The sequence below is a fragment of the Streptomyces sp. NPDC002853 genome, from assembly GCF_053591915.1.
The window spans coordinates 879,017-935,210 of sequence record NZ_JBSFUS010000001.1 but is presented as its reverse complement, the minus strand read 5'-3'; the positions used below and the strand labels follow the sequence as shown (position 1 = coordinate 935,210).

The 56,194-nt window shown below is 70.2% G+C and carries 56 protein-coding genes and 1 tRNA gene (1 of these 57 only partly in view); 38 read left to right on the top strand and 19 right to left on the bottom strand.

The genetic code is table 11. The features are described 5' to 3' along the window. The 4 genes from ACWD02_RS04190 to ACWD02_RS04175 all read left to right on the top strand — a co-directional run. Nucleotides 1–172, top strand: the final stretch of a protein-coding gene (locus ACWD02_RS04190; protein WP_451204183.1) for a putative T7SS-secreted protein. It extends 1,175 nt beyond the left edge of the window; the window shows 172 of its 1,347 coding nt (coding positions 1,176–1,347); its start codon lies off the left edge, out of view; the stop codon is at nt 170–172. A 91-nt stretch (nt 173–263) separates the two neighbouring features. Continuing rightward, nucleotides 264–881, top strand: coding sequence for a hypothetical protein (locus ACWD02_RS04185; protein ID WP_451204181.1), 618 nt, complete (start codon nt 264–266; stop codon nt 879–881). Beyond that, entirely contained in the window at nt 878–1,558 is a 681-nt protein-coding gene (locus ACWD02_RS04180; RefSeq protein ID WP_451204179.1) for a hypothetical protein, read from the top strand. Before ACWD02_RS04185 ends, ACWD02_RS04180 begins: the two co-directional genes overlap by 4 nt. A gap of 182 nt (nt 1,559–1,740) precedes the next feature. Further along, complete coding sequence (locus ACWD02_RS04175) at nt 1,741–2,838, top strand: hypothetical protein (protein WP_451204177.1); 1,098 nt, start codon at nt 1,741–1,743, stop codon at nt 2,836–2,838. A gap of 34 nt (nt 2,839–2,872) precedes the next feature. Here ACWD02_RS04175 and ACWD02_RS04170 read toward each other — a convergent pair whose 3' ends face one another. Both ACWD02_RS04170 and ACWD02_RS04165 read right to left on the bottom strand, forming a co-directional pair. Then, nucleotides 2,873–3,541 carry an NAD(P)-dependent oxidoreductase gene (locus ACWD02_RS04170; RefSeq protein WP_451204175.1) on the bottom strand — a complete coding sequence of 223 codons (669 nt, stop codon included), beginning with the start codon at nt 3,539–3,541 and terminating at the stop codon, nt 2,873–2,875. 51 nt (nt 3,542–3,592) lie between these two features. Continuing rightward, nucleotides 3,593–4,609 (bottom strand): EamA family transporter, encoded by a 1,017-nt coding sequence (locus ACWD02_RS04165; protein ID WP_451204173.1) that lies wholly within the window; start codon nt 4,607–4,609, stop codon nt 3,593–3,595. A 144-nt stretch (nt 4,610–4,753) separates the two neighbouring features. Here ACWD02_RS04165 and ACWD02_RS04160 point away from each other — a divergent pair, with 144 nt between their 5' ends. From ACWD02_RS04160 to ACWD02_RS04150, 3 genes are all read left to right on the top strand, one after another. Next, nucleotides 4,754–5,317, top strand: coding sequence for a MarR family winged helix-turn-helix transcriptional regulator (locus tag ACWD02_RS04160; RefSeq protein WP_451204171.1), 564 nt, complete (start codon nt 4,754–4,756; stop codon nt 5,315–5,317). 304 nt (nt 5,318–5,621) lie between these two features. Further along, nucleotides 5,622–6,278 (top strand): hypothetical protein, encoded by a 657-nt coding sequence (locus ACWD02_RS04155; RefSeq protein ID WP_451204169.1) that lies wholly within the window; start codon nt 5,622–5,624, stop codon nt 6,276–6,278. After that, the gene (locus ACWD02_RS04150) at nt 6,269–7,303 is read left to right on the top strand and encodes a hypothetical protein (RefSeq protein WP_451204168.1); all 1,035 of its coding nucleotides are present in this window, start codon (nt 6,269–6,271) and stop codon (nt 7,301–7,303) included. Before ACWD02_RS04155 ends, ACWD02_RS04150 begins: the two co-directional genes overlap by 10 nt. A 99-nt stretch (nt 7,304–7,402) precedes the next feature. Here ACWD02_RS04150 and ACWD02_RS04145 read toward each other — a convergent pair whose 3' ends face one another. Both ACWD02_RS04145 and ACWD02_RS04140 read right to left on the bottom strand, forming a co-directional pair. Further along, a complete protein-coding gene (locus ACWD02_RS04145; protein WP_451204400.1) occupies nt 7,403–7,570 on the bottom strand; it encodes a DUF397 domain-containing protein in 168 nt (55 codons plus the stop codon). 126 nt (nt 7,571–7,696) lie between these two features. After that, nucleotides 7,697–8,182 carry a cupin domain-containing protein gene (locus ACWD02_RS04140; RefSeq protein ID WP_451204166.1) on the bottom strand — a complete coding sequence of 162 codons (486 nt, stop codon included), beginning with the start codon at nt 8,180–8,182 and terminating at the stop codon, nt 7,697–7,699. Between the two features lie 188 nt (nt 8,183–8,370). On the opposite strand from ACWD02_RS04140, the gene ACWD02_RS04135 reads away from it, so the two are divergent. From ACWD02_RS04135 to ACWD02_RS04125, 3 genes are all read left to right on the top strand, one after another. Continuing rightward, nucleotides 8,371–8,544 (top strand): hypothetical protein, encoded by a 174-nt coding sequence (locus ACWD02_RS04135; protein WP_451204164.1) that lies wholly within the window; start codon nt 8,371–8,373, stop codon nt 8,542–8,544. A 142-nt stretch (nt 8,545–8,686) separates the two neighbouring features. After that, nucleotides 8,687–10,045, top strand: coding sequence for a nitrate/nitrite transporter (locus ACWD02_RS04130; RefSeq protein WP_451204162.1), 1,359 nt, complete (start codon nt 8,687–8,689; stop codon nt 10,043–10,045). Nucleotides 10,046–10,176: 131 nt separating this feature from the next. Continuing rightward, nucleotides 10,177–11,340, top strand: a complete 1,164-nt coding sequence (locus ACWD02_RS04125) for a uroporphyrinogen-III synthase (RefSeq protein ID WP_451204160.1) — start codon at nt 10,177–10,179, stop codon at nt 11,338–11,340. Here ACWD02_RS04125 and ACWD02_RS04120 read toward each other — a convergent pair. Continuing rightward, nucleotides 11,292–11,789, bottom strand: coding sequence for an anthrone oxygenase family protein (locus ACWD02_RS04120; protein WP_451204398.1), 498 nt, complete (start codon nt 11,787–11,789; stop codon nt 11,292–11,294). The genes ACWD02_RS04125 and ACWD02_RS04120 overlap by 49 nt on opposite strands. A 264-nt stretch (nt 11,790–12,053) precedes the next feature. On the opposite strand from ACWD02_RS04120, the gene ACWD02_RS04115 reads away from it, so the two are divergent. The 6 genes from ACWD02_RS04115 (at nt 12,054) to ACWD02_RS04090 (ending at nt 18,952) form a co-directional block, all read left to right on the top strand. After that, complete coding sequence (locus tag ACWD02_RS04115; protein WP_451204158.1) at nt 12,054–12,641, top strand: CGNR zinc finger domain-containing protein; 588 nt, start codon at nt 12,054–12,056, stop codon at nt 12,639–12,641. A gap of 95 nt (nt 12,642–12,736) precedes the next feature. Next, nucleotides 12,737–13,321, top strand: coding sequence for a sigma-70 family RNA polymerase sigma factor (locus tag ACWD02_RS04110; protein ID WP_363313407.1), 585 nt, complete (start codon nt 12,737–12,739; stop codon nt 13,319–13,321). Next, on the top strand, nt 13,318–14,118 hold the full coding sequence (locus ACWD02_RS04105; RefSeq protein ID WP_451204155.1) for a zf-HC2 domain-containing protein: 801 nt from the start codon (nt 13,318–13,320) through the stop codon (nt 14,116–14,118). Before ACWD02_RS04110 ends, ACWD02_RS04105 begins: the two co-directional genes overlap by 4 nt. 93 nt (nt 14,119–14,211) lie before the next feature. After that, entirely contained in the window at nt 14,212–16,569 is a 2,358-nt protein-coding gene (locus tag ACWD02_RS04100) for a HelD family protein (RefSeq protein ID WP_451204153.1), read from the top strand. Between the two features lie 372 nt (nt 16,570–16,941). Further along, the gene (locus ACWD02_RS04095; RefSeq protein ID WP_365816470.1) at nt 16,942–18,375 is read left to right on the top strand and encodes an NAD-dependent malic enzyme; all 1,434 of its coding nucleotides are present in this window, start codon (nt 16,942–16,944) and stop codon (nt 18,373–18,375) included. A 295-nt stretch (nt 18,376–18,670) separates the two neighbouring features. Further along, nucleotides 18,671–18,952, top strand: coding sequence for an HU family DNA-binding protein (locus ACWD02_RS04090; protein ID WP_016645140.1), 282 nt, complete (start codon nt 18,671–18,673; stop codon nt 18,950–18,952). Between the two features lie 91 nt (nt 18,953–19,043). Here ACWD02_RS04090 and murA read toward each other — a convergent pair whose 3' ends face one another. Then, complete coding sequence (murA, locus tag ACWD02_RS04085; protein WP_344521857.1) at nt 19,044–20,384, bottom strand: UDP-N-acetylglucosamine 1-carboxyvinyltransferase; 1,341 nt, start codon at nt 20,382–20,384, stop codon at nt 19,044–19,046. 245 nt (nt 20,385–20,629) lie between these two features. Here murA and ACWD02_RS04080 point away from each other — a divergent pair, with 245 nt between their 5' ends. The 7 genes from ACWD02_RS04080 to ACWD02_RS04050 all read left to right on the top strand — a co-directional run bounded on the left by ACWD02_RS04080 (nt 20,630) and on the right by ACWD02_RS04050 (nt 29,082). Further along, a complete protein-coding gene (locus tag ACWD02_RS04080; protein WP_451204150.1) occupies nt 20,630–21,226 on the top strand; it encodes a YqgE/AlgH family protein in 597 nt (198 codons plus the stop codon). A 55-nt stretch (nt 21,227–21,281) separates the two neighbouring features. Then, a complete protein-coding gene (locus ACWD02_RS04075) occupies nt 21,282–21,590 on the top strand; it encodes a DUF3039 domain-containing protein (protein WP_363211472.1) in 309 nt (102 codons plus the stop codon). 94 nt (nt 21,591–21,684) lie between these two features. Continuing rightward, the gene (locus tag ACWD02_RS04070; protein ID WP_451204148.1) at nt 21,685–23,301 is read left to right on the top strand and encodes a beta-N-acetylhexosaminidase; all 1,617 of its coding nucleotides are present in this window, start codon (nt 21,685–21,687) and stop codon (nt 23,299–23,301) included. A 297-nt stretch (nt 23,302–23,598) separates the two neighbouring features. Then, entirely contained in the window at nt 23,599–24,501 is a 903-nt protein-coding gene (locus ACWD02_RS04065; protein WP_451204146.1) for an FAD binding domain-containing protein, read from the top strand. Further along, complete coding sequence (locus ACWD02_RS04060) at nt 24,498–26,222, top strand: (2Fe-2S)-binding protein (RefSeq protein WP_451204145.1); 1,725 nt, start codon at nt 24,498–24,500, stop codon at nt 26,220–26,222. The genes ACWD02_RS04065 and ACWD02_RS04060 overlap by 4 nt, the downstream gene beginning before the upstream one ends. Next, nucleotides 26,219–28,531, top strand: a complete 2,313-nt coding sequence (locus ACWD02_RS04055; protein WP_451204143.1) for a xanthine dehydrogenase family protein molybdopterin-binding subunit — start codon at nt 26,219–26,221, stop codon at nt 28,529–28,531. Before ACWD02_RS04060 ends, ACWD02_RS04055 begins: the two co-directional genes overlap by 4 nt. An 11-nt stretch (nt 28,532–28,542) precedes the next feature. Next, entirely contained in the window at nt 28,543–29,082 is a 540-nt protein-coding gene (locus ACWD02_RS04050; protein ID WP_451204395.1) for an AAA family ATPase, read from the top strand. A gap of 50 nt (nt 29,083–29,132) precedes the next feature. Here the strand turns inward: ACWD02_RS04050 and ACWD02_RS04045 are convergent, their stop codons facing one another. Then, on the bottom strand, nt 29,133–29,657 hold the full coding sequence (locus ACWD02_RS04045; protein WP_451204141.1) for a hypothetical protein: 525 nt from the start codon (nt 29,655–29,657) through the stop codon (nt 29,133–29,135). Nucleotides 29,658–29,701: 44 nt separating this feature from the next. Continuing rightward, nucleotides 29,702–29,776, bottom strand: a tRNA-Cys gene (locus tag ACWD02_RS04040). A 333-nt stretch (nt 29,777–30,109) separates the two neighbouring features. On the opposite strand from ACWD02_RS04040, the gene ACWD02_RS04035 reads away from it, so the two are divergent. The 4 genes from ACWD02_RS04035 (at nt 30,110) to ACWD02_RS04020 (ending at nt 35,423) form a co-directional block, all read left to right on the top strand. Then, entirely contained in the window at nt 30,110–31,567 is a 1,458-nt protein-coding gene (locus ACWD02_RS04035; protein ID WP_451204139.1) for an MFS transporter, read from the top strand. A gap of 213 nt (nt 31,568–31,780) precedes the next feature. Further along, the gene (locus ACWD02_RS04030; protein WP_451204137.1) at nt 31,781–33,577 is read left to right on the top strand and encodes a DEAD/DEAH box helicase; all 1,797 of its coding nucleotides are present in this window, start codon (nt 31,781–31,783) and stop codon (nt 33,575–33,577) included. A gap of 348 nt (nt 33,578–33,925) precedes the next feature. Then, entirely contained in the window at nt 33,926–34,567 is a 642-nt protein-coding gene (locus ACWD02_RS04025) for an IclR family transcriptional regulator (RefSeq protein ID WP_190080202.1), read from the top strand. 49 nt (nt 34,568–34,616) lie between these two features. Next, nucleotides 34,617–35,423, top strand: a complete 807-nt coding sequence (locus ACWD02_RS04020) for a S16 family serine protease (protein ID WP_451204135.1) — start codon at nt 34,617–34,619, stop codon at nt 35,421–35,423. A 152-nt stretch (nt 35,424–35,575) separates the two neighbouring features. Here ACWD02_RS04020 and ACWD02_RS04015 read toward each other — a convergent pair whose 3' ends face one another. The 6 genes from ACWD02_RS04015 to ACWD02_RS03990 form a co-directional block, all read right to left on the bottom strand. After that, on the bottom strand, nt 35,576–36,166 hold the full coding sequence (locus tag ACWD02_RS04015; RefSeq protein ID WP_451204133.1) for a helix-turn-helix domain-containing protein: 591 nt from the start codon (nt 36,164–36,166) through the stop codon (nt 35,576–35,578). 89 nt (nt 36,167–36,255) lie between these two features. Beyond that, nucleotides 36,256–37,227: a glycine betaine ABC transporter substrate-binding protein gene (locus ACWD02_RS04010; protein ID WP_451204131.1), complete on the bottom strand. Its 972-nt coding sequence runs from the start codon at nt 37,225–37,227 to the stop codon at nt 36,256–36,258. Then, nucleotides 37,224–38,102, bottom strand: a complete 879-nt coding sequence (locus tag ACWD02_RS04005; RefSeq protein ID WP_451204393.1) for an ABC transporter permease — start codon at nt 38,100–38,102, stop codon at nt 37,224–37,226. Before ACWD02_RS04005 ends, ACWD02_RS04010 begins: the two co-directional genes overlap by 4 nt. Before the next feature lie 26 nt (nt 38,103–38,128). Further along, nucleotides 38,129–39,385, bottom strand: coding sequence for a betaine/proline/choline family ABC transporter ATP-binding protein (locus ACWD02_RS04000; protein WP_451204130.1), 1,257 nt, complete (start codon nt 39,383–39,385; stop codon nt 38,129–38,131). After that, nucleotides 39,378–40,025, bottom strand: coding sequence for an ABC transporter permease (locus tag ACWD02_RS03995; protein WP_451204391.1), 648 nt, complete (start codon nt 40,023–40,025; stop codon nt 39,378–39,380). Before ACWD02_RS03995 ends, ACWD02_RS04000 begins: the two co-directional genes overlap by 8 nt. A gap of 37 nt (nt 40,026–40,062) precedes the next feature. Then, nucleotides 40,063–40,533 carry an Lrp/AsnC family transcriptional regulator gene (locus ACWD02_RS03990; RefSeq protein ID WP_160505290.1) on the bottom strand — a complete coding sequence of 157 codons (471 nt, stop codon included), beginning with the start codon at nt 40,531–40,533 and terminating at the stop codon, nt 40,063–40,065. Nucleotides 40,534–40,666: 133 nt separating this feature from the next. Here ACWD02_RS03990 and hppD point away from each other — a divergent pair, with 133 nt between their 5' ends. From hppD to nthA, 4 genes are read left to right on the top strand one after another with little or no spacing between them, the layout of a single operon-like run. Further along, nucleotides 40,667–41,836 (top strand): 4-hydroxyphenylpyruvate dioxygenase, encoded by a 1,170-nt coding sequence (gene hppD, locus ACWD02_RS03985; RefSeq protein ID WP_451204128.1) that lies wholly within the window; start codon nt 40,667–40,669, stop codon nt 41,834–41,836. A 34-nt stretch (nt 41,837–41,870) separates the two neighbouring features. Next, a complete protein-coding gene (locus ACWD02_RS03980; protein WP_451204126.1) occupies nt 41,871–42,170 on the top strand; it encodes a hypothetical protein in 300 nt (99 codons plus the stop codon). Further along, nucleotides 42,163–42,450, top strand: coding sequence for an SH3-like domain-containing protein (locus ACWD02_RS03975; protein ID WP_451204125.1), 288 nt, complete (start codon nt 42,163–42,165; stop codon nt 42,448–42,450). Before ACWD02_RS03980 ends, ACWD02_RS03975 begins: the two co-directional genes overlap by 8 nt. Next, a complete protein-coding gene (gene nthA, locus ACWD02_RS03970) occupies nt 42,450–43,037 on the top strand; it encodes a nitrile hydratase subunit alpha (RefSeq protein ID WP_451204123.1) in 588 nt (195 codons plus the stop codon). Before ACWD02_RS03975 ends, nthA begins: the two co-directional genes overlap by 1 nt. An 8-nt stretch (nt 43,038–43,045) precedes the next feature. Here the strand turns inward: nthA and ACWD02_RS03965 are convergent, their stop codons facing one another. Then, complete coding sequence (locus ACWD02_RS03965; protein ID WP_451204121.1) at nt 43,046–44,596, bottom strand: tetratricopeptide repeat protein; 1,551 nt, start codon at nt 44,594–44,596, stop codon at nt 43,046–43,048. A gap of 98 nt (nt 44,597–44,694) precedes the next feature. Here ACWD02_RS03965 and ACWD02_RS03960 point away from each other — a divergent pair, with 98 nt between their 5' ends. Further along, nucleotides 44,695–46,074, top strand: a complete 1,380-nt coding sequence (locus ACWD02_RS03960) for an FAD-binding oxidoreductase (protein WP_451204119.1) — start codon at nt 44,695–44,697, stop codon at nt 46,072–46,074. A gap of 42 nt (nt 46,075–46,116) precedes the next feature. Here ACWD02_RS03960 and ACWD02_RS03955 read toward each other — a convergent pair whose 3' ends face one another. Next, complete coding sequence (locus ACWD02_RS03955) at nt 46,117–46,596, bottom strand: SsgA family sporulation/cell division regulator (protein ID WP_363211451.1); 480 nt, start codon at nt 46,594–46,596, stop codon at nt 46,117–46,119. Between the two features lie 221 nt (nt 46,597–46,817). Between ACWD02_RS03955 and ACWD02_RS03950 the strand changes: the two genes are divergently transcribed. After that, nucleotides 46,818–48,368, top strand: a complete 1,551-nt coding sequence (locus tag ACWD02_RS03950; protein WP_451204117.1) for an RDD family protein — start codon at nt 46,818–46,820, stop codon at nt 48,366–48,368. A 109-nt stretch (nt 48,369–48,477) separates the two neighbouring features. Next, complete coding sequence (locus ACWD02_RS03945; protein ID WP_451204115.1) at nt 48,478–49,155, top strand: RDD family protein; 678 nt, start codon at nt 48,478–48,480, stop codon at nt 49,153–49,155. Between the two features lie 57 nt (nt 49,156–49,212). On the opposite strand, the gene ACWD02_RS03940 is transcribed toward ACWD02_RS03945, so the two are convergent. Beyond that, entirely contained in the window at nt 49,213–49,500 is a 288-nt protein-coding gene (locus ACWD02_RS03940) for a hypothetical protein (RefSeq protein WP_451204389.1), read from the bottom strand. Between the two features lie 474 nt (nt 49,501–49,974). On the opposite strand from ACWD02_RS03940, the gene ACWD02_RS03935 reads away from it, so the two are divergent. Then, a complete protein-coding gene (locus ACWD02_RS03935; RefSeq protein ID WP_451204113.1) occupies nt 49,975–52,389 on the top strand; it encodes an immune inhibitor A domain-containing protein in 2,415 nt (804 codons plus the stop codon). A gap of 147 nt (nt 52,390–52,536) precedes the next feature. After that, entirely contained in the window at nt 52,537–52,899 is a 363-nt protein-coding gene (locus ACWD02_RS03930; RefSeq protein ID WP_451204112.1) for a hypothetical protein, read from the top strand. A gap of 108 nt (nt 52,900–53,007) precedes the next feature. On the opposite strand, the gene ACWD02_RS03925 is transcribed toward ACWD02_RS03930, so the two are convergent. Continuing rightward, entirely contained in the window at nt 53,008–53,592 is a 585-nt protein-coding gene (locus ACWD02_RS03925; RefSeq protein ID WP_451204110.1) for an isochorismatase family protein, read from the bottom strand. A 126-nt stretch (nt 53,593–53,718) separates the two neighbouring features. Continuing rightward, nucleotides 53,719–55,047: a nicotinate phosphoribosyltransferase gene (locus ACWD02_RS03920; protein WP_451204108.1), complete on the bottom strand. Its 1,329-nt coding sequence runs from the start codon at nt 55,045–55,047 to the stop codon at nt 53,719–53,721. An 80-nt stretch (nt 55,048–55,127) separates the two neighbouring features. On the opposite strand from ACWD02_RS03920, the gene clpS reads away from it, so the two are divergent. Further along, on the top strand, nt 55,128–55,442 hold the full coding sequence (gene clpS / locus ACWD02_RS03915) for an ATP-dependent Clp protease adapter ClpS (RefSeq protein WP_367042349.1): 315 nt from the start codon (nt 55,128–55,130) through the stop codon (nt 55,440–55,442). An 11-nt stretch (nt 55,443–55,453) separates the two neighbouring features. Next, nucleotides 55,454–56,050, top strand: coding sequence for a DUF2017 domain-containing protein (locus ACWD02_RS03910; RefSeq protein ID WP_451204106.1), 597 nt, complete (start codon nt 55,454–55,456; stop codon nt 56,048–56,050). Nucleotides 56,051–56,194: the final 144 nt, after the last annotated feature.

The window sequence follows — 56,194 nt, the reverse complement described above, 5'->3', positions numbered from 1 at the left end:
GGTTACTTCAGCTTCCGTTGGTGTGGGCACCGCTGTATTCGGGCTGGCCATGAAAGTCGTGGACGCTGACGACGACGGAATCAAGGATGGCGCCGTGGCGGGTATTGACGGTACGCGACTTGGTGTCGACGGGGGCAGCGTCATTGACCTCGCCCGCCATGTATTTCGCTGAACTCATGTGGAGAGGGCTACTTGCTATGCATCCCACCGATCCCCCGACCGCCTGGGACCACCGGCCGACGCGTAACGCGTGGATCTGGCACATGATCCTGATCGTTATGCGTCTGATCGGCTGGGTCGTGGTCTGGTTTGGTTGCTTGGCTGTTCCGGTGGTGTTCCTGACACCAGGCTATTTCCTGCTCTTCCTCCCTCCCATGCTCTACGCCACCTTCCGCGCCGTCCTCCAACTCGGCTACTTCCCCTGGTCTCTCAACATGCAGCGCGTCCTCGCCCAGTACCCCTGGCAGCACCTCACCGACGTACCTCGGGGGCGGAACAAGCACCCCGAGGCGCAAGAGGACGAGATGTGGTACGAGCTGCCCGATCCCGAGAAGCCCGGGAAGCGGATTCCGCTGCTGTTCATGGCAAACATGCGCACCCTGTGGTGGATGAGGCGCTTCGGGACCACCAAGACGAAGCCTGAGTTGAAGGCTCAGATCGAACCCCTGTGGTTCGCCGGTGACCCTCGCTTCTACGCCGTCATCGCGGCGCCCGGCCGAGGAGGCACCGCGCCGAGGCGGTTGCACTTCCTCTACCAGCGTCCGGCCCGGCCCAGTTGGAAGGCTGCCCCGGTCGGGTGGGGCGCCGGCCCCGCCGCGCTCGAACGGGCCCGTAGAGCAGGGGCGCGGGTCCCCGAGCCCGGATCGGACAGGGCGCGTTGACCGCCGGGCCCCGCATCGCGCTCGACGAGTCAGCCGAGGACCCCGACGCCGACATCTGGTTCGCCGAACCCGCGGGCTTTACGGCGGTCCCGTTGGCGGCCCTGCTGAACCTGCCTTCCACTCCCGGCTCCGACGGGTTGCGGGCGGCTCTGGGCCCAGTGCTGGACGCGGCCCCGGATGACGCGTCCCGCGAGCCCTTCGTCGCTCAGCTTGCCGCAGGGCAGCGGATGTTGGCGGCGCTCTGTGAAGCCGGCACGGTCCACTGCTCGATCGGCCTGCATCGCGACGACGTGGCGGAGTCAGGTGCTGTCGGCCGTGGACGGCCGTTGCGCTCCTTCTTCACCCTCTCCTGGCGGGACACGGCCGTGGCGCCGCCCTCCGTCACAGCCGCCCGCGCCGTGGCTCCCGCCGGGCAGCACACCCGTATCGAGTACCTCGACCTGCCGTCCGGCCCGGCCAGCATCAGCGAAACCGTACGCACGCCCTCCGCCGACAGCGGCCTCGCCCGGCAGTCCCTCCTCCAGATCCACGCCCACATCCCACACCCGGAGGGCAAGCGGCTGGCCGTCCTGACGCTGACGACAGCCGAGGTCACCCACCGGGAGCAGTACCGTGCCATCCTCGATCAGATGGCTCAACTGGTCAGCTTCGACAACCCACTCGCGACCAAGGAGTAAGTCTGCGCGCCGCCGCATCGCTTCCCGAGCCGCCGGGCCCTCCCGAGGAGCGGCCCCACCGAGCCGATCTTCTACGGGCCCAGCGGCAAGCGCTCCGCACCCTGATCGGTGAGGATCTGTCCAGGGCGCGTGGGGCAGTCTTCCTGCTCTGCGCGCTGGCCATCACCTTCACAGTGGGCGTCTTGGCGCCGGTGACGGTCCAGACTCTTGCCTCCGACACGAGCGACGGCACCGAGATCGCTGTGACGGCGGTGATGAGCGCGCTCCTGTTCGCGTTCCTCGGCGCCCCCGCAGCGTTGGTCCTGCGCTCCCAGCACGCGCGATCCGTCAGACGTCGGCAGTTGCTGCGTGAGTGGGCGGCAGTGGACAGAAGGCACGAGTCGGAATTTCCCGCCGCCTACGGCACGCAAGGCCCGCACTCCCGGTTCCACGGCGCGTCGATCGTCCTTGTCCTGGCCGTCCTCATGGCCTTGCTCGTCCTCGCGGACTCCTCCGGTACGAGACCGTTCGCGATGCTGCCCGGTCTGGTGACGGTGGCCCTCTTCGCCGGGGCCACGACGAGGAAGTACGTCGGTCGTTACCGCTGGGCCTCGCGCGAGAACGCCATTCGCGGTCGTGCACGGAGACGACATCGGCACCGAGATCTTCTGACCTCCGTGCCAGAAGTCCGCCCCGGGGCGGCCCATCCGGTGCTGCGTTACGTCGCGCTGATCGCACCCGTCGTCATCATCGCGGTGATCTACGCAATCGCCCGACCGAGGAACGCGCTCGGGCTGGCGGTAGCCGCCCTCATCGCCCTCGCCGTTGCGGTCGTCGGCTTGCCGCTCACCCTGATCAAGCGCCGCCGGGAACGTACTGAACTCGACCTCGTGGTCGCGGAAGCCGTGGAAGATGCGGAAGGCGCGTTTCTCGGGGACCCCTCCGGCGCGCGGGCTGCCGTGGTCCATCCCATCCGCTACGGGCTCGGCGAGTTGACCGCGGCCGAAGGTCCGCCGTGCGGCGCCGACGGCGTCGCACGCTGGGACTTCGCGCCTCCGCGCGCCGGCGCTCTGGTGGTCGGGGCCGAGGCCCTGCACCTTCGTGGTGCTGACGGCAGCTCGCTCGACCTGCCCCTCGCGGACCTTGTCGGTACGGCGTTCATCGAGAACGCGGCGGCCTGGCTCGACCCGACCGTCGACCTGTTTCTCCGCTCGGGCGAGGCCATCGAGGTCCGCTCGGCCGACGCCCGGGAGATCGCCGACTCGCTGTCCGGCGCGGGAGTTCTGATCCTTGGCGGGTGACGGGCTCTGTCGGCGCGGGGCGGCGCCTCACCTTTCAGTAGCCGGCCGTGAACCGGGCCCGACTGTGTTTCGGGTTTTCCGCCTCGTCCAGGAGCGCGATCGCCAAGTCCTCCATGGAGAGCGACGAATTGCCCGCCGCGTCCACCAGGAGCTCGTCCGTGCCCAGGCGGAACGTGCCCGTACGGGTGCCCGGCTCAAGGACGGCCGACGGACTCAGGTACGTCCAGTCGACGTCCGTGTCCGCCGTGCGGACCGCCTCGTACTGGTCGTTGGACGCCTGAGCTATGTGCCGCCACGCCGTGGGGACGTACCTCGGGTCGTCGATGGCCGGCACCCCGCGCGTGCCGGGGACCGTCAGGCTGCCCGCGCCGCCGACTATCAGCAGCCGCACGCCAGTGCCGGACAGGCCCTCCAGGAGCGACTTGGTGATGGCGGCGTGCTCGTGTTCGCGGCCCGGTGCGGGTCTCGTGGCGTTGATCACGAGGTCTTGGCCCGCACTCAACTCCGCCACGTCGTGAGGGACTCCCGCGTCGCCCGTGCGGTGCGTGGCGCCGGGGTGCAGTTCGGCGTACCTTGCCGGGTCGCGGACCACCGCGGTCACCTCGTGGCCGCGGGACAACGCCTCCGTGACGACCCGGCTGCCTACGTTTCCTGCCGCTCCGAAGACGGTGATGTGCAGGCTCGTGTGCGTGTGCGTGCTCATGTTGGTTCGGCTCCTTGGGGTGCTTGATCTGGGTTCAGCCGCTTGGTGGAGTCACTTGGTGGCTGCCGGCGCCTGCTCGTCGCGCGCCCGTGCCCGCGCCCCGCGGCCTCCGCTCTGCCCCAGCAGCACGCTCCCCAGTACCAGGACCAGGCCGCCCACCTGCCAGACCGTCAGCGTCTGGCCGAGGAGCAGGAGGCCGGCGAGGGTGGCCACCACCGGGTTGGTGAGGCCGAGGAAGGAGACGGACGAGGCCGGGAGGCGTTCGATGCCGCGGAACCACAGGGCGTACGCGATGGCCGTGCCGATCACGCCGAGGTAGACGTACCCGGCGATGTTGCTGCCCGTGAGCTGGTCCGGCAGGCCCTCCGCCGTCAGGGCGATGGGGGCCAGGACCAGGCCGCCCGCCGTCAGTTGCCAGCCGGTGAGGGTGAGGAGCGAGACCCCTTCGGGGCGGCCCCAGCGCTTGCTGAGCACCACCGCGAGGGCCATCAGAGTCGTCGCCGCCAGCATCGCGGCGATGCCCGCCGGGTCCACCGTCGCGCTGCCGCGCAGGACCAGCAGGGCGACACCCGCGACGCCCACGAGTCCCGCGACGAGCGTACGAGCGGTCGGGCGCACCTTCAGCACGCCGATGCCGAAGCCCGCCACCAGGAGCGGCATGACCGCGCTGACGGTCGACGCGACGCCTCCGGGCAGGTGGTACGCGCCGAAGAAGAGGAGCGGGAAGAACGCCCCGAAGTTCAGCAGCCCCAGCACGGCCGCCTTCCACCACCAGTCGCCCCTCGGCAGCCGCCGGGTGATCGCGAGGAGGATGAGACCGGCGGGCAGCGCGCGCAGGGCCGCGGCGAGCAACGGGCGGTCGGCAGGGAGGAGTTCGGTCGTCGTGACGTACGTGGTGCCCCAGGTGGCCGGGCCGATGGCCGCGAGGCCCGCGGCGGCTAGAGCGTAGGTGCGGGGCCCCCGGCCGGGTCGGCGCCGGGCGGTCGGGCTGTCGCTCGTGGGTGCCGTGGACACCGTGCTCGTGGGTGTCGTGCGTGCCGCGGTCGTGCTCGGGCTGATGGTCGACATGATGCTCCCCCTCTGTTCCCCTCAACGCTGTTATTCTCAACGTTGAGATAAATATGGACCCGGGGTCTGCGAACGTCAAGTATCTGAACGTTGAGAGATGTAGGTGCGGCGTCGTCGCAGGGTCCGACCGAAGGGAGCACGTACATGAGCGAGTCCGGGGCTGGGCCCGAGGTGTCCGCGGACGCCCACGCCGACATGAACGCCGACGCCATCGACGAGTTGCGGGCCCAGTGGCGGCGCGAGCGGCCGGATCTGGACCTCGCCCATCTGGACGCGATGGCCCTGGTGGGCCGCATCAAACGCGCCGACCACCTGCTGAGCAAGGGCATGAAGAGAGTCTTCGTCGAGTACGGCCTGGAGTTCGCGGAGTTCGACGTCCTCGCCACGCTGCGCCGCGTCGGCGCCCCGCACGAACTGACCGCGGGCGGCCTCCTGAAGACCGCGATGGTGACGTCGGGTGCCATCACCAACCGCCTCGACAAACTGGAACGCAAGGGCCTGATCGAACGCCACCCGGACCCCGCGGACCGCCGCGCGATCCGGGTCCGCCTGACGGAGGCGGGTCGTGAGTTGGTCGACCGCGCGGTGGTGGACCACGTGTCGAACGAGGAGCGGATGCTGGCGGCGCTCTCGGCGGAGGACCGGCGGGCGCTGGACGGGGCGTTGCGGAGGTTGTTGGTTTCGCTGGGGGATACGCATTTGGGGTGAGTGCGGGGCCCCTCGGGGTCGCCTGCACCTCAGGGTGTGTGATCGCTCGCTGCGTTGACGGCTGCCGTCCCGTCGTCAGGAGTCCCGTTGGCTTCGCTGAACCAAAGGGTGGAGGGCTGTCGAAGGCCGCGCCTGGTAGTGATCATCAAACTGCGCTGAGCGATCGGTATCGGCAAACGGCAGTGCCCTGCGGATGCTATGCCCGCCTATGTCCCTCCCGGGCGCGAATCTCGACGTGACGTCGCCCTTCACTCATGGATAGCTTGGTTCACTCCAGAAAACCCTCGTCTCATCAGGAGCGACCGTGAATCGCCGACCCACCCTGCTCGCAGCGGCCACCCTCACTGCTGCCGCAGTCCTTTCGCTCGCTGCGTGCGGAGGAGGCGATGGCGACTCCAAGGAGAGCGACAAGATCGCGGGTGCGGAGTCCGGTGAGAAGAGAGAGTCGCCGTCGCCGACAGCATCCGACGATGGGATCGACCGGCCGGAGATGAAGCTGCCGAAGGACGTGAAGCACGTCTTCGAGGGCGGCAAGACGGGCGACGCGAAGAAGGACGCGATCCTCGCGGACAGCGAGCGGCGGATCGCCTCGCTTGACGAGGCGATCACGGTCGATGCCAAGACGCATCCAGCGCTGAAGTTCTACTCGTCCGGCGATGCGTTGCTGTCGGCGGCGGACTACGTTCAGGACTTCTACAAGAGGGGCAAGACCTTCGTCGGGACCACCCGGTATTACGACCGTGAGGTCACGCTCCTCAAGGATGGCGCCGCCGCGGTGACGTACTGCGAGGACACCAGCAAGACGTACCCCAAGGATCGCAAGACCGGCAAGGTGGACAGGTCGATCCCGGAGTCCGAACAGGACTACGGCTTCTACAACACCCGACTGGAGAAGAACGAAGACGGCGTCTGGCAGACCACGAGCGTGTTGACCACGGCAGCGGCGAAGCGATGCACGTGACCCGGCACAAGCTGAGTCGACGGTTCGTGCCTCCTCTCGCGTTGATCGTCGCCTTGGTGTCAAGTACGGCTTATGCCGCCGGTGGTAAGGGAACGCAGGTATCTGCTCCGCAAGCCAAGGGCGGCCGTCAGGACGAGAACCTCACTGTCGAGACGAAGATCCAGACGACCGTCAACGGCGCGCAGGAAACCGCAAAGACCGGATCCCTCACGCCGGCCAACAGCAACTGGGACCCACCGGCTTGCTGGTACGAGCCCGCGTATTCGCCGAAGCAGATCCAGGCAACCGTCAAGGCGATCCGGCAGATGAAGGTGTTCGGAGTCGGCGACTTCGTGGGCGGGGTATTTGACTCGTACTTCAAGGAAGGTCAGCCCTACAAGAACTACAACCTCGACAAGCAGGGTGAGGGGCAGTTCTGGGCCGCGGCCATCAACGAAAAGCGCAAGGACGACCCCGAGGCCAACTCCTGCACGAAGATGCCCTTCTGGGTGCCCACTGGAGACACTCCCAAGGAACCGCTCGCAGTCTCGCCCAAGATCCTCGCCGAGTATGCCTACGACGAACTGCCCGTGCCCAGCACCGAAATCACGATGGCACCCGAGGGAGCGACGAAGGTCAATCTCCCTACCTGGGTCTGGCTGGACAAGGCGAAGTTCAAGAAGGTCTCCGTCACCGCGAGCATCCCGGGCTCGGGGCTTTCCGCGACCACGACCGCTGAGCCCGTGTCCCTCTCGATTGATCCGGGTACGCAGGACGCCGAGACCTACCCGGCCTCAGGCACGTGCCCCATTGAGGACGGCAAGATCGGCGCGCCCCGCGCCAAGGGCACTCCCGCGGACACGTTGCCGCCGTGCGGCGTGAAGTACCTGCGGTCCTCCGGTGACGGCTCGTACAACCTCCAGGCGACTCTTACTTGGAAGATCAGCTGGACCAGTACCACCGGCGAAGGCGGGGGTCTCCCGGCTGGCGAGTTTGGCGGGGATCAGCAAGTCATGGTGGAAGAGATTCAGTCCATCAACCGGTGAGTTCGCCCCGCGCGGGAGCCGTGAGGCGGTTCCGGTTGCAGAAATATCCCGGTGGAGCATCGCTTTAGTGGCGTGTCACCGGGATTCTCCTGAACCCGGTTAGGGCGGGTTGGCTTTGAGGGTGCGTCTTAGGGCGTGGAGGCGGCCCGGGGTGGTCGTGAGGGTGATTTCTGGGTCGTCACTCTCGCGGAGGTGGATTGTGTTGTCCGGGGCGGCGGCTATGTAGACGCAGTCCGATCCGAACTCGCAACCGTGGTGGGTGTTCAGCTGGACGTGTCGAGCTGCGGGACGGGGCCACGAGCGCCCCGCGTCGCCTGGGTGGCCGCTCGGGAATCAGATCTTCGCCAGTGGGGGGAAGTTGTTGTGGTTCGAGGTGGGGGGAGGGACGGACCCTCAGAAGGTGAGGCCGTGCTGCGCTATCAGCGCCATCGTCGCTTCCATGTCCGTCGAGCAGCCGTAGAGCCCTGCCTCCCGCTGTACGGCCTCCGGGATCAACTCCTCGCCCTTGTGGTCGATCCAACGGAACAGCTCCTCCAGGCCTCCTGGAGAGATGATCTCCAGCAGCCGGGCCGGGGTCTCGCCCGCGTTCCAGAACGTGTGCCACTCGTCGCGCGGCTTGAACACGAGGTCGCCGGGTCTGGCCACCACTTCCTCGTCACCGAACCTCGCACCGACCGATCCTTCGAGGATGAAACTGAACTCGTCCTCGCGGGTGTGCTTGTGCACCGGGGCCGCGAGAACCCTTGGCGGCAGTCGGTGCTCGACAAGCGTGAAGCGACCGCCCTGCGCACGGCTGTCGATCAGGAATCGGTCTCCGCACGCCTGCTCCGGCTGATGGAGCTCACCGTCCTCCGGACCCAATATCCGATGCTCGATCACTGGGCACACCACCCTCCGCGAGGGTTCGACAGACGACCTAATTCGACGATACGCGCCTTCCGGCCGCCATCGGCGGGGCTTGTGCCGCGGATGGCGTGTGGTGGGTGTTGGGGACTGGGCGGGGCCAGTGGGTCTTCGCTGGGCTCTGCGAAGGGCCGGACAGCGAGGGGATCCACGACGGCCTCTGCATGGGACTCGGGCAGGCGCAGGGCGGCAGCGGCTTCCGCATCGCCCTCAAGTTCGGCACCGGGGACGACGCGAAGTACACCTCGGCCTACCTCACCCATGCCGACGACGCAGTGACCCTGAAGTGGGACAAGGGCGGTGGCAGTGACGTACTCCCGTGGGTGAACAAGGCTTGAGCTGAGCCGACGCCCCTCCGCCAGGGCCCCTCACCGCCCCCCCCACCCCCACGTGAGAGCAAAGTTCCCCGCCGGTCACCGCGTGGTACAAGGCTGAAACCCGGCCTCCCTACCTTCGGATCATCAGCCGCCGGCTGTGGAGATGCGGAGGTCTGGCATGTGGATCCAACGGTGGGACCCGGAAGACGAGACGTTCTGGGCGGAGGAAGGGGAGCGGGTCGCCCGGCAAAACCTGGTGTTCTCGATCCTCTCGGAGCACATCGGGTTCTCCATCTGGACGCTGTGGTCCGTGATGGTGCTCTTCATGGGGCCCGAGTACGGGATCGATCCCGCCGGGAAGTTCTTCCTCGTGTCCATGGCCACGCTGGTCGGGGCCGTTGCCCGCGTCCCCTACACCTTCGCCGTCGCCCGCTTCGGCGGACGCAACTGGACGATCATCTCGGCGGGCATGCTGCTCGTGCCGACCGTCGCGGCCTTCTCCGTGATGGAGCCGGGTACCTCCTACACCACCTTCATGCTGTGTGCCCTCCTCACCGGCGTCGGTGGCGGTAATTTCGCTTCCTCCATGACCAACATCAACTCCTTCTTCCCCTTGCGGAAGAAGGGGTGGGCCCTCGGGCTCAATGCCGGTGGCGGCAACATCGGCGTGCCCGTCGTCCAGCTCGCCGGGCTCGCGGTCATCGGAGCGGGGGGCGGGCCGCGTGTGCTGCTCGGGATCTACATTCCCCTCATCTTCGTCTCCGCCGTCTGCGCCGCCCTCTTCATGGACAACCTCGCCACCGTGAAGAACGACACCGGAGCGGCCAAGGAAGCCGTGCGGGATGCGCATACCTGGATCATGGCTCTGCTGTACGTGGGGACCTTCGGGTCCTTCATCGGGTACAGCTTCGCCTTCGGGCTCGTCCTGCAGACCCAGTTCGGCCGTACGCCGCTGCAGGCCGCCGCGGTCACCTTCATCGGGCCGCTGCTCGGTTCGCTGATCCGGCCCGTCGGGGGGCGGCTCGCCGACCGGTTCGGCGGGGCCCGCATCACGCTGTGGAACTTCGTCGGGATGGGCGCGGCCACCGGCGTCGTCGTCATCGCCTCCATGAGGGAGTCGCTCGCCCTCTTCGTCGCCGCCTTTGTCGTGCTCTTCGTGCTCACGGGGCTCGGGAACGGGTCGACCTACAAGATGATCCCCGGCATCTTCCAGGCCAAGGCCCTGCAGAAGGGGCTCCAGGGGGAGGCCGCCGCGGCTTACGGGCGGCGGCTCTCCGGAGCCTCCATGGGACTCATCGGCGCCGTCGGGGCGCTCGGCGGGCTCGGGATCAATCTCGCCTTCCGGCAGTCCTTCCAGACCGTGGGGTCGGGGACCGGTGCCTTCGTCGCCTTCCTGGTCTTCTACGCCGCCTGCTTCTGCGTCACCTGGGCCGTATACCTCCGCCGCCCGGCGGCCACCCCGGACTCCGGGCGGACCCCGGACGCCGAGGAGAAGCCCCAGCTCACGTACGCGCAGGTCTGACGGAGGGGTGGTCGTAGCCTGGTGTAACACGTACGACATCGTGATGATCCGGGGTTGTCACGGGCCGTTGGCAGGCTCGTTCAACCCCGGATCATCCATCACGCGGTACTAGCGGGACGAAAGCAGCTGCCATGCACGGGACCCCTCCGACCGGTCAACAGGCCGGTCGCCAGAACGCCCCACTCGCCGGATTCACCGTCGGCGTCACCGCCGCCCGGCGCGCCGACGAACTCGGCGCGCTGCTCCAGCGGCGCGGCGCCACCGTCCTGCACGCCCCCGCACTGCGCATCGTCCCGCTCGCCGACGACAGCGAACTCCTCTCCGCCACCAAGGAACTGATCGACCACGCGCCCGACATCGTGATCGCCACCACCGCAATCGGGTTCCGCGGCTGGGTCGAGGCCGCCGACGGGTGGGGGTTCGGGGAGGCGCTGCTGCGATGTATGCGGGGCGTCGAGCTGCTGGCCCGCGGGCCCAAGGTCAAGGGCGCCATCCGTGCCGCCGGGCTCACCGAGGAGTGGTCGCCCTCGTCCGAGTCCATGGCGGAGGTGCTCGACCGGCTGCTCGGCGAAGGCGTCGAAGGCAAGCGCATCGCGCTCCAGCTGCACGGCGAACCGCTGCCTGGCTTCGTCGAGTCGCTGCGCGCCGGGGGAGCGGAGGTCGTCGGCGTGCCCGTCTACCGGTGGCTGCCGCCGGAGGACCTCGCCCCCGTCGACCGGCTCCTCGACGCCACCGTCGCGCGCTCCGTCGACGCGCTGACCTTCACCAGCGCGCCCGCCGCCGCGTCCTTCCTGGCCCGCGCCGAGGACCGGGGCATGTCCGCCGAGCTCTTCGAGGCCCTCCAGCACGACGTCCTGTCCGCCTGCGTGGGCCCGGTCACCGCCCTGCCGCTCCAGGCCCTCGGCGTCGACACGGTGCAGCCCGAACGCTTCCGGCTCGGACCCCTCGTACAGATCCTCTGCCAGGAACTGCCGTCCCGCGCCCGTACGTTGCCCGTCGCGGGCCACCGCGTGGAGATCCGCGGTCACGCCGTGCTGGTCGACGACGAGCTGCGGCCCGTGCCGCCCGCGGGCATGTCGTTGCTGCGGACGCTGGCGCGGCGCCCGGGGTGGGTGGTCTCCCGCGCCGAACTCCTGCGCGCGCTGCCCGGCGCGGGGCGCGACGAGCACGCCGTGGAGACCGCGATGGCCAGGCTGCGTACGGCACTTGGGGCGCCGAAGCTCGTCCAGACGGTGGTCAAGCGTGGTTACCGGCTCGCGCTCGATCCGGCAGCCGGGGCCAAGTACGCCGACTGACGGGCCCTGTTGTCCCGCCCCCACAGCACCAACGCCCGCGCGAGCAGGCCGATCGCGGCCGTGGAGAACACGGCTCGCACGGCGTTCCAGGCCAGCCACGGGTCCTCGAACTCCTCGCGCACGGCGGCCGGGTCGGCGATCTTCGCCGGGTCGCCCGCGTCCGCGAGCTGGTCGTTCAGCGGCACGTTCACGACCGACGTGATCGCGAAGGCCACCAGGTAGAGCACGAGCGCTGCCAGGACCCATCGGTACGAGCCCGTGCCGCGCAGCTGCCACGCGGAGACCGCCGTGAAGATCAGCGCGCCGAAGAAGCTCGCGAAGAAGACCGGGTTGTTGAACGCGTCGTTCGTGTTCTGCATGACCTCGATGAAGACACGGTCCTCGCTGCGTGCGAGGCCGGGCATGACACCGCAGGAGAAGATGTAGAAGGTTCCGGCGATCAGGCCCATGAACACGACGGCCGCCCCCAGGACGGCCCCGGCGGGGCCTCCCTCGCCGCCTCGCCCCTGGCCCTGTCCCCGGCTTTGCGTCTCACGTTTGGCTTCCATAAGACCGAGTCAACCGGCCGGACGGCCGCCGGACCATGGTCTCGAAGCGCGCCTCCATAAGCGCGCGTCTCATCCGCGCCGGTGGCAGGGGTTCCGCACCCGCCCGCGGCGAGGCACTGTAAGGGGGAGCACTCACCGGTAACCCCACAAGGCGGTGACAGGCGCATGGCACTGGGCATGGACCCGGCCACCTACGAGCTGCGCTTCGACTCCGGGCGGAGCTGTCTGGATCTCGTGGCCACGAACCACCCCGTGGAACGGCTCGACTCCGTGGACCGGCTGCGTGCCTGGCTCGCGGGTGCCGGGCTCATCCCGGATCGCACCGCCCTGCCGGGGGCGGGCCCGGCCTGGCTGGTGGGCTTTGGTGAACTGCGGCAGAGCGTCGCCCAGTTGGTGCTCGCCGAGCTCGAAGGGCGCCCCGCCGAAGCCGCGTTGGGCAGAGTCAACGCCCTCGCCGCGGCAGCGCCCCCGGCCCCGCGTGCCGTCCGGCGCCCCGACGGCAGCCTCGCCCGCACCCTGGACGGCGACCCCGGCTGCGCGGCCCTGCTCGCCGCCGTGGCCCGCGATGCCGTCGACCTGCTCACCGACCCCGGTGCGCGCGCCCTGCTGCGCCAGTGCGAGGGCGACAACTGCCCCATCGTGTACCTGGACACCTCACGCGGCAGGCGCCGCCGCTGGTGCTCCAGTGAGGTGTGCGGCAACCGTGAACGGGTGGCCAGACATCGGCGCAGGGCGGCGCTCGCGCGGGCCTGATCGAATTTCTTTTGGGGCGGCTGAACACAGCCGTTGCCGCGTACGTACATCTCCGGTGAGCCAGCCAAGACGAAGAGCGGACACCGGAGGCAGACGTGCGCAAGGATTCCGCCGTGGCCGATGAGCGCCCGCAGGCACGCCCGCACCGACATCGCCTGGTCCCGCAACGCAACGGACCCGACGAGGAGTTGATGCGCGCCCTCTACCGCGAGCACGCGGGGCCACTTCTGGCCTATGTGCTCCGCCTGGTGGCGGGCGACCGGCAGCGCGCCGAAGATGTCGTACAGGAAACGCTCATCCGTGCCTGGAAGAACGCCGGTCAGCTCAATCGTGCGACCGGTTCGGTACGCCCCTGGCTGGTGACGGTCGCCCGGCGCATCGTCATCGACGGCCACCGCAGCCGGCAGGCCCGGCCGCAGGAGGTCGATCCGTCGCCGCTGGAGGTCATCCCCGCGGAGGACGAGATCGATAAGGCGCTGTGGCTGATGACTCTCTCGGACGCGCTCGACGACCTGACTCCCGCGCACCGGGAAGTGCTCGTCGAAACTTATTTCAAGGGGCGTACGGTCAATGAGGCGGCCGAGACTCTGGGTATACCGAGTGGGACGGTGCGCTCGCGGGTCTTCTACGCGCTGCGTTCGATGAAGCTTGCGCTTGAGGAGCGGGGGGTGACGGCATGAACGAGTCCTACGGACATGACGCGTGGGGGCAGGCTGAGACGGGCGACGTGCACGAGACCGTCGGCGCCTACGCCCTCGGCATCCTGGACGACGCGGAGGCGACGGCCTTCGAGGCACATCTGGCGGTCTGCGAGTTCTGCGCGCACCAGCTGGAGGAGTTCTCCGGCATGGAGCCGATGCTGGCCGCCCTCGCGGACCTCCCCGGCGGACGCGGCGTACCGGCGATCGGCGAGCAGCTCGCCGCCAGGCCGAGCCCGCGCCTCGCGGACCGCCTCGTGGACGAGGTCTCCGTGAAGCGGCAGCAGAAGCGCAGGCGCGGCATGTATCTGGTGGCAGCCGCGGCCGCGCTGATCGTCGGCGGGCCGCTCACGGTCCTCGCGGTGAGCGACGACGGCGGGACGACGGACGTGGCGGGCGAACCGCACCCCACGAGCCCCGCCGAGGACGCCTTCTTCAACCACATGGACGACAAGATCAAGGCCACGGACCCGAAGACCAAGGTCAGCGCCACGGTCGGCACGGAGAAGAAGGCCTGGGGCACGCACGCGGTCCTGGAGCTGAAGAACGTCAAGGGCCCGCTCAAGTGCTCCCTCGTCGCGGTCGGCAAGGACGGCGAGAAGGAGACGGTGACCACCTGGTCCGTCCCGAAGTGGGGTTACGGCATCGAGGACAGCCCGAACAAGTGGGCGCGCAGCCCCTTGTATGTCCACGGGGGCGCCGCGATGGACCGGAACGACATCGACCACTTCGAGGTGACCACCTTCGACGGCGACCGCCTGGTGGAGGTCGACGCGTAGGAGAAGCGCACACGGAGGTCACACAGGGGTCCCCTTTCGCGTACGGTAGACGGCTGCTCGATTGGGCAGCTGCACGTCCGGAAAGGGGCCTCGGTGGCCGACGTACGCGACCGTGAGATCAGCGTCGAACAGGAACATCTCGACCAGGTCTACCGGCGTCTCGAGGAGAAGATCCACGAGGCCGAGTTCCTCATGACCGACGCGGCCAAGCGCTCCCAGGTGGGCACGCCCGGCGCGCTCGCCGAGCGGGACGCCCAGGTGTTCCGCGCGGGAGTGCATCTCAACCGCCTCAACAACGAGTTCGAGGACTTCCTCTTCGGGCGGATCGACCTGCTGCTCGGCAAGGACGGCAAGAAGGGCCCGGACGGCGCGTACACGTCGATCGAGCCCGCCGAGGACGCGGTGAGCGAGCAGAACACCGCCGAGATCGCCGAGACCCTGCACATCGGCCGCATCGGCGTCCTGGACGCGGACTACTCCCCGCTGGTGATCGACTGGCGTGCCCCGGCCGCCGCGCCGTTCTACCGCTCGACGCCGGTCGACCCGGGCCGTGTCGTACGGCGCCGGGTCATCCGCTCCAAGGGGCGCAGGGTCCTGGGCGTCGAGGACGACCTGATGCGCCCGGAGCTCAAGGCGACCCTGGACGGGGAGGCGCTGCCGGTCATCGGCGACGGCGCCCTGATGGCGGCGCTCGGTCAGGCCCGCAGCCACACGATGCGGGACATCGTGGCGTCGATCCAGGCCGAGCAGGACATGGTCATCCGCGCCCCCGCCGCCTCGGTGACGTACGTCGAGGGCGGCCCCGGCACCGGCAAGACCGCCGTGGCCCTGCACCGCGCGGCCTACCTCCTCTACCAGGACCGCCGCCGGTACGCGGGCGGCATCCTCATCGTCTCCCCGACCCCGCTCCTCGTGGCGTACACGGAGGGCGTGCTGCCCTCGCTCGGCGAGGAGGGGCAGGTCGCGATCCGCGCGGTGGGCGCGCTGGCCGACGACGCGGCTGGCCCGGCCGAGGCCACCGTCTACGACTCTCCCGCGGTGGCCAGGGTCAAGGGCTCCTCCCGGATGCTGCACGTCCTGCGGAAGGCCGCCAGGGGCGCTCTGGAGGGCGGTGCGGGCACGACCCCGAAGCCCGCCTCACGGGACGGCCAGCTGGCCTTCGGCGACGACGACGAGGACGACGCTCCCCAGGGCCCCGCCGAGACCCCCACCCGCCTCCGAGTGGTCGCCTTCGGCCGCCGCCTGGAGCTGGAGGCCGACGCGCTCGGCCGTATCCGGCGCAACGCGCTCAGCGGCACGGCTCCCGTCAACCTGCTGCGTCCGCGCGCCCGCAAGCTCCTCCTGGACGCCCTGTGGTCCCAGTCGGGCTCAGCGGGCCGGCACAGCGACCCGGAGCTGGCCGCAGAGCTGCGCTCGTCCTTCGACGAGGACATCACCTCCGAGGACGACTTCATCCGGTTCCTCGACGCCTGGTGGCCCGAACTCACCCCGCGCGCCGTGCTCTCCGCGATGGGCGACGAGCGGCGCCTTGGCCGCTGGGCGCGCCGCGTCCTGAACCCCGGCGAGGTCCGCAAGATCGCCCGTTCCCTCAAGCGCGACGCCCTGTCCGTGCACGACGTGGCGCTCCTCGACGAGCTCCACTCGATCCTCGGCACGCCGCACAGGCCCCGCAAGAAGAAGGATCTCGACCCCCTCGACCTGCTCACCGGGCTCGACGAACTGATGCCGCAGCGCGAGGAGTCCCAGCGCGAGCGCGCCGAGCGGCTCGCCGCCGAGCGCACCGAGTACGCGCACGTCATCGTCGACGAGGCCCAGGACCTGACCCCCATGCAGTGGCGGATGGTCGGCCGCAGAGGCCGGCACGCCACGTGGACGATCGTCGGTGACCCCGCCCAGTCCTCCTGGTCCGACCCGGACGAGGCGGCCGCGGCCCGCGACGAGGCCCTGGGCAGCCGCCCGCGCCGCCGCTTCACCCTCACCGTCAACTACCGCAACCCCGCCGAGATCGCAGATCTCGCGGCCAAGGTGCTCGCGCTCGCGATGCCGGGCTCCGAGTCGCCGTCGGCCGTCCGGTCCACCGGGGTGAAGCCCCGCTTCGCCGTCGTACGCGACAAGGACCTCGGCGCGTCGGTGCGCGACGAGGCGGCGCGGCTGCTCGACCAGGTCGACGGCACCATCGGCGTCGTCGTGGCGATGAACCGCCGCGAGCAGGCGGCGCGCTGGCTCGACGGGCTCGGCGACCGCGTGGTCGCCCTGGGCAGCCTGGAGGCCAAGGGACTCGAGTACGACGCCACGGTCGTCGTCTCCCCGGCGGAGATCGCGGACGAGTCCCCGGCGGGCCTGCGCGTCCTGTACGTGGCGCTGACGCGGGCCACGCAGCAGCTCACGGTGCTGTCCGGCGAGCGCGACGACCCCGACGCGGAAGGCGTGCCGGACCTGCTCCGCGAGTGATTCGCGCCTGCTCCGCGAATGACTTTGCGGGACGGGAATTGCCTTGCGGGGATCGTTTGTTACCGTTGATGTGGCACCGGCCCGATCCAAGCCCCCGGGCCCAACCATCGTCGCTACGAGCGACCACTTGCCGCGAGGCGAGCATGGCGGGTCGGTGTCATAAGCGTTCGAAGAGGCCTTCGTCACCTGGTGACGGAGGCCTCTTTCGGGTTCCCCCCTACCGACGGCCCGCGACTTCTCGTATGGTGGAAACCAGTTTCCGAAAAGCTGGTGAACGAAAAGTTCGCAATCCGAGGCGGCTACCACGTACTCAGTGGTAGGTGCGACGATCGGACGGCAAGAGCAACACGGTGAAAGCAGAGGAAGTCGGCCATGGCAACGGCGCCCAGCGTCTCCTACTCGAACACGGTCCGGTTGGAGGTGCCCGCGAGCGGCACCGCGGTCTCCCAGATCACCACGGCCGTCGAGTCCCACGGAGGCTCGGTGACCGGCCTCGACGTCACGGCGTCCGGCCATGAGGCACTCCGGATCGACGTCACGATCGCGGCGACCTCGACGACACACGGCGACGAGATCGTCGCGCAGCTGCGCACCATCGAGGGCGTCACCGTCGGCAAGGTCTCCGACCGTACGTTCCTGATGCACCTCGGCGGCAAGATCGAGATGGCGTCCAAGCACCCCATCCGGAACCGCGACGACCTCTCCATGATCTACACCCCGGGCGTGGCCCGCGTGTGCATGGCGATCGCCGAGAACCCCGAGGACGCGCGCCGCCTCACCATCAAGCGCAACTCCGTTGCGGTCGTAACGGACGGTTCGGCCGTCCTCGGGCTCGGCAACATCGGCCCGAAGGCCGCGCTCCCGGTCATGGAGGGCAAGGCGGCCCTCTTCAAGCGCTTCGCCGGCATCGACGCCTGGCCGCTGTGCCTGGACACCCAGGACACCGACGCGATCGTCGAGATCGTGAAGGCGATCGCCCCCGGCTTCGCGGGCATCAACCTCGAGGACATCTCGGCGCCGCGCTGCTTCGAGATCGAGGCCAGGCTCCGCGAGGCCCTGGACATCCCCGTCTTCCACGACGACCAGCACGGCACCGCCATCGTCGTACTGGCCGCGCTCACCAACGCACTTCGTGTGGTGGGCAAGGGAGTCGGCGACGTACGCGTCGTCATGTCCGGTGCGGGCGCGGCCGGTACGGCCATCCTCAAGCTGCTCATCGCGGCAGGCGTCAAGCACGCCGTCGTCGCCGACATCCACGGTGTCGTGCACGCGGACCGCGAGGACCTGGTGGACGCCGCGCCGGACTCGCCGCTGCGCTGGATCGCCGACAACACCAACCCCGAGGGCGCCCGCGGCACCCTCAAGGAAGCGGTCGTCGGCGCCGATGTCTTCATCGGCGTGTCGGCCCCGAACGTCCTGAACGCCGACGACGTCGCGGCCATGGCCGACGGCGCCATCGTGTTCGCGCTCGCGAACCCGGACCCCGAGGTCGACCCCGCGATCGCCCGCCAGACGGCGGCAGTTGTGGCCACGGGCCGCTCGGACTTCCCGAACCAGATCAACAACGTCCTGGTCTTCCCCGGCGTCTTCCGCGGTCTGCTCGACGCCCAGTCGCGCACCGTCAACACGGAGATGATGCTGGCGGCGGCGGGCGCCCTCGCGGACGTCGTCGCCGAGGACGAGCTCAACCCGAACTACATCATCCCCAGCGTCTTCAACGACAAGGTCGCGGGCGCGGTCGCCGATGCGGTGCGCAGCGCGGCGAAGGCCGCCGGGGTGGCTGTGACAGGCGCCACGGCCCAGTAGTACGGCGCGTCGCGGAACGCGGGGCCCTCAAAGGCCCTCTAGGGTGGCGTGGAAGCGCGCCCCCGACTGCCACCTTCCCAGGGGCGGTGAAGCTTTTCGTGTGACCCCAAGGGGCCCGGATTGGCTTTCCCGCCGCAGGTGGGGGCAGGATGCCTTTCTGGGCGCGAGGGTCCGGATGACGGACCCGGGTCCGGGGCCTGACCGAGGACCCTGGCAGCATCGGCTTCGCTGTGCCCATCATGCGGCTCCGCCGCGTGGCACGCCTCAACGGCAAGAAGAACACGGGAGTACAAACATGAACCGCAGTGAGCTGGTGGCCGCGCTGGCCGACCGCGCCGAGGTGACCCGCAAGGACGCCGACGCCGTGCTGGCCGCGTTCGCCGAGACCGTCGGCGAGATCGTTGCCAAGGGCGACGAGAAGGTCACCATCCCCGGCTTCCTGACCTTCGAGCGCACCCACCGTGCCGCTCGCACCGCACGGAACCCGCAGACCGGCGAGCCGATCAACATCCCGGCCGGCTACAGCGTCAAGGTTTCGGCGGGCTCCAAGCTCAAGGAAGCCGCCAAGGGCAAGTAGCCTGAAGCAGCAATAGAAGGGGCGGCCACCCGGTTGGGTGGCCGCCCCTTCTGCGTGCGGTTCGCACGATCACAAGGACGAGCGACTGCGACTACAAGGTCGCCCTGCCCGGCAGCTCGACCTTCGCGCCGAGCTCCACGAGCTTGTCCATGAAGTTCTCGTAGCCGCGGTTGATCAGGTCGATGCCGTGCACGCGGGACGTGCCCTGCGCCGCCAGAGCGGCGATCAGGTACGAGAAGCCGCCGCGCAGGTCAGGAATGACCAGATCGGCGCCCTGGAGCTTCGTGGGGCCGCTGACGACCGCCGAGTGGAGGAAGTTGCGCTGCCCGAAGCGGCAGTCGGAACCGCCGAGGCACTCGCGGTAGAGCTGGATGTGCGCGCCCATCTGGTTGAGCGCGGAGGTGAAGCCGAGACGCGACTCGTACACCGTCTCGTGCACGATCGACAGGCCCGCGGCCTGCGTCAGGGCGACGACCAGCGGCTGCTGCCAGTCCGTCTGGAAGCCGGGGTGCACGTCCGTCTCCAGGGCGATCGCGTTGAGCGAGCCGCCCGGGTGCCAGAAGCGGATGCCCTCGTCGTCGATCTCGAAGGCACCGCCCACCTTCCGGTAGGTGTTCAGGAACGTCATCATCGACCGCTGCTGGGCGCCGCGGACGTAGATGTTGCCTTCGGTCGCCAGCGCCGCGGAAGCCCAGGAGGCGGCCTCCAGGCGGTCCGAGAGGGCGTGGTGGTTGTAGCCGCCCAGGCTGTCGACACCGGTGACCCTTATGGTCCGGTCGGTGTCCATCGCGATGATCGCGCCCATCTTCTGCAGCACGCAGATGAGGTCCTCGATCTCGGGCTCGACGGCTGCGTTCGAGAGCTCGGTGACGCCCTCCGCGAGAACCGCGGTCAGCAGGACCTGCTCGGTGGCGCCGACGGACGGATACGGCAGCTGGATCTTCGTGCCGCGGAGCCGCTGCGGAGCCTCCAGGTACTGGCCGCCCTCGCGCTTCTCGATGGTCGCGCCGAACTGGCGGAGCACCTCGAAGTGGAAGTCGATCGGCCGGCCGCCGATGTCGCAGCCGCCGAGGCCGGGGATGAAGGCGTGGCCCAGGCGGTGCAGGAGCGGTCCGCAGAACAGGATCGGGATCCGCGAGGAGCCCGCGTGCGCGTCGATGTCCGCGACGTTGGCGCTCTCCACGTGCGAGGGATCCATGACCAGCTCGCCCGGCTCCTCACCGGGGCGGACCGTCACGCCATGCAGCTGCAGGAGTCCGCGTACGACGCGCACGTCGCGGATGTCGGGGACATTGCGCAGCCTGCTCGGAGCGCTGCCGAGCAGCGCGGCGACCATGGCCTTGGGCACGAGGTTCTTCGCGCCGCGGACACGGATCTCGCCCTCCAGCGGGGTTCCGCCGTGGACAAGCAGTACATCGTCGGTGACGGTCATGAATCTCGCGTTCCGATTGGATGGACGGGTGGACCAAAGGGCAAGCGTAATGGGCGTGTACCCCCTCTCCGTAAGGCCAAGGGCGCGCGAAACACGTCAGGACTTCGTGACAACACGAACCGTTCGGAACCGGACACTCCGGGTCACCGCCGAAAGTGTGCGCTCCGGACGCGCCCATGCGCCCCTGAGCTGCATTCACTCCCGTACGGGCATTGCCTCCCCCAGCGGGGCAAAGATGCGGGATCATGTCGTTCATGACCGAGGTGTCCTCGCTCACAGGGCGGCTGCTCGTGGCCACGCCTGCCCTGGCGGACCCGAACTTCGACCGCGCGGTGGTGCTGCTCCTCGACCACGACGAGGAGGGCTCGCTCGGCGTGGTCCTCAACCGGCCGACGCCGGTGGACGTCGCGGACATCCTGGAGGGCTGGGGTGACCTGGCGGGCGCGCCGGGCGTCGTCTTCCAGGGCGGCCCCGTCTCGCTCGACTCGGCGCTCGGCGTGGCGGTGATCCCCGGGGAGGACGCCGCCGCCCCGCGGCCGGGCAGAGGGGAGCCGATCGGCTGGCGCCGCGTGCACGGCGCGATCGGCCTGGTCGACCTCGACACCCCTCCCGAACTCCTGGCCCCCGCGCTCGGCTCGCTGCGTATCTTCGCCGGCTACGCGGGCTGGGGCCCGGGCCAGCTGGAGGACGAGCTCGTCGAGGGCGCCTGGTACGTGGTCGAGTCCGAGCCCGGCGACGTGTCGTCCCCGGACCCGGAGCGGTTGTGGCGAGCAGTCCTGCGCAGGCAGCGGAGCGAGCTGGCGATGGTGGCCACCTATCCGGATGACGCGTCACTCAACTGACCGGCTCGGAATGGGCGCTGCCCGGACCCCGTCGGCGTAGGTACCCTTGGATGCCATGAGCACTCTTGAGCCCGAGCCCGAGCGCGGGGCAGGTACGGGGACCCTCGTAGAGCCGACGCCGCAGGTGTCGAGTGGTGACGGTGACCACGAGCGCTACGCGCACTATGTCCAGAAGGACAAGATCATGGCGAGCGCGCTCGACGGTACGCCCGTCGTCGCGCTCTGCGGCAAGGTGTGGGTGCCGGGTCGTGACCCGAAGAAGTACCCCGTCTGTCCCATGTGCAAGGAGATCTACGAGTCCATGAGCGCCGGTGGCGACAAGGACAAGGGCGGCAAGGACGGCAAGGGCGGCGGCAAGAAGTAGCCCCCGGGGCGGTCCATGAGCCACTGCGCGGAGGGGCGTTGCGTGTGCCGCAACGCCCCTTTTGCGTTGTGCAATCGCGTGGCAGCCTCGCCGCATGACCTTTGAGCAACTGATCCCGGCGCCCGCACGCGCCGAGGGGCCGCATTCCGAAGGCTTCATCCTCGACTCCTCCACCGCGCTCCGGGCCGGGCCCGGCACCGAGTCCACCGAGCGCTGGCTGCGTGCCACGCTCGGCGGCGCGTTGGGGCTGCCCCTGGCGCCGGGTGACGGCGGCGGCATCTCGCTGGGCATCGACGACTCCCTCGCGCCCGAGGCGTACCGGCTCACCGTGGGGGAGAGCGGCGTCGAGATCCTCGGCGGCGCCGCTCCCGGCGTCTTCTGGGGGGCCCAGAGCCTGCGGCAGCTCATCGGGCCCGAGGCGTTCCGGCGGGCACCGCTGCGGGCCGCCGGGCGGTACGCGGTCCCGGGGTGTCTGATCGAGGACAGCCCCCGCTTCGGGTGGCGCGGCATGATGCTCGACGTGGCCCGGCACTTCATGCCCAAGGACGGCGTCCTGCGCTACCTGGACCTCCTCGCCGCCCACAAGCTGAACGTCTTCCACTTCCACCTCACCGACGACCAGGGCTGGCGCATCGAGATCAAGCGCTACCCCAAGCTCACGGAGTCCGGTTCGTGGCGGCCGCGCTCGAAGTGGGGGCACCGCGCCTCCGAACTGTGGAACGACACCCCGCACGGCGGCTACTACACGCAGGACGACATCCGCGAGATCGTCGCGTACGCCCATGAGCGGCACATCGCCGTCGTGCCCGAGATCGACATCCCCGGGCACTCGCAGGCCGCCATCCACGCCTATCCGGAGCTCGGCAACACGGACGTCGTCGACACCTCGGCGCTCGGCGTCTGGGACACCTGGGGCGTCAATCCGAATGTCCTCGCGCCGACCGAGAACACCCTTCGTTTCTACGAGGGGGTGTTCGAGGAAGTTCTCGAGCTCTTTCCCTCCACCTTCATCCATGTGGGAGGGGATGAATGCCCCAAGGACCAGTGGAGGGCGTCGCCCACCGCGCAGGCCCGCATCAAGGAGCTGGGCGTCGGTGACGAGAACGGGCTGCAGAGCTGGTTCATCCGGCACTTCGACGGCTGGCTGACCGCGCGCGGGCGCAGGCTCATCGGCTGGGACGAGATCCTGGAGGGCGGCCTCGCCGAGGGCGCCACCGTGTCCTCCTGGCGGGGATACGGGGGCGGGATCGCGGCGGCCAAGGCCGGTCACGACGTCGTCATGTGCCCCGAGCAGCAGGTGTACTTGGATCACCGGCAGGACGGCGGCCCCGACGAGCCTGCGCCCATCGGCTTCGTCCGCACCCTGGAGGACGTCTACCGCTTCGAGCCGGTGCCGCCGCAGCTCACCGCCGAGGAGGCCCGCCACGTACTCGGCACCCAGGCCAACGTCTGGACCGAGGTGATGGAGTACCACGCACGCGTGGACTACCAGGTGTTCCCGCGTCTCGCCGCCTTCGCCGAGGTCGCCTGGAGCCCGCTGCCGGCCTCGGCCGAGCGCGACTTCGCGGGCTTCGAGCGGCGAATGACCCCGCACTACGCGCGACTTGACGCGCTCGGCGTCGACTACCGCCCGCCCGGCGGCCCGTTGCCGTGGCAGAAGCGCCCCGGAGTGCTCGGACGCCCGATCGACGGGGCGCCCCCGAACGTGTGAGGCGCACCCCGTGCTCCGCGTGTCGGGCCGCCCGCGCTGAGAGCGTGGGCGGTCCGGCGAAAGCCGTACAAGAGTCACCGAAGAGTGGCAATTCCCGCTGACCGGCGAGGGCGTGTGAAAACGGCACATCCTCCAGGTCTGCGGACGAATGACTCCTAGCGGACCCCCGCGCCGGGGTCCGGGGAAGATGTGCCAGAGTTGCCACGTCCGGGCTGTGAGCACGTACCGTACGGCGGAACAGGCGTAACGGTGGGCACGGCGAGAAAGCCGCCGGGCATCGGGAAGGGGCAGCCGGTTTTGAGCACGCACGCACGGCAGGCGGCGCACACCGCGCAGACGGCGACGCTGCCTGCGACGTTGGACGAGGCCGTGGAGGCGCTCGCCGCGATGCCCGCCGCCGTGCCCGTGGCCGGCGGCACCGACCTCATGGCCTCCGTCAACGCGGGCCTCCTGCGCCCCGCCGCGCTCGTCGGCCTCGGCCGCATCAGCGAGATCCGCGGCTGGCAGTACCAGGACGGTCACGCGCTGCTCGGCGCCGGTCTCACCCACGCACGCGTCGGGCGGCCCGACTTCGCCGCCCTGATCCCCGCGCTCGCCGCGGCCGCACGCGCCGCGGGGCCCCCGCAGATCCGCAACGCGGGCACTCTTGGCGGCAACATCGCCACGGCGGGGCCGACCGGCGACACCCTGCCCGTCCTGGCCGCCCTGGAAGCCGTCCTCGTCATCGCGGGACCCGGCGGCGCGCGCCGCGAGGTCCCCGTATCGCACCTGCTCGCGGGGATGGACATGCTCCGCCCCGGCGAACTCATCGGCTTCGTACGGCTGCCGCTCCTGCACGCCCCGCAGGTCTTCCTCAAGGCGACGGGCCGCACCGGGCCCGGACGCGCCATCGCCTCCGTCGCGCTCGTCCTCGACCCGGCGCGGCGCGGTGTGCGCTGCGCGGTCGGTGCCGTCGCGCCGATGCCGCTGCGGCCCCTGGAGGCCGAGCAGTGGGTCGCCTCGCTGATCGACTGGGACGGCGAGCGGACGATCGTGCCGGAGGCGCTCACCGCCTTCGGTGAGTACGTCGCCGCCGCGTGCATCCCCGACCAGCCTCCGGCGGACGACGGCTCGCCGCAGCCGCTGCCGCCCGCCGTACTGCACCTGCGGCGCACCGTCGCCGCGCTGGCCCGACGAGCACTGGGGAGGGCGCTGTCGTGAGGGACGACCAGACCGGTGGAAACGCCGCGAACGACGCGAACGGCGGCTGGCAGCCGCACCCACAGGGCGAGTACGACTCGGACGCCACGGCCTTCGTGCAGCTTCCGGAAGGCGCCCTGGACTTCGACCACTCGCCGCTCGCCGCGCCCGGCCACGGTTATGTGCCGCCGCAGATAACGGTCACCCCCACGACGGCCGACGCGACGGACCCGGCCGCCACGGGTGTCTGGGTCATGCCGCCCGAGGTGACCGGCGCGGGCACCGGTGTCCAGAACGTGCGGTGGCCCGACGCGGGCGGTGTGCCCGAGCCCGAGCCGCCGGTCCACGAGCAGGAGCACGCGTACGACCCCCGGGCCACCGGGCAGTGGAGCTTCCACGAGGCGGAGGGCCACGCGCCCGCCGCCCCGGCCCCCGCCGATGTCACGGGACAGTGGTCGATTCCCGTGGCCAATGGTGATCTTCCGGACGAATCGGGTGAGTTCACCGCGTCCTCGCTCGCCGCGCAGTGGGGCGGCGGTACGCCCCCGGCGACACTGCCGGGCGGTGCGGCCGCACCGTGGGCGACCGGTGGCGCGGGCGCGGGCGCTCCGTGGTCGGAGCCGGTGCAGCAGCAGTACGCCGAGCCGCAGGCGCAGGCCGAACCGCAGGCGCAGGCCGAGCCGCATCCGCTTCCGCACATGCAGCCCCACGCGCAGCAGTACGCCGAGCCGCAGCACCACGAGCAGCAGCACCACGAGCCCGTCCCGCCCCCGGAGCCTTTCGTCCCGGCGGCGCCGGTGGCCCCCGAGATGCACGTGGTGCCTGACGTGCCGCTGGTGCCTGAGGTGCCCGCGGCGTCTGAGGCGTCGGAGATGCCCGCGGAGCCGGAGCCCTCGCCGGAACCCGAGCCGGAGCCGGAGCCCGAAGCCGAGGCCGAGCCGGACAGCGCGGCCGAAGTCGAAGCCGATGCCGAAGCCGTGGTCGAGGCGGACGCCGAGTCCGAGGCCGACACCGAGGCCGACATCGAGGCCGACACCGACGTCGAAGCCGAAGCCGCCCCTGAGGGCGACCCCGAGGCCGAACCCGAAGCGGCCCTCACCGCCACCGCTCTCTCCGACGAACACCCCCTCTGCTCGTACGTCCTGCGCGTCAACGGCGCCGACCGCCCCGTCACCGGCGCCTGGATCGGCGAGTCGCTCCTCTACGTCCTGCGCGAGCGCCTCGGCCTCGCGGGCGCCAAGGACGGCTGCTCGCAGGGCGAGTGCGGTGCCTGCAACGTCCAGGTGGACGGCCGTCTCGTCGCTTCCTGCCTGGTGCCCGCGGCCACCGCCGCCGGCAGCGAGGTGCGCACCGTCGAGGGCCTCGCCGCCGACGGCAGGCCATCCGACGTCCAGCGGGCGCTCGCGGCCTGCGGCGCGGTCCAGTGCGGCTTCTGCGTGCCGGGCATGGCGATGACCCTGCACGACCTCCTGGAGGGCAACCCCGCCCCGACCGACCTGGAGACGCGGCGCGCCCTGTGCGGCAACCTGTGCCGCTGCTCCGGCTACCGGGGCGTGCTCGACGCCGTGCAGGAAGTGGTCGCCGAGCGCGAGGCGTCAGCGGCGGCCGCCGAGCCGTCCGCCCAGAGCGACGGCGAGGCACGCATCCCGCACCAGGCGGGACCCGGCGCCGGAGGGGTCAACCCGGCGGCGCAGGACGGAACGTACGAAGGACCATACGGCCAGGGCGGAGGCCAGGCGTGAGCAACGAAGCCGCGGGGAACGCGAACACCGCGACCGCAGTGGAGCCGCAGCCCGGCCCGGAGCCGTTGCCGCACGGCATCGGATCGTCCCTGCCGTCGGCGGAGTCCCGCGCCAAGACGGAGGGCACGTTCCCCTACGCGTCCGACCTGTGGGCGGAGGGGCTGCTCTGGGCGGCCGTCCTGCGCTCGCCGCACGCGCACGCGCGCATCGTCTCGATCGACACGTCCCAGGCGCGGGAGATGCCGGGCGTGCGGTCCGTGGTCACGCATGAGGACGTGCCCGGCGAGGCGCTGCACGGCCGTAAGACCCCGGACCGCCCGGTCTTCGCCTCCGACGTCGTACGCCACCACGGCGAGCCCATCGCGGCCGTGGCCGCCGATCACCCCGACACGGCACGGATGGCCGCCGCGGCCATCTTCGTCGAGTACGAGGTCCTCGAACCGGTCACCGACCCGGAGAAGGCCTTCGCGGCCGAACCCCTGCACCCCGACGGCAACTTGATCCGGCACATCCCGCTGCGGCACGGCGACCCGGAGGCGGCGGGCGAGCTCGTCGTCGAGGGCCTGTACCGCATCGGCCGCCAGGACCCGGCGCCGATCGGCGCGGAGGCGGGGCTCGCGGTGCCGCGTCCCGACGGGGGCGTGGAGCTCTACATCGCCTCCACCGACCCGCACACCGACCGCGACATGGCCGCGTCCTGCTACGGCATCGACCCGGACATCGTGAAGGTCGTCGTGACCGGCGTGCCCGGCGCGACCGCCGACCGCGAGGACGCCAGCTTCCACCTCCCGCTCGGTCTCCTCGCGTTGACCACCGGCTGCCCGGTGAAGCTGACGGCGACCCGCGAGGAGTCCTTCCTCGGCCACGCCCACCGCCACCCGACGCTCCTTCGCTACCGCCATCACGCGGACGCCGAGGGCAAGTTGGTGAAGGTGGAGGCGCAGGTGCTGCTCGACGCGGGTGCGTACGCGGACACGTCGTCGGACGCGCTCGCCGCGGCCGTCTCCTTCGCCTGCGGTCCGTACGTGGTCCCGAACGCCTTCATCGAGGGCTGGGCGGTCCGTACGAACAACCCGCCGTCCGGGCATGTCCGGGGCGAGGGTGCCATGCAGGTGTGCGCGGCGTACGAAGCCCAGATGGACAAGATCGCCAAGAAGCTGGGCATCGACCCGGCCGAGGTGCGGCTGCGCAACGCGATGGCGACGGGAGACATCCTCCCCACCGGCCAGACGGTCACCTGTCCCGCCCCGGTTGCCGAACTCCTCGCGGCCGTACGGGACTTCCCCCTCCCCGAGCTGCCCAAGGACACCCCCGAGGACGAGTGGCTGCTGCCCGGCGGCCCCGAGGGTGCCGGTGAACCGGCCGCGGTGCGTCGCGGTGTGGGCTACGGCCTCGGCATGGTCCAACTCCTGGGCGCCGAGGGCACGGACGAGGTCTCCACGGCCACGGTCAAGGTCCACGACGGCATCGCGACGGTGATCTGCGCGGCGGTCGAGACGGGCCAGGGCTTCACCACGCTCGCCCGCCAGATCGTCCAGGAGACGCTCGGCATCGACGACGTCCGGGTGGCCCCCGTCGACACGGACCAGCCCCCGGCAGGACCGAGCTGCCACGGCCGCCACACCTGGGTGTCGGGCGGCGCGGTGGAGCGAGCGGCGAAGATGGTGCGCACGCAGCTGCTGCAGCCCCTGGCCCACAAGTTCGGCATGTCGACCGAGCTCCTCCAGATCACCGACGGCAAGATCACCTCGTACGACGGGGTATTGAGCACGACGGTGACGGAGGCGATGGACGGCAAGGAGCTGTGGGCCACGGCCCAGTGCCGCCCGCATCCCACCGAGCCGCTCGACGAGGCAGGCCAGGGCGATGCCTTCGTGGGCATGGCGTTCTGCGCGATCCGCGCGGTCGTGGACGTCGACATCGAGATCGGTTCGGTACGGGTCGTGGAGCTCGCGGTCGCCCAGGACGTGGGCCGCATCCTCAACCCGACCCAGCTGAGGGTGCGTATCGAGGCGGGCGTCACCCAGGGCGTCGGCGCGGCGCTCACGGAGAACCTCCGTACGCCGAGGGGCCTGGTCCGCCACCCGGACCTGACGGGCTACGCCCTGCCAACTGCCCTGGACACCCCCGACATCCGCATCGTGAAGCTGGTCGAGGAGCGAGACGTGGTCGCACCCTTCGGCGCGAAGGCGGCGAGCGCGGTGCCGGTCGTGACGACCCCGGCGGCGGTTGCGTCGGCGGTGCGGGCAGCCACCGGACGCCCGGTGAACCGCCTCCCGATCCGCCCGCAGGCGGCGGTCGCGACGTGACGGTGCCGCAGCTGAGCGGCGTCGTCGTCATCACCGGCATCATGGCGTCGGGCAAGTCCACGGTGGCGCAGGCCCTCGCCGAACGGCTGCCGCGCGCGGCGCACGTGCGGGGTGACGTCTTCCGCCGGATGATCGTGTCGGGCGGCCAGGAGTACGAGCCCGGCGCGTCGGACGAGGCCGCGGCCCAACTCCGGCTGCGGTACGGCCTGTCGGCGTCCACCGCCGACGCTTACGCGGCCGCCGGCTTCGTCGCGGTGGTCCAGGACGTCATCCTGGGCGAGGAGTTGAAGGCGTACGTGGATCTGCTGCGTACGAGCCCGGTGCACGTGATCGTCCTGGCCCCGCGCCCGGCCGCGGTCGCCGCACGGGAGGCCGGGCGCGGGAAGACCGGCTACGGCGCATGGACGGTGGAGGACCTGGACGCAGGGCTCCGGTCCACGACCCCGAGGATCGGGCTGTGGCTGGACAGCAGCGACCTGACGGTGGACGAGACGGTGGACACGATCCTTGAGCGGCTCTGCGAGGCGCGGGTCGACGAGACGCGGATCTAGCACCCGAGTCCCTGCCTCGCCCAGCCCCAGCCCCGGGAGGCTCAGGCTCCCTACGCCTCGCGGGCCGTCCGTACGGCCTGCTGGATGCCACCCGCCGACCACGTCGACGACGACGTCAGGCGTTCGACCACCCGGTCGAGCCAGTCCGTGTCGGCGAGCCGCCGCGTCTCCTTCGCGGCGACGGTCTGCCCGAGCAGTTCTTGCAGGAGGGAGACCTCCACGAGCCCGTACCAGCGGGGGTGGCGATGGAAGTCCAGCCGCCGGTCCTCGTAGGGGTGCCGCAGCGTCATGTCCAGGTGGCCGGTTCCGCGTCCTCGGAGTCCCCGCACGCCGGCGAGGAAGCCCATCATTGTGAAGTCGCCGCCCTGGGTCGGATATCCGCGCCCGATGGTCACGCGGATCCCGAGCATGATCCTCGGCCAGGGAGTCAACTCGCCCTCCCCGGCGCCCGTGTGCCGGTAGAGGCCGTCCTCGCGGAACTCCACCCAGGCGCGCCCCGGCCGCACCGCGTCGCCCACCCCCCACCGGCCGTCGACCCGCTCCAGGGGCCCCAGGGACGCGTGTATGCCAGTCACCGGCTCATTGGATCACGGGAAACACTTTTCGATCGGTTTCCTGCTGGAGGCCGTGGCGGGAATCGAACCCGCGTTACTGGATTTGCAGTCCAGCCCCTGAGCCACTCGGGCACACGGCCAAGTTGTCGATCACCTGACTCCTTGAACCTAGCCGTGGCCGGCTGGTTCGCTCAAGGGATCTCCGGACGCTGCAACGGGACTGCCATGCGGCGTTCATGAACCGGAGAGTGGGGCTTCGTGGGGCCCGTTGCAGAAAAATCCCACCTCCTCCCCGCAAAACCCCGGCTCGGCGCCGGAGCAGGTGGGATTTTTCTGCCAGGCGTCCGTGGCCAGGCGTCCGTGGCCAGGGAGCCGTGGCCAGGCGTCCGTGGCCAGGCGTACGACCAAGGGACCAGAAGGTCACCGGGCCCGGACAGGGGTCACAGGGTGTCACGCCCCTTACGCTGGCGAGCATGAGCGCCCTCGAACCGCGTGACGCCGAAGTCGCAGCCGCCCCGATAGCCCCGCCCTCCGAGCTGGAGGGCGGAATCCTGCGCGCCCCCTATCGCGCGCTCAGTCTCGGCATCGTCTCCGTGGTGCTGCTCATCGCCTTCGAGGCGACCGCCGTCGGGACCGCGATGCCGGTGGCGGCACGGGAGTTGGACGGGGTTTCCCTCTACGCCTTCGGGTTCTCCGCGTACTTCACCACCAGCCTCTTCGGCATGGTGCTCTCCGGGCAGTGGGCCGACCGGCGCGGGCCCCTCGGACCGCTGGCCACCGGGATCGCCGCCTTCGCGGCGGGGCTGCTGCTCTCCGGGACCGCCGGGGCCATGTGGTTGTTCATCCTGGGGCGGGCTGTCCAGGGGCTCGGCGGGGGGCTCGTCATCGTCGCGTTGTACGTCGTCGTGAGCCGGGCCTACCCGGAGCATCTGCGGCCGTCCATCCTCGCGGCGTTCGCTGCGAGCTGGGTCGTGCCGTCCGTGGTCGGGCCGCTCGTCGCGGGGACGGTCACCGAGCACCTGGGGTGGCGGTGGGTCTTCGTCGGGATTCCCGTCCTTGTCCTCGCGCCACTGGCCCTCGCGCTGCCCGCCATCCGGCGCACCGCCTCCGGGCCCGTCGACCCCACCGCCCCCGTCGAGGCCTTCGACCGGCGGCGCGTACGGCTCGCGCTCGGGATCTCGGCGGGGGCCGGGCTCCTCCAGTACGCGGGCCAGGACCTGCGGTGGCTCTCGCTGCTCCCGGCGGCCGTCGGCGCCGCCGTCCTCGTGCCTGCCGTCCTCGGGCTGCTCCCGCGCGGCACCTACCGGGCCGCCCGGGGCCTGCCCTCCGTGGTGCTCCTGCGCGGCATCGCCGCCGGGTCCTTCATCGCCGCCGAGTCCTTCGTGCCGCTGATGCTGGTCACCCAGCGCGGGCTCTCGCCGACCATGGCCGGGCTCTCGCTCGCCGCCGGTGGGGCGACGTGGGCAGCGGGATCGTACGTACAGTCCCGGCCGCGCATGGAGACGTACCGGACGCGGCTGATGGTGATCGGAATGGTGCTGGTCGCCGCCTCCATCGCGACCGCGCCGACCGTGCTGATCGCCGCCGTCCCGGTGTGGATCGTCGCCGTCGCCTGGGCCTTCGGCTGCCTCGGCATGGGTACGGTGATCGGCTCGACGAGCGTGCTGCTTCTGCGCCTCTCGCCGCCGCAGGACGCGGGTACGAACTCGGCCGCCCTGCAGATCTCGGACGGCCTCTCCAACGCGCTGCTCCTCGCGGCCGGGGGTGCCGCGTTCGCCGCGCTCGGCGGGGGCATGATCGGCGCGCATGGCTCCGCCACGGGGGCGGGCGGCTCGCATCCGGGGGCGTTCGTAGCGGTGTTCCTGCCGATGGCGGGGGTGGCTCTGGTGGGGGCCTGGGTGGCGGGTCGGGCACGGGATCGATCTCTCTGAGCGGGGCCTTTTTGATCGCCGGGTGGGTTGCTGATGGCCGCCGGTGTGAGACGGGTCGCACCCGGGCCGAGGCACGTGCCGGACCCCGCGGCGCGTCAACCTTCACCGGTAGGGTGGCCCGGTTGTCGTACGTACCCGAGCTGCCCGCCCGTCACCCACCCCCACCCTGCTCGACGCGCTGCGCGCGGCCCCTACCTCTTCAAACCGGAGACCGTGACTACCACCGCCGCCAACTCCGCCTCCCACCACCTCTCTCCCGCCTTCCCCGGCCGCGCCCCCTGGGGCACCGCCAACAAGCTGCGTGCCTGGCAGCAGGGCGCGATGGAGCGGTACCTCCAGGAGCAGCCGCGTGACTTCCTCGCCGTCGCGACACCCGGCGCAGGCAAGACGACGTTCGCGCTGACGCTCGCGTCCTGGCTGCTGCACCACCATGTCGTGCAGCAGGTGACGGTGGTCGCGCCGACCGAGCACCTGAAGAAGCAGTGGGCGGAGGCCGCGGCCCGGATAGGGATCAAGCTGGACCCGGAGTACAGCGCGGGTCCGCTCAGCAAGGAGTACCAGGGCATCGCCATCACGTACGCGGGTGTCGGCGTGCGGCCCATGCTCCACCGGAACCGGGTCGAGCAGCGCAAGACCCTCGTCATCCTCGACGAGATCCACCACGCCGGTGACTCGAAGTCGTGGGGCGAGGCCTGCCTCGAAGCGTTCGAGCCCGCGACGCGGCGCCTCGCGCTCACCGGTACGCCCTTCCGGTCCGACACCAACCCCATCCCCTTCGTCTCGTACGAGGAGGGGAACGACGGCATCCGGCGGTCCGCCGCCGATTACACGTACGGATACGGGAGTGCGCTCGGCGACGGTGTCGTCCGGCCCGTGATTTTCCTGTCCTACTCGGGCAACATGCGCTGGCGCACCAAGGCCGGTGACGAGATCGCGGCGCGGCTCGGCGAGCCGATGACCAAGGACGCGATCTCGCAGGCCTGGCGGACCGCGCTCGACGCGCGCGGCGAGTGGATGCCGAATGTGCTGAAGGCCGCCGACCAGCGGCTCACCGAGGTCAGGAAGGCGATCCCGGATGCGGGTGGGCTCGTGATCGCCTCGGATCAGGACTCCGCACGCTCGTACGCCAAGCTGATCCGGGAGCTCACGGGGGAGAAGGCCACCGTCGTCCTCTCCGACGACACCGGCGCCTCGAAGCGGATCGACGACTTCACCGCGAGCAACGACCGGTGGATGGTCGCCGTCCGCATGGTGTCCGAGGGCGTCGACGTGCCGCGGCTCGCGGTGGGCGTGTACGCCACCACGATCTCGACGCCGCTCTTCTTCGCCCAGGCCGTGGGGCGTTTCGTGCGTTCCCGGCGGCGCGGCGAGACCGCGTCGGTCTTCCTGCCCACCGTTCCCGACCTCCTCGGCCACGCCAACGAGATGGAGGTCGAGCGGGACCACGTGCTCGACAAGCCGAAGAAGGAGGGGGAGGAAGACCCGTACGCCGAGTCCGAGAAGGAGATGGACGAGGCGAACAAGGAGCAGGACGAGGACACCGGCGAGCAGGAGCAGTTCTCCTTCGAGGCGCTTGAGTCCGATGCCGTCTTCGACCGGGTGCTTTTCGACGGGGCCGAGTTCGGGATGCAGGCGCACCCCGGGAGCGAGGAGGAGCAGGACTATCTGGGCATTCCTGGGCTCCTCGAACCCGACCAGGTGCAGATGCTGCTCCAGAAGCGGCAGGCCCGGCAGATCGCGCACAGCAAGAAGCGGCCCGACGGCGAGGCGGACCTTCTGGAGATCCCCGCCGAGCGGCGGCCCGTGGTCTCCCACAAGGAGATGCTCGAACTGCGCAAGCAGCTCAACACGATGGTCGGCGCGTACGTCCATCAGAGCGGGAAGCCGCACGGCGTGATCCACACCGAGCTGCGGCGCACGTGCGGCGGGCCGCCGAGCGCGGAGGCCACCGCCGGGCAGCTGCGGCAGCGGATCGCGAAGGTCGGCGAGTGGGCCACCCGCATGAAGTGAGCGGGTCCATGACGTGAGCGCGTCCGTGAAGTGAGCGCCTCTTCGCCGGTGTGGAGGGGGAGGGGTGTGTTCCGGGTGTGCGGGAGTCGTGCGCACCCCCGCCGACGTGCCCCGCGTATGGGGCATTGCGCCCCTAACAGCCGGTCTCGTGCCCGGATTCTGGACGGAGTCTTCCGCTGAGCGGGACGGCCTCGCTAATGTCCCCGCAACGTACACGCCCCGTGGCAGCGCCGCCGCGGAGCGCAGCCGGAGTTCCGACCGGCGGCCTCTGACGCGCGTCGCCCACGGGACCGGCGACGCAACCGCTGCGTAAAGAGGCCGTCGACCCTCACCTAAGGAGTGGGCGTCGTGACCGCGGAGACTTCCCAGACGCTCGACCGAGGACTGCGTGTCCTCAAGCTGTTGGCCGACACCGACCATGGGCTCACCGTCACCGAGCTGTCGAACAAGCTCGGCGTGAACCGCACCGTGGTGTACCGCCTCCTCGCCACCCTCGAGCAGCATGCCCTGGTCCGTCGTGACCTGGGCGGCCGGGCCAGGGTCGGCCTCGGGGTGCTGCGCCTCGGCCGCCAGGTGCATCCGCTGGTGCGCGAGGCGGCGCTGCCCGCTCTTCGCTCGCTGGCCGAGGACATAGGGGCGACGGCGCACCTCACGCTGGTCGACGGCACCGAGGCACTCGCCGTCGCCGTCGTCGAGCCGACCTGGACGGATTACCACGTGGCCTACCGGACCGGTTTCCGGCATCCCCTGGACCGTGGCGCCGCGGGCCGCGCGATCCTCGCCGCCCGGCAGGGCCTCGCCACCGACCCCGGCTACGCGCTGACGCACGGCGAGCTGGAGGCCGGCGCGAGCGGGGCCGCGGCGCCGCTGGTGGGGGTCACCGGCATAGAGGGGAGCGTGGGGGTCGTCATGCTGTCCGACTCCGTGCCGGAGCGGGTGGGGCCGCGGGTGGTGGACGCGGCACGGGAGGTGGCGGACGCGTTGCGCTGAGCCCTGTCCGCTGATCCGGTCATGGAACCGGTCACGTTAGATTGATCCCGTGTTCTCCCTCTCTCGCCTCACGCGCCCCAAGGCCCTCGCTGTCTGTGCCGTTCCCGTGGTCGCCCTGCTGGCCGTCGCCGGCCTCGCGCCGCTGCCGTTCGCAGTGGCCCAGCCGGGGTCGACGGCGAACGTGCTCGGCAAGAGCGAGGGCAAGCCGGTCATCACGATCACCGGTGCGCCCACCCGCGAGACGGAGGGGCAGCTGCGGATGACGACGATCGTGGCCACGGGGCCCGACATGGACGCGAGCCTGAGCGACGTGGTGGACGGCTGGTTCCGCACGGACCGTGCCGTGATGCCCAAGGACTCGGTCTACCCCACCGGCGACAACGTGAAGGAAGTCGAGGAGCACAACCTCGGCGACATGAGGAAGTCGCAGGACACGGCCACGCAGGCCGCGCTCTCGTACCTCAAGGCGAACGGCGTGGACGGCACGGACAAGGTGAAGGTGAAGGTCGACCTCGGCAAGATCGGGGGCCCCAGCGCGGGCCTCTTCCTCTCGCTCGGCATCATCGACCTGATCGACGGCAACGGCAGCGGCGGGGACCTCACGGGCGGCCGGAAGATCGCGGGCACCGGCACGATCTCCGAGGACGGGGAGGTCGGCCCGGTCGGCGGTGTGGCGCTGAAGACGCAGGCCGCCAGGCGTGACGGCGCGACCGTCTTCCTGGTCCCGAAGGACGAGTGCTCGGACGCTCAGGCGGAGCTGCCGGAGGGCCTGCGGCTCGTCCCGATCACGACGCTGAAGGGCACGGTTGACGCGCTGCGTTCCCTGGACCGGGGCGGTAAGGTCCCGAGCTGCTGACCAGGCGCAGGCCCAACTCGACCATGGTCCAGCCGAGTTGAGTGCGCAGCGGGTGCCTGCTGTCGCGTAAGGGCGCGGTTCGGCGGAGCTCGGCGGCGCGGGTGTGGTGCAGCAGGAGGTGTACGTCGGGGTGCATGGCTGGCGGGTTCCTCTCAGTCGGGTCGTCGCGTCGGGAACACGTGGGTGTGGATGCGTACGTGTTCGGCCTGTGGGTCTTCATCCTTGGGTGCCGACTCGCGGTAGCTCGCGATCAGTTGATTGACCTTCTCGCCCAGCTCGGCGGCCAGCGCCGGGGTGAGTCGCAGGGTCCGGTCGCTGATGTCCGCGCTGGACTGCCACTCCTCGGGCCATTCGTGGATGGTCCCGACCCAGGTGGACAGTGCCTCGGAGTGCAGGGCCGCGACCTCGTGCAGGTACAGCGCGGCCGCCCCGCGCACCGCCGGATCGGCGTCCCGGGTGAGTGTGTTGCTGAACTCCGTGGATTGCTGGGCCGCCCGCCACCACCGCTCCCGGCCCTTGCCGTGCTCCGGGGCGTCCTCGACGAAGCCGTGAGCCGCGAGTTGACGCAGGTGATAACTGGTCGCGCCGCTCGACTCGCCCAATCGCACGGCGAGTTGCGACGCGGTGGCCGGGCCGTCGATGCGCAACGAGCCGAGCAGCCGCATCCGCAGGGGATGCGCGATGCCCCGCAGGGAGCGGGCGTCGAGCGTACGGACTTTCAGGGGCTCCGGCTGTTCCGTCATGTCCGTGAGCGTAGAGTTGCAAAGACTCCGTTGCAAGGGGTTCGCTGCAACGGAGTCTTTGCAACTCTCGGCGACCCCGCGGCCAAGAGCTACCCCTCCTTCACGAACCCCTCCTGCACCAGCCAGTCCAGCGCCACCTCATGCGGGTCCTGGCCCTCCACGTCCACCTTGGAGTTCAGCTCCTGGGCCACCGTGTTGTTCAGCTTCTTCGTGATGGGGTCCAGGACCTCCGCCATCTTCGGGTACTTCTTGAGCGCCTTGCTGTTGATCTCCGGGGCGACGTTGTAGTTGGGGAAGAAGCGCTTGTCGTCCTCCGTCAGCGACAGGTCCATCGCCTTGATGCGGCCGTCGGTGGTGAAGACCTCGCCGAACACGCACGACCCCTTGGAGACCTGGGTGTAGATGATCCCGGTGTCCATCTTGGTGATGTTGGAGGCGGGGATCTTCATCCCGTACTCCTTCTGCATGCCCGGCAGGCCGTCCTCGCGCGAGGAGAACTCGCTCTCCACGCAGAGCGTGACCGCGTCCGGGTCCGACTTGGAGAGGGCCGCCACGTCCGAGAGGGTCTTCGGCTTGTACTTGGCCTTGTTCTTCCGGTTGATGGCCAGGGAGTACGTGTTGTTGAGCTCGGCGGGCGGCAGCCAGGTGACGCCGTTCTTCGCGTCCGCCTCGCGCACCGCCTCCCACTGCTTGTGCGGGTCGTCGATGGGCTCGGAGTTGCCGAGGTACGTGATCCAGGCGGTGCCCGTGTACTCGTACATGGCGTCCGCGTCGCCGCCCTTGACGGCCTCGCGGGCGCCGATCGAGCCCTGGATGCCCGTCCGGTCGAGGACGTCCGCGCCCGCCGCCTCGAAGGCGATGCCCATGATCGCGCCGAGGACCAGTTGCTCGGTGAACTCCTTCGACGTGACGGTGAGATCGACGCCCTTCAGGGGGAGCCCCTTGCCGATCGTGCCCGGCTTCACGTCGTCCACCATCGGGCTGCCGCTGGTGAGACCGCAGCCCACGAGCAGGGCCCCGCCCACCATGCCGACCGCCGCCGTACGCAACGTGACCCTCATGTCCCGGCCTCCAACCCTCGCGGACGCAGGACCAGTTCGGCCAGCGAGGCCAGCCAGTCCACCAGGAGCGCGAGCGCGATCGTCAGGATCGAGCCGAGCATGAGCACCGGCATCCGCTGGTTGGTGATCCCGGTGGTGATGAGGTCGCCGAGCCCGCCGCCACCGCCGAAGGTGGCGAGCGTCGCCGTGCCGACGTTCAGGACGAGCGCAGTACGCACACCCGCCAGGATCAGCGGAACGGCCAGCGGCAGCTCGACCCTGCCGAGGACCCCCCACGCCGACATGCCGATGCCGCGCGCGGCCTCCAGGAGGGTCGGGTCGTTGGCGTTCAGGCCCGCGATCGTGTTGGAGAGGACCGGCAGGACGGCGTAGATGATGATGCCGATCAGGGCGGCCTTCTCGCCGATGCCGATCCAGATCACCAGGAGGGCGAGCAGGCCGATCGCCGGCGTGGCCTGGCCGATGTTGGCCAGGGCCATCGCGCCCGGCGCCGCCTTGCGGAGTTTCTTGCGGGTCAGCAGGATGCCCAGCGGGATCGCGATGATCAGCACGAAGAACGTGGAGATCACCGTCAGCTGGATGTGCTGGCGGAGCCTGAGCCAGACGTTGCCGTCCGCCAGCGCGTTCCGCGAGATCGAGTCGAGGTCGGCCTGCTCGAACCACCACCAGGTGAGCAGCAGGACGAGGACGAGGAACGCGGGCAGGACGGTGAGCTTCTGCCAGCCGATCCGCCGCCGGTGGCCCGTGGCCGCGCCCGAGGGTGGCGGCTCCTGCTCGGCCTCGCCCGTGTCGCGGTAGAGATGGCCCTTGACCTCGTGCTCGCCGTCGGGCCGTGGGCCGGGGCCGCCGTCGGGGGCCGGTGTGTGGTCGGGGATCCGGGGGGTGTTCCCGGGGGTGCCTTTCACGCCTTCGCCTCCCCTCCGGGGCCTTCCTGCTCGTGGTGGGTCAACTCGGCCCGCTGCTCCTGCAGTTCGTGCTGGTGCTCCACCGCGTCGAGCCGGTCGGCCTCCAGCATTTCGTGGACGGAGTTCATCAGCGTCTCCATGTCCACGACGCCGGTGTACTCACCGCGCCGCCCGGTGACCGCGACCCGCCCCGCGTTGTCCGTGAGGACCGCTTCGAGCGCGTCGCGCAGGGTGGCGTCGCGGGTGACGGTGTCGTGCACGAGCGTGCCCGCGCGGGCCAGCGAGCCCTTGGCGCGCATCAGGTCACCGCGCCGCAGCCACTTGTAGGGGCGGCCGCGTCTGTCGAGGAGCAGCAGTTCGTTCGTGCCGCTCGCCCGCAGCTTGTCGAAGATGTTCTGCAGCGGGTCGTCGACGGTCACCGTCGCGAAGTCGGCGATCTCCACGTCGCGTACGCGGGTGAGGTTGAGGCGCTTCAGGGCCGCGCCCGCACCCACGAAACCGGAGACGAAGTCGTCGGCGGGGTTGGTGAGGATGGCTTCCGGGGTGTCGAACTGCGCGATGTGCGAGCGCTCCCGCAGGACCGCGATGCGGTCGCCGAGCTTGATGGCCTCGTCGAAGTCGTGCGTGACGAAGACGATCGTCTTGTGCAGCTCGTGCTGGAGCCGGATCAGCTCGTCCTGGAGGTGGTCGCGGGTGATCGGGTCGACCGCGCCGAACGGCTCGTCCATCAGGAGGACCGGCGGGTCGGCCGCCAACGCCCGTGCCACGCCGACGCGTTGCTGCTGGCCGCCGGAGAGCTGGCGCGGGTAGCGGCCGTGGAACTCGGCCGGGTCGAGCCCGACGAGGTCGAGCATCTCCTCGACCCGGGACCTGACCTTCGCCTTCCCCCAGCCGATCATCTTCGGGACGACGGCGATGTTCTGGGCGACGGTCATGTGCGGGAAGAGCCCGGAGGACTGGATCGCGTAGCCGATCTTCCGGCGCAGCTTCACCGGGTCCATGTCGGTGACGTCCTCGCCGCCGATGCGGATGCGGCCGCTGGTCGGCTCGATGAGCCGGTTGATCATCTTCAGCGTGGTCGACTTTCCACAGCCCGAGGGGCCGACGAGGATCACGATCTCGCCCGCCTTGATCTCCATGCTGACGCTGTCCACCGCCGGGTCACCGCTGCCCGCGTACCGCTTGGTGAGGTGTTCCAGCTCGATCGTCGCGCCCGTGGTGCCGGACTCGGACTCGGACTCGGACTCAGACACGGATACCCCTCGAGATGGTCAGGCGGCCGATCAGGACGTACGCGGCGTCGAAGAGCAGCGCCAGGACGATGATCCCGAGCGTGCCCGCGAGCACTTGGTTGAGCGCGTTCTTGCTGCCGAGGGAGCCGATGCCGCGGAAGATCTCGTTGCCGAGGCCGGGGCCTGAGGCGTACGCGGCGATGGCCGCGATGCCCATCAGCATCTGCGTGGAGACGCGGATGCCGGTCAGGATCGGCGGCCAGGCGAGCGGCAGCTCCACCCGCAGGAGGCGCGCGGCACGCGACATCCCGATGCCCTTCGCCGCGTCCACCAGCGAGGGGTCGACGCCGCGCAGGCCGACGATGGCGTTGCGCACGATGGGGAGCAGGCCGTAGAGGGTCAGGGCGATGACCGTCGGGGCGACCCCGAGGCCGACGACGGGGATCAGCAGACCGATCATGGCGAGCGAGGGGACGGTCAGGATCGTGGAGGTCGCGGTCGTGGCCAGATTGCCCGCCCATTCGCTGCGGTACGTGACGACGCCGATCAGCACTCCGATGACGGTCGCCACGACCATGCACTGGAAGACCGCGCTGGCGTGCTGGTACGCGTCCGTGAGCAACTGCTGGTGGCGGTTGCCGAGGTAGTCCCAGAAGTTCACTGAACTGCTCACCTGCCCGTCTCGCCGGCTGCCCGCGTCAGGTGTCCTCCGACGCCTGTTCGACCAGCGGGATGATCCGCAGCGGAACAGGGTTCTCCATGACGATCGCCGTGGAGGCCCGGACGATGCCATCAAAACCCACCACCCGGTCGATCACACGTTGAAGATCCGCGTTCGAACGGGCCACCAGGCGGCAGAGCATGTCGCCGTGACCGGTGATGGTGTGCAGTTCGAGCACCTCGGCGACGGTCGCCAAATGCGCCCGTACGTCGGCTCCCTGGCCCTGCTTGATCTCCAGCGTCGCGAAGGCGGTGACGGGGTAGCCGAGGGCCGCGGGGTCGACCTCCGGACCGAATCCGCGGATGACTCCGTTCGACTGAAGGCGGTCCATCCGGGCCTGCACGGTCCCGCGCGCGACACCGAGCCTGCGGGACGCCTCCAGGACGCCGATACGGGGCTCGCGGGCGAGCAGCACGATGAGCCTGCCGTCCAGATGATCGATCGTCATGGTGTGCTCAGCTCCGCTTCCGGGGTGGTCATCATGTACAGATAGCCCGCTCATCGTGGCCTGCCGCCATACAAATTGCCCACTGAATACGCAAACTATTGCGCACCTTGCGATACGGCGGGAGCCTGCGGACATGGCAGCTACCGCGAACACCCAGCCCACGTCGGCCATCTCTGGCACCCCCCACACCGCGCGCGAGGCCGATCCCTTCCCGGTCAAGGGAATGGACGCGGTCGTCTTCGCCGTGGGCAACGCCAAGCAGGCGGCCCACTACTACTCCACGGCGTTCGGCATGAAACTCGTGGCGTACGCGGGACCGGAGACCGGCAGCCGCGAGACCGCCTCCTATGTCCTCACCAACGGTGGCGCCCGCTTCGTGCTCACCTCCGTCATCAAGGCCTCCACGGACTGGGGCCACTTCATCGAGGGCCACGTCGCCGAGCACGGTGACGGCGTCGTCGACCTCGCCATCGAGGTGCCGGACGCGCGCGCCGCGTACGCGTACGCCGTCGAGCACGGCGCCCGCGGCCTCACCGAGCCGTACGAGGTCAAGGACGAGAACGGCACGGTCGTCCTCGCCGCCATCGCGACGTACGGCAAGACCCGCCACACGCTCGTCGACCGCAGCGGCTACGACGGCCCCTACCTGCCCGGCTTCAAGGCCGCGTCCCCGATCGTCGAGCCGCCCGCCAAGCGCACCTTCCAGGCGATCGACCACTGCGTCGGCAACGTCGAGCTCGGCAAGATGAACGAGTGGGTCGCCTTCTACAACAAGGTCATGGGCTTCACGAACATGAAGGAGTTCGTGGGCGACGACATCGCGACCGAGTACAGCGCGCTGATGTCGAAGGTGGTCGCGGACGGCACCCTCAAGGTCAAGTTCCCCATCAACGAGCCCGCCATCGCCAAGAAGAAGTCCCAGATCGACGAGTACCTGGAGTTCTACGGCGGCGCCGGCGTCCAGCACATCGCGCTCGCCACGAACGACATCGTGGAGTCCGTGCGCACCATGCGCGCGGCCGGGGTCCAGTTCCTGGACACCCCGGACTCGTACTACGACACCCTCGGCGAGTGGGCGGGCGAGACGCGGGTCCCGGTCGAGACCCTGCGCGAGCTGAAGATCCTGGTCGACCGTGACGAGGACGGCTACCTGCTGCAGATCTTCACCAAGCCGGTCCAGGACCGTCCGACGGTCTTCTTCGAGATGATCGAGCGGCACGGCTCGATGGGCTTCGGCAAGGGCAACTTCAAGGCGCTGTTCGAGGCGATCGAGCGGGAGCAGGAGAAGCGCGGCAATCTGTAGGGCGGCCCCAGTGGTTGCTGGCTAGAGTGCGGGAATGGCCAGGATCAACGACGTCGGCGGGATGACGGGCTTCGGGCCCATCGACACCACCGACGACACGGAGCCCTTCCACGCGGACTGGGAGGCGCGGGTGTTCGCGCTCAACAGTGCGCTGGTGCGTGAAGGCGTCTACAACCTGGACGAGTTCAGGGACGCCGTGGAGACGATGCCGCCGGGTGCATACCTGGCGGCGTCGTACTACGAGCGGTGGTTCCACGCGATCCGGGTGCTGCTGGTGCGCAAGGGCGTGCTGGCGTCCGACGACGTGAGTCGGCTGGGTGAGCGGGATGGGTGACCGTTTCGCCGCGGGCGCCCGCGTCCGCACCCTCCGCCACGACCCGCCCCACCACACCCGCCTGCCGCGTTACGCCCGCGGCAAGTCGGGCGTGGTGATCGAACCCGAAGGACACCATCCGCTGGCGGACGTCAGCTCACAGGGGCGGGGGGACGCCCCGGTGGAGCAGGTGTACGCGGTGCGTTTCGCCGCGCGGGAGCTGTGGGGCGAGGGGGAGCACGGGGTGGTGCTCGACCTGTGGGAGAGCTACCTGGAACCGGAAACCACGGAGGGCAGCTGATGTCCGGCACGCACGACGACGCACTGATCTCCCGCCAAGTACGCGGCCTCGAAGCCCTGTTGGAGGAGCGGGGCATCGTGGCGGGGGCGGTACTCGACGAGGCCCTTGACGCGTTCCTCGCGGGGTCGTCCCCGCTGAACGGGGCGCGGGTGGTGGCGCGGGCGTGGACGGACCCCGCGTTCAGGGAGCGTCTGCTCGCGGACGGCACCTCGGCGGTGGCGGAGCTGGGGTACGCGGCGGGCGGGGTCCAGCCGCAGCGGCTGCGGGTGGTGGAGAACACCGAGCACCTCCACAACGTCGTCGTCTGCACGCTGTGCTCCTGCTATCCGGTGCGGCTGCTCGGCCCGTCCCCCAGCTGGTACAAGAGCGAGGCGTACCGGTCCCGGGTGGTGCGGGAGCCGCGTGCGGTGCTCGCGGAGTTCGGCGTCGTTGTGCCTGCCGACACGGAGATCACCGTCTGGGACTCCAGTGCGGAGACCCGCTACATGGTCCTGCCCCGCCGGCCCGACTCCGCCGCCTCCCTCCCGGAGGCTGAGCTCGTCGGGCTCGTCACCCGCAACGCCCTGATCGGCACGGCCCGGCTCTGACCCCCGGGTCAGCTCTCGGTGGACGGCTCGGTGGAGCGCGGCTTCGGGGACGGGGAAGGCAGGGGCGCCGGGCGTTCGCCACGCGGGGCGTACATCTGGGCCGGGCCGCCCGAGGGGGGATCGCCCAAGCGGTTCAGGGCGGCCCGCGCCGCGGGGGCGAGCAGCGGGGAGAAGTAGGGGTTCAGCCGCATCGCCTCACCGATGTGACGCCGGGCCGCGCCATACCGCTCCAAGTCCCTCTCGATCTGCCCCAGGTGGTAGGCGTACACCGCGACCAGCGGGCCCTTCTCCGTCGCCCGCGTCGCGTACTTCAGGGCCTCCTTGTCGTCACCGGCCCGATGCAGCGCCCAGCCCAGCGCGTCCGCCACCTGCGGACTCCCGTGCCGCTTGAACTCCGCACGGAGGCGGTCCACCGCCGCGTCCGCGTCCCCGTGGTCCGCCTCGAAGAGGCCGAGGATGCGTTCGTCGTTGACGCCGTTGACCCCCTCCTGCTTCACCCGGGCCCGCAGCACGTCGTACTGCGCCCGCGCGGCCGGGGCCAGCCGCAGCGACTCGTACAGCTCGCCCAGCTCCAGGGCGTACTCCGGAGCGGGCTGCTTGACCAGTGCGCTCTGGTAGGAGCGCAGGGCCTCCGCCGTGCGGCCCAGGGCGGCGAGCGCGCGGCCCTTGCCGGCGAGGGAAGGGTGATGGTCCGGGTCCGAGACCAGCGCCGCCTCGTAGTAGCGCAGGGCCTCCGCCGGATCGCCCCGCTCCCATGCCAGCTCGCCCACCCGGTACAGGCACACCGCCTTCTGCGCGGGCCCCTCCGCGAGCGCCGCCGCGTCCGTCAGCTTCGCCGCCGCGTCCTCGCGCCAGCCGCGGTCCCGGTAGACCTGCCCGGACCGCACCATCACGGAAGGGATGTCCGCGTTCAGCTCCTGGAGCGTCTCCAGGGCCTTGCCCACGCCCTTCGCGTCACCCAATCCGCTGCATGCCTCGATCAGGGCCGGATACGTCGACCACCGCTTCGGCGCGAGCCTGACCGCGCCCTGCGCCCACTTCTTCGCCGCACGGAAGTCGTGCCGCGCGTTCGCGAGCGCCGCCATGCCCGTCAGCGCGTCCGCGTTCCCCTCCGGGCGGGTCTTGAGGGACGTACGCAGGGCGTCCTCCGCCTTGGGGTAGTACGCGGAGTCCGCGGTCCGAAGGCCCCGCTCGACGTAGGCGGCCCCGAGCACCGCCCACGACTCGTCGTCCCCCGGATGCTTGCGCAGATGCGCCTCCCGCTCCCCGATCAGCACGGTCAGGTCGGGCAGCGCCGCCGGAGCCCCGGCCCCCGCGGCGGCCATCGCCCGCCCGGCGGGCCCCAGAGCGGGCGGCGCCGCCTTTCCGCCCGATTCGGGCAGCAGCACCACCACACCGCCGAGCACCACACACCCGGCGACGGAGGCGCCGAGGATCCGCCGCACGGCGGGGGAGCGGCGCTCGCCCCGCGGCGACTCGCTCCAGAGGCGGGGCGCGGCCGTCGGTCGCGCCTCCCCGGCCTTCTCCGTCACGGACTCGGACCCGGTCTCGATCTCCATGACGCTCACTGTGCGTCAATATGAAGAGCACATCCCGGCACGTGGATGGGCGTCGCACACGGGTTCACACCGATGGCCCCGGGTGCGAGGCTGTGATCATGAGCCGCACACTCATCGAACGTCTCCGCGCCGGTCGCGAGGCCCTCCCCGCCGACGCCGTCCTCACGGACCCCGACGTCACGTCGTCGTACGCGAACGACATGGCCAGCTTCTGCGAAGCGGGCACCCCCGCCGTCGTCGTCCTGCCGCGCACCGTCGAACAGGTCCAGCACGTCATGCGCACGGCGACCGAGCTACGGGTCCCGGTGGTCCCGCAGGGTGCCCGCACGGGCCTCTCCGGTGGCGCGAACGCCAGCGAGGGCTGCATCGTGCTGTCGCTCGTCAAGATGGACCGCATCCTGGAGATCAACCCCGTCGACCGGATCGCGGTGGTCGAACCCGGCGTCGTCAACGCCACGCTCTCCCGCGCCGTGAACGAACAGGGGCTCTACTACCCGCCGGACCCGTCCAGTTGGGAGACCTGCACCATCGGCGGGAACATCGGCACGGCCTCGGGCGGCCTGTGCTGCGTGAAGTACGGGGTGACGGCGGAGTACGTGCTCGGCCTCGACGTCGTCCTCGCCGACGGGCGGCTCATGAGCACCGGAAAGCGCACCGCCAAGGGCGTCGCGGGCTACGACCTCACCCGCCTCTTCGTCGGCTCCGAGGGCAGCCTCGGCATCGTCGTCCGCGCCACCCTCGCCCTGAAGCCGCAGCCGCCCCAACAGCTTGTCCTGGCCGCCGAGTTCGGCTCGGCGAAAGCGGCCTGCGACGCCGTGTGCAAGATCATGGAGGGCGGCCACGTCCCCTCACTCCTGGAGCTGATGGACCGCACGACCATCAGGGCCGTGAACGCCCTTGCCCACATGGGCCTCCCGGAGACCACCGAGGCGCTGCTCCTCGCCGCCTTCGACACCGCGGACCCCGCGGCGGACCTCGCGGCCGTCGGCGCGCTCTGCGAGGCCGCGGGCGCCACCCAGGTGGTACCGGCCGAGGACCCGGCGGAGTCCGAACTGCTGCTCCAGGCACGGCGGTTGTCACTCACCGCGCTCGAAGCCGTCAAGGGCACGACGATGATCGACGACGTGTGCGTGCCGCGCTCGAAGCTCGCCGACATGCTCGAAGGCGTGGACCGCATCGCCGACAAGTACAGCCTCACGATCGGGGTCTGCGCCCACGCGGGCGACGGCAACACCCACCCCACCGTCTGCTTCGACGCGGCCGACGCCGACGAGGGCCGGCGGGCCCGCGAGTCCTTCGACGAGATCATGGCCCTCGGTCTGGAACTCGGCGGCACGATCACCGGCGAGCACGGTGTGGGCGTCCTGAAGAAGGAGTGGCTGGCGCGCGAGATCGGCCCGGTGGGCGTGGAGATGCAGCGCGCCATCAAGGCCGCGTTCGACCCGCTCTCCCTCCTCAACCCCGGCAAGCTGTTCTGACGCTTCGGCGAGCAGTGCTGACCCCGGCCCCCGTACGCCGGCTCACTCACCGTCCGTGGACTCGTCCGAGGGCCACGGGTCGCGCAGCCACAGGTCGTCGGCGCGGCCCGTGGTCGGCGTGAGCAGCTCGGCGAGGCCGTCGTCGATGCCGAGCCGCTCAGCCTCAGAGCCCGGAGGGACCACCCGCAGGGTGCGCTCGAGCCAGGCGGACACGGCGGGCGCCGGCGCCTCCAGGAGGGCGTCTCCGTCGGGTGAACTCAGCGCCATCAGGACGACGCTGCGCCCCTCGACCTTGGTCGGCCAGACTCGTACGTCACCGTGCCCGCAGGGCCTGAACACCCCCTCGACAAGGAGTTCGCGGGCGAACGTCCAGTTCACGGGGTGCTCGGAGCCGATGTGAAAGGCGATGTGGACGGCGTAGGGATCGTCGGTGCGGTAACTGAGGCGAGCCGGGACGGCGATCGCGCGTTCCGGGGACAGGACGAGTTTGAGCTCGAGCTCGCGTTCCACCACGGTGTGCATGTCGGTGCTGTTCCTTCCTTGTCCTTGGCCCTGGAGCGGGCCCGTGCAAGGAGAGAGCGCGGTCGGCGCACAGCATTACGCGGGTTCCGGAAACTTTTTCCGTACGTGCTTGAACTGTGCCCGGAAAGTGGTCTGTCGGGCAGGAGTAGCACAGGCGGACGCGAGGGTCTGATAGATGTGGAGCCTCAAAAAGACCCCCGAGCAGATACGGGACGACGGACATGAGCGCCCCAACTCCGGCCGCAGGCGACGACAGGCCCCGCGAAGGCTACTACCCCGATCCGTCCATTCCCGGATATGTCCGGTACTGGAACGGCGCGGCCTGGGTGCCCGGGACCAGTCGTCCCGCCCCGACCGACGGCGAATCGCTCCCGGCACCTCCGGGGGCGGGGACCGGAGCCGCGGCGCCCGCGCCCACGGAGGAGACCGGGCCGCACTTCTTCGACGAGGAGCCCATGCCGTCGCCCGAGACGACGGGCGGTGCGGCGGGCGGTGTGACGGGCGGCTCGGCGGACGCCGAGGTCTCGCAGCACGGGGCCAGGCCCGAACCCGCCACCGCGTGGCAGGCGGACGCGGCCCGGCAGACGGGGCTCGGCGGCGAGCAGGACCGGCGCGTTTCCTGGGGCGAGCCGGAGCAGCGGGACGCTGCTGCGGGGGCCGGGAGTCCGCGGGACCCACGGCTGCCGAGCGGTCCGGCACCGGCGGAAACGCCGTCCGCCTCCGCCCCTTCCCCCGCGCCTGCCTCTGCTCCCACCCCTGCTCCGTCCTCTCCGTCCCCCTCCCCGGAGGCGAACGGTCCCGGCACCGTGCAGATCCGCGCCATCAAGCCCGGGGCGAGCACACCGCCCAAGCAGGAGCAGCCCTCGACGGAGGGCACCGTGACGTTCCGCAGGCCCTCGGGCCCGGTGCGGCCCACCGCGGCCTCGCCCGGCACCGAAGGCACCATGGCGATCCGGGCACTGCGCCCGAAGTCCTCCGGCGCGGCGGCCCAGACTCCGGCACCCGCGCAGACCGCCGTACCCCCGCAAGCCGCCGTACCCCCGCAGGCAGCCGCGCCCGCCCCTGCTCCGGCACCCGCGCCCGTTCAGCCCACCGTCCCGCAGCAGGGCGGTGCGCCCGGTGGTGCGGCCTCGCCCGTGACCTCGGGGCCCGGCGGCGGATCGCCCTCGTGGGCGCAGCAGGTGCACCGGCTCGCCGAGGGCGAGGGACGCGAGGGACAGCAGCAGCCCGTCGTGCCATGGAAGCCGGTGGCCAACGACCCGTTCCTCGCGATGGCGCAGAACCAGGCGGCGGGCCGGCCCGCGGGGCTCGGCAAGCGATTCGCCGCGCGGCTCATCGACACCCTCGTCCTCGCGGCCGTGACCGGCGCCGCTGCGCTGCCGCTCGGCACTAAGGCCGCCGATCACGTCGACAGCAAGATCGACGCGGCGAAGCTGTCCGGCGAGAAGGTCACCGTGTGGCTGCTCGACGGCACCACGGCGGGTTATCTCGGGATGGTCCTCGCCGTGCTGCTGCTCTTCGGCGTTGTCTACGAGGTGCTGCCCACGGCCAAGTGGGGCAGGACGCTCGGCAAGAAGGTCCTCGGGATCCAGGTGCGGGACATGGAGGAGCACGAGACGCCGTCGTTCGGTTCGGCGCTGAAGCGCTGGCTCGTCTACGCCGTGCCGGGCGTCCTGGTCATCGGGGTCGTCGGCGTCCTGTGGGGCCTGTTCGACCGGCCGTGGCGGCAGTGCTGGCACGACAAGGCTGCAAGAACGTTTGTGGCGGGTTAGCGCCGCGCGGTGCGGGGGCGGCAGCGAGCCACCGGGCCGCCGGGCGCCCCTTAACCCAGACAGCCGCTCGCCGGATGCGCCCCCGGCGCACTCGCGGTCGACTCGGCCCATGAGCACCGAACCGCCGCAGTACCCGCCGCCCCCCGACGACAACGACCCCTTCAGGAAGCAGCCCCCGCAGGACGGCGGCTCCCCCTACGGCGCGCCCCCACCCGGCAGCGGCGCCGGCTCGCCCTATGGCACACCGCCGCCGCCCCCGCCGTACGGCGGCGGTGGAGATCCCTACGGGGGGAGCGGCGGCGGAGGTGCGTACGGCGGAGGCAACGACCCTCTCGCCGGGATGCCGCCCCTGGCGGAGAGCGGCAAGCGTGTGCTGGCCCGCATCCTCGACATGATCCTCGTCGGGGTGGTCGTCTGGCTGCTCTCGTGGGGCTTCGGCACGAACGAGTTCGACGTCGACCCGGACAAGGTCGAGTACGGGAAGAGCTTCGGGCAGTCGCTGCTCGCCGCCGTGCTCTACATCGCGTACGACAGCTTCATGATCTCCAGGACGGGTCAGACCCTGGGCAAGAAGTGGCTGGGCCTGCGGGTCGCGAACCTCAACGACGGGGCGACCCCCACCCTGCAGACCGCGCTCGTCCGCGCGGCCGTCCTCTGGCTGCCGTTCGCGTTCTGCTGCGCCTGCATCTGGACGGCGATCTGCGGCGGCTGGAGCTTCTTCGACAAGCCCTACAAGCAGGGCCTGCACGACAAGGCGGCCAAGACGGTGGTGGTCAGCACGGGCTGACCACGGCAGACCGCCGCGGCGGCAGCGACATCGGCAGTTCGGGCGGGCTCGTGATCCTCATGGGCCCGCCGGCTCGCGTACGGACTCGGCGAGCACGGGGGCGGCGGCGCGCTGGAGCGGTACACGCTCCTCGGTGGCGGCGGGAGCGACGCGTGCGGCCGGTGAGGCCGCGGGTTTCGGCTGGGGAACCGTCATCGCCACGAGTAAGCCGAGGCCGAGGGCGGCGACCGCTATCACCGCGACCGCGAGGCCCGAACTCGTCTGGGACAGCAGCAGCATGGCAAGCGTCGAGAAGATGACCGTCAGCGTGCCGTAGGTGACCTGAGCAGGGGTCGGACGAGGCAGCGGCATGGGACGAGGCATGGCGTAATCCGTCCTCGGGGCAGCGGATGCGGGGGAGGTCGAGCCCAATGTGTAGCTGTATACGAATCAAAGGACGCGCGGCTGCGACGACTTGCGATGTGCCGCCTCGCGCAGTAGCGCACCGTCGATTGACTCTATTCCGCTGCATGCCCGACGGGAACGGGCGGTAAGCGTGACCTAACCCACGGTGCGGCAGCACAGGGGGCGCACGGGTTCATGACGTCCATCAAGTGGACGGTGTGACGCGCCTGTTGACCATGCCGACGGGCGGGCGTACGCGTCCGGATAGCGGATCGCCGGGCCTGCATAGTGTACTTGGCCTGTTCAAGTCAAGGTCTGTCTTTTCTTCCGTATCTCCGGTCCAATGTCGTCACTTGTGACGCGTATCGCGCGCGGACCTCCTCCGACCGGGACCTCGGCCCGCCTTCGCGCGGACGCGGGGGAGGACAGCATCAAGTGACAGTCAGCAGACGGACGTTCAGAGCCACCGCGGCTGCCGTGGCGATGGCCGCGGCAGCCGCCACGTTCTCGGCAGCCACCGCATCGGCCGAGGACAACGGCCCCACCGGAGCTCCCGCCATCGACCGGCAGGACCCGAGCAGGGCCAAGGCGCAGGTCGACCACGACCTCGACGGGCCCTTCAGCAAGCAGCAGGCGCAGCAGCGCAAGGCCGCCCTTCAGCAGGTCATCGAGGGCGACGCCAAGGTGCAGAAGCGCGGCGGCTCGCAGGTCGTGAAGCTCGACGACAAGAAGTACGTCGAGCTCGGCCGGGAGAAGACCGACAAGATCTTCACGATCCTGGTCGAGTTCGGGGACAAGGTGGACGACACCACCATGTTCGACCCGGACGGTCCGGAAGGACCCGAGGCGCCCGTCAAGAAGTACGGCGGCAAGCCCGGCCCGGCGCACAACAAGATAGCCAAGCCGGACCGTGCGAAGGACAACAGCACGGCCTGGCAGAAGGACTACAACCAGAAGCACTTCCAGGACCTCTACTTCGGTGAGGGCAAGGACTCCAAGGGCAAGAAGAAGGAGTCCCTGAAGACCTACTACGAGAAGACCTCGTCCGGCCGTTACTCGGTCGACGGTGAGGTCTCCGACTGGGTCAAGGTCGACTACAACGAGGCGCGGTACGGCTCCAATTACTGCGGCGACACCAACTGCGCCAACGTCTGGGACGCGGTGAAGGACGGCGTCACCGCCTGGACCAAGGACCAGAAGGCCCAGGGCCGCACGGACGCCCAGATCAAGGCGGACCTCGCCAAGTACGACCTCTGGGACCGTTACGACTTCGACGGCGACGGCGAGTTCAACGAGCCCGACGGGTACATCGACCACTTCCAGCTCGTGCACGCGGGCGAGGACGAGTCGGCAGGCGGCGGCGCCGAGGGCGAGAACGCCCTGTGGGCGCACCGCTGGTACGCGTACGGCAACGACGCGGGCAACACCGGCCCCGGCAACAACAAGGCCGGCGGCACGCAGATCGGCGACTCGGGCATCTGGGTCGGCGACTACACGATGCAGCCGGAGAACGGCGGCCTCGGTGTCTTCGCCCACGAGTACGGCCACGACCTGGGCCTGCCCGACCTGTACGACACCTCGGGCAAGGGCGAGAACTCGGTCGGCTTCTGGTCGCTGATGTCGGCAGGGTCCTGGCTCGGCACCGGCAAGGACGCCATCGGTGACCTGCCCGGCGACATGACCGCCTGGGACAAGTTCCAGCTGGGCTGGCTCGACTACGCCAAGGCCAAGGCCGCGACGACGTCCGAGCACAAGCTGGGCGTCGCGGAGTACAACACCCGCCACCGCCAGGCGCTCGTCGTCGACCTGCCCAAGAAGGCCGTCACCACCACGGTCACCAAGCCCACCGAGGGCTCCAAGCAGTGGTGGAGCGACCAGGGCGACGACCTCAAGAACACCCTGACGCGTCCGGTCGACCTGACCGGCAAGTCCAAGGCCGCGCTGTCGCTCGACGGTTGGTGGGACATCGAGGCCAACTACGACTACCTCTACACCGAGGTGTCGACGGACGGCGGCGCCAACTGGACGCCGGTGGACGGCACCGCGGACGGCAAGCCGATCACGCGCGACGCCGGTGACAAGCCCGCGTTGACCGGTGCCTCGGGCGCGTACAAGAAGCTCGCGTTCCCGCTCGACGCTTATGCGGGCAAGAAGATCGACGTGCGTTTCCGCTACTCGACGGACGGCGGCGCGGGCGGCAAGGGCTTCGCGGCCGACGCCCTCGCGGTCACCGCGGACGGCGCCAAGATCTTCGAGGACGGCGCCGAGGGCGACGACAACGGCTGGACGGCGAAGGGCTTCTCGCGCATCGGTGAGTCCTTCACCAAGAAGTACGACCAGTACTACCTCGCCGAGAACCGGCAGTACGTGTCGTACGACAAGACCCTGAAGGTCGGCCCGTACAACTTCGGCTTCTCGAAGTCGCGTCCCGACTGGGTCGAGCACTACCCGTACCAGACCGGCCTCATGGTCTGGCAGTGGGACACCTCGCAGAAGGACAACAACACCAGCGCGCACCCCGGCGAGGGTCTGATCCTGCCGGTGGACGCGCACGCCAAGCCGCTCAAGTGGGCGGACGGCACCCTGCTGCGCAACAAGATCCAGCCGTTCGACGCGCCCTTCAGCAAGTACGCGACCGACAAGTTCACGCTCCACAACGCGGACGTCGCGCTGAAGATCAAGTCCCAGAAGGGCGTCCCGGTCTTCGACGACCACAAGGGCACCTACTGGTTCAAGGAGAACGGCACGGGAAGTGTCAAGGTCACTGACACCAACACCCAGATCAAGATCGTGAAGCAGCCGAAGGATGGCTCCTCGATCACGGTCCAGGTGGGCCCCTCCAAGAAGTAATCGGCATTTTCGCAGGTCAAGCCATGATCGGCCGTCGCCCTCTAGCGGGCGGCGGCCGATCGTGTTTAGGTGCGTCCTGTGGATTCCTTATTGACACAGGGCCCGGCCAGGGGCTCTGTGCGTCGTCTCACGGGGGTGTGACCAGCCATGTCCGCAGGAGGTTTCAGCAAGCTGCCGAACGGCAGCGTGGTGGTGGCCCTGACCTTGCCGAACCCCGCTCCGGGCGGCGGCAGCGTCCGCATGATCGTCCATGCGGTGAACCGCGCGAGGGCGCTGACACGTCTGCGGAACCTCGGCATGCGGGCCGTCTATCTGCGGGGCAACGCGGAGCCGCCGACGCCGGACGAGATCACGGCGGTGCTTCATCACCCGGACGGGCTTATATGGCGTACGGCGCCGGACGCTGCCGCTGAGCTCTGGCATCCGATCAGGGCCCTGAAGCGGCAGGTGCTGCTTCAGGGACAGAGACCCGGGCGGCCGGAGACCAGCGCGAGTCCTTCGGGCGTCTGACCCGTCACCTGCGGGCCCGGTGGGGGCTTGCCGCGCAGTTCCCCGCGCCCCTTAAAGGCGCCGACGCGGCGGAGCCGCCTGTGTCACAGCCTCGCGCCCCTTACGGGGCTACACCACCGGCTTGCCCGTCAGGTCGACCCCTGCTGCTCGCAGCTCCTCCAGGGCCCGTTCGGTCGTCTCCTTGGAGACTCCCGCCGTCAGGTCGAGGAGGACTGCCGTGCCGAAGCCCTCACGGGCCGCGTCAAGGGCCGTGGCGCGTACGCAGTGGTCCGTGGCGATGCCCACCACGTCCACGTCGGTGATCTTCCGGTCCCGCAGCCAGTCCGCCAGCGAGACGCCGTTCTCGTCGGCCCCCTCGAAGCCGCTGTAGGCGGCGGAGTAGGCCCCCTTGTCGAAGACCGAGTCGATGGCCCCGGAGGCCACGGCCGGCGCGAAGTTCGGGTGGAAGCCGATGCCTTCCGTGCCCGCCACGCAGTGCGGCGGCCAGGAGCGGACGAAGTCCGGCCGGTCGGAGAAGTGGTCACCCGGCTCGATGTGGTGGTCACGGGTGGCCACCACGTGCCGGTAGCCCGCGGGCGCCTGGCCGATCAGCTCGGTGATCGCGGCGGCCACATCGGCTCCCCCGGCGACCGCGAGGCTGCCGCCCTCGCAGAAGTCGTTCTGCACATCGACGACGATCAGGGCGCGGCGCATCGGGTGTCCTTCGGCTCGGCAAGGCTCGTGGGAGTGGGGGACTCGGCCGGATGAACCGAGCGTAGAGACTTCGCACGCGAAGCGGGAGAGGGCGTTCGAACACCCCTTCTCCGCTCCGGCGCACAATCAGATGTATTCCGTCGGGATGACGGCCTCGCCCTTCGACAGCTGCGTGGCCGACAGGGGCAGCCGGGCCCGCGCCGCCGCGTGCCGCTCGCGCACGGTGTCCAGCGGCTCGCGTGCCACCACCTCACCGCCCTTGACCAGCTCGACCAGGAGCTGGTGCGCGGCGAGCTCCACCGGCACCGCTCCCGTGCCGATCACCTCGGCCTCGGCGACCCCGTGCTCGTCGGGCCGCCGCGCGGCCCACTTGCGACCGCCCACCGACGACTTGGCGCCCAGCGACTTCTTGGCCACCGGCTCGAGCGGGGCCTTCGGGTCCGCCGAGTGCGCCCGGGCCACCAGCTTGTAGACCATCGAACAGGTCGGGTGCCCGGAGCCGGTGACGAGCTGCGTGCCCACGCCGTACGCGTCCACGGGAGCCGCCGCGAGCGAGGCGATGGCGTACTCGTCGAGGTCGGACGTGACGACGATCTTCGTCCCGGTCGCACCGAGCTCGTCGAGCTGGTCGCGCACCCGGTGGGCGACCAGGAGCAGATCGCCGGAGTCGATGCGCACGGCGCCGAGCTCGGGCCCCGCGACGTCGACGGCGGTGCGGACGGCCTCGGTCACGTCGTACGTGTCGACGAGCAGGGTCGTGCCGGGGCCGAGCGAGTCGACCTGGGCCTGGAAGGCGTCACGTTCGTTGTCGTGCAGCAGGGTGAAGGCGTGGGCGGACGTGCCGACCGTGGGGATGTCGTAGCGGAAGCCGGCCGCCAGGTCGGACGTGGTGGTGAAACCGCCGACGTACGCGGCGCGCGAGGCGGCGACGGCCGCCAGCTCGTGCGTGCGCCGTGCGCCCATCTCGATCAGCGGGCGCTCCCCGGCGGCCGAGGCCATCCGGGACGCGGCGGCCGCGATCGCCGAGTCGTGGTTGAGGATGGAGAGGATCACCGTCTCCAGGAGCACGCACTCCGCGAAGGAGCCCTCCACGCGCAGGATGGGGGAGCCGGGGAAGTAGACCTCGCCCTCCGGATAGCCCCAGATGTCGCCGCTGAAGCGGTACGAGGAGAGCCAGTCGAGGGTCTCCTCGTCGACGACGCGGCGCTCGCGCAGGAAGCCGATGACGTCGGCGTCGAAGCGGAAGTTCTCCACGGCGTCCAGGACTCGGCCCGTCCCGGCCACCACTCCATAGCGGCGCCCTTCGGGCAGTCTGCGCGTGAAGACCTCGAAGACGGAGCGCCGGTCGGCGGTGCCGGCCTTCAGCGCGGCCTGCAGCATCGTGAGCTCGTAGTGATCCGTGAAGAGCGCGGTCGACGGAACATCCACCGGCAGCCCAAGGTCCGCTGTGTTCATACGAAGGATGCTACCCCGCATCTCGTCACTCTGACGATTTCCTGAGTCCATTTGTGCGAGGGCCCCCTACGGGTGGCAGCATGGGTGGAGTGAGTACGGCTCCTGCAGAGATCACCCGCCCGGAATCGGACGAAGAAACCTTCGCCGTCCCGGAGCCCGACGTCCCCTGGATCACGCTCGTCCACAACGACCCGGTCAATTTGATGAGTTACGTGACCTATGTGTTCCAGTCCTACTTCGGGTACTCGAAGGAGAAGGCCACGAAGCTGATGATGGACGTGCACCACAAGGGCCGCGCGGTCGTCTCCACGGGCTCCCGCGAGGAGATGGAGCGCGACGTACAGGCCATGCACGGATACGGTCTGTGGGCCACCCTCCAGCAGGACCGGAAGTAGCGACGCATCTGATGCCAGGACAATTCGAAGCCATCCCCGGGGGCGGCGCCGCCGTCGCGCTCGACGAGGTCGAGATCTCGATCATCCGCTCCCTCGCCGTGCAGCTCCTGGAGCTGATCGGCCCCGGCCCGGCCGAGGACGCCTCCGACGACCCCCTCGCGGAGCTGTTCGCGGAGGGCCCGAGCGAGCCGCCCACCGACCCGGTCCTCCAGCGGCTGCTCCCGGACGCGTACGGCGGCCCCGGCAGCGAGAAGGCCGACGAGAACGAACTGAGGGCCTACTCCTCGGAGTTCAGGCGTTTCACCGAGAACGACCTGCGGGCCAAGAAGCGTGACGACGCCCTGGTGGTGATCCGCTCCCTGGACGCCATGACGTCCAAGGGCGAGGGCGGCGCCGTCCTGAAGCTGTCCGCCGACGAGTCGCGGCACTGGCTCGGCGCGCTCAACGACCTGCGCCTGGCGATCGGCGCCCGCCTCGAGGTGACCGACGAGGACGACACGGACCTGCTCTACCAGCTGCCGGACTCCGACGCCCGCAAACCGATGGTGATGGCCTACCTCTGGCTCGGCGGCCTGCAGGAGACGCTCGTCTCCACGCTGATCGGCTAGAAGTCCCGCGCGGGGTGCGTCGCGAGTCGCGCGATTCACACGTGAGCCGATCGGTGCACCCGCAAAGTCGATGTATGTAGCAGTCGTTACCCCCCGTTCGCTCATCGGACGCTCAAATCCGGATAACGATCGCGTCACTTCAAT

Coding starts and splice junctions, on each gene's coding strand:
- ACWD02_RS04185 (WP_451204181.1), top strand. CDS start 264: ATGATCCTGATCGTTATGCGTCTGATCGGCTGGGTCGTGGTCTGGTTT.
- ACWD02_RS04170 (WP_451204175.1), bottom strand. CDS start 3,541: ATGAGCACGCACACGCACACGAGCCTGCACATCACCGTCTTCGGAGCG.
- ACWD02_RS04165 (WP_451204173.1), bottom strand. CDS start 4,609: ATGTCGACCATCAGCCCGAGCACGACCGCGGCACGCACGACACCCACG.
- ACWD02_RS04160 (WP_451204171.1), top strand. CDS start 4,754: ATGAGCGAGTCCGGGGCTGGGCCCGAGGTGTCCGCGGACGCCCACGCC.
- ACWD02_RS04150 (WP_451204168.1), top strand. CDS start 6,269: ATGCACGTGACCCGGCACAAGCTGAGTCGACGGTTCGTGCCTCCTCTC.
- ACWD02_RS04135 (WP_451204164.1), top strand. CDS start 8,371: ATGGGACTCGGGCAGGCGCAGGGCGGCAGCGGCTTCCGCATCGCCCTC.
- ACWD02_RS04130 (WP_451204162.1), top strand. CDS start 8,687: ATGCGGAGGTCTGGCATGTGGATCCAACGGTGGGACCCGGAAGACGAG.
- ACWD02_RS04125 (WP_451204160.1), top strand. CDS start 10,177: ATGCACGGGACCCCTCCGACCGGTCAACAGGCCGGTCGCCAGAACGCC.
- ACWD02_RS04120 (WP_451204398.1), bottom strand. CDS start 11,789: ATGGGCCTGATCGCCGGAACCTTCTACATCTTCTCCTGCGGTGTCATG.
- ACWD02_RS04115 (WP_451204158.1), top strand. CDS start 12,054: ATGGCACTGGGCATGGACCCGGCCACCTACGAGCTGCGCTTCGACTCC.
- ACWD02_RS04105 (WP_451204155.1), top strand. CDS start 13,318: ATGAACGAGTCCTACGGACATGACGCGTGGGGGCAGGCTGAGACGGGC.
- ACWD02_RS04095 (WP_365816470.1), top strand. CDS start 16,942: ATGGCAACGGCGCCCAGCGTCTCCTACTCGAACACGGTCCGGTTGGAG.
- ACWD02_RS04090 (WP_016645140.1), top strand. CDS start 18,671: ATGAACCGCAGTGAGCTGGTGGCCGCGCTGGCCGACCGCGCCGAGGTG.
- murA (WP_344521857.1), bottom strand. CDS start 20,384: ATGACCGTCACCGACGATGTACTGCTTGTCCACGGCGGAACCCCGCTG.
- ACWD02_RS04080 (WP_451204150.1), top strand. CDS start 20,630: ATGTCGTTCATGACCGAGGTGTCCTCGCTCACAGGGCGGCTGCTCGTG.
- ACWD02_RS04075 (WP_363211472.1), top strand. CDS start 21,282: ATGAGCACTCTTGAGCCCGAGCCCGAGCGCGGGGCAGGTACGGGGACC.
- ACWD02_RS04070 (WP_451204148.1), top strand. CDS start 21,685: ATGACCTTTGAGCAACTGATCCCGGCGCCCGCACGCGCCGAGGGGCCG.
- ACWD02_RS04035 (WP_451204139.1), top strand. CDS start 30,110: ATGAGCGCCCTCGAACCGCGTGACGCCGAAGTCGCAGCCGCCCCGATA.
- ACWD02_RS04015 (WP_451204133.1), bottom strand. CDS start 36,166: ATGACGGAACAGCCGGAGCCCCTGAAAGTCCGTACGCTCGACGCCCGC.
- ACWD02_RS04010 (WP_451204131.1), bottom strand. CDS start 37,227: ATGAGGGTCACGTTGCGTACGGCGGCGGTCGGCATGGTGGGCGGGGCC.
- ACWD02_RS03990 (WP_160505290.1), bottom strand. CDS start 40,533: ATGACGATCGATCATCTGGACGGCAGGCTCATCGTGCTGCTCGCCCGC.
- hppD (WP_451204128.1), top strand. CDS start 40,667: ATGGCAGCTACCGCGAACACCCAGCCCACGTCGGCCATCTCTGGCACC.
- ACWD02_RS03980 (WP_451204126.1), top strand. CDS start 41,871: ATGGCCAGGATCAACGACGTCGGCGGGATGACGGGCTTCGGGCCCATC.
- ACWD02_RS03975 (WP_451204125.1), top strand. CDS start 42,163: ATGGGTGACCGTTTCGCCGCGGGCGCCCGCGTCCGCACCCTCCGCCAC.
- nthA (WP_451204123.1), top strand. CDS start 42,450: ATGTCCGGCACGCACGACGACGCACTGATCTCCCGCCAAGTACGCGGC.
- ACWD02_RS03965 (WP_451204121.1), bottom strand. CDS start 44,596: ATGGAGATCGAGACCGGGTCCGAGTCCGTGACGGAGAAGGCCGGGGAG.
- ACWD02_RS03960 (WP_451204119.1), top strand. CDS start 44,695: ATGAGCCGCACACTCATCGAACGTCTCCGCGCCGGTCGCGAGGCCCTC.
- ACWD02_RS03955 (WP_363211451.1), bottom strand. CDS start 46,596: ATGCACACCGTGGTGGAACGCGAGCTCGAGCTCAAACTCGTCCTGTCC.
- ACWD02_RS03950 (WP_451204117.1), top strand. CDS start 46,818: ATGAGCGCCCCAACTCCGGCCGCAGGCGACGACAGGCCCCGCGAAGGC.
- ACWD02_RS03945 (WP_451204115.1), top strand. CDS start 48,478: ATGAGCACCGAACCGCCGCAGTACCCGCCGCCCCCCGACGACAACGAC.
- ACWD02_RS03930 (WP_451204112.1), top strand. CDS start 52,537: ATGTCCGCAGGAGGTTTCAGCAAGCTGCCGAACGGCAGCGTGGTGGTG.
- ACWD02_RS03925 (WP_451204110.1), bottom strand. CDS start 53,592: ATGCGCCGCGCCCTGATCGTCGTCGATGTGCAGAACGACTTCTGCGAG.
- ACWD02_RS03920 (WP_451204108.1), bottom strand. CDS start 55,047: ATGAACACAGCGGACCTTGGGCTGCCGGTGGATGTTCCGTCGACCGCG.
- clpS (WP_367042349.1), top strand. CDS start 55,128: ATGGGTGGAGTGAGTACGGCTCCTGCAGAGATCACCCGCCCGGAATCG.
- ACWD02_RS03910 (WP_451204106.1), top strand. CDS start 55,454: ATGCCAGGACAATTCGAAGCCATCCCCGGGGGCGGCGCCGCCGTCGCG.